This window comes from Brevundimonas sp. GW821-FHT02A10, assembly GCF_059422025.1.
The window spans coordinates 1-55910 of record NZ_JBWKWC010000008.1 but is presented as its reverse complement, the minus strand read 5'-3'; the positions used below and the strand labels follow the sequence as shown (position 1 = coordinate 55910).

Annotated in this window: 51 protein-coding genes (2 of these 51 only partly in view); 23 read left to right on the top strand and 28 right to left on the bottom strand. The window is 68.0% G+C overall.

Going from position 1 to position 55910, the window contains the following annotated elements; translation table 11 throughout:
* Nucleotides 1-3, top strand: the 3' portion of a protein-coding gene (locus AC07U0_RS17405; protein WP_494721242.1) for a metalloregulator ArsR/SmtB family transcription factor. 312 nt of this gene lie to the left of the window's left edge; only the last 3 of its 315 coding nucleotides appear in the window; its start codon lies beyond the left edge, outside the window; the stop codon is at nucleotides 1-3.
* Nucleotides 1-680 carry the 3' portion of an SdpI family protein gene (locus AC07U0_RS17400; protein ID WP_494721241.1) on the top strand. 1 nt of this gene lie to the left of the window's left edge, so the window shows 680 of its 681 coding nt (coding positions 2-681); its start codon straddles the left edge of the window (only 2 of its three bases are visible, at nucleotides 1-2); the stop codon is at nucleotides 678-680. The genes AC07U0_RS17405 and AC07U0_RS17400 overlap by 4 nt, the downstream gene beginning before the upstream one ends.
* A gap of 35 nt (nucleotides 681-715) precedes the next feature.
* Entirely contained in the window at nucleotides 716-1645 is a 930-nt protein-coding gene (locus tag AC07U0_RS17395) for an alpha/beta hydrolase (protein ID WP_494721240.1), read from the top strand.
* Here AC07U0_RS17395 and AC07U0_RS17390 read toward each other — a convergent pair.
* From AC07U0_RS17390 to AC07U0_RS17380, 3 genes are all read right to left on the bottom strand, one after another.
* Nucleotides 1642-2385, bottom strand: a complete 744-nt coding sequence (locus AC07U0_RS17390) for a prephenate dehydrogenase/arogenate dehydrogenase family protein (RefSeq protein ID WP_494721239.1) — start codon at nucleotides 2383-2385, stop codon at nucleotides 1642-1644. The two genes, AC07U0_RS17395 and AC07U0_RS17390, sit on opposite strands and share 4 nt — an antisense overlap.
* Entirely contained in the window at nucleotides 2382-3716 is a 1335-nt protein-coding gene (locus AC07U0_RS17385; RefSeq protein ID WP_492033112.1) for a dihydroorotase, read from the bottom strand. Before AC07U0_RS17385 ends, AC07U0_RS17390 begins: the two co-directional genes overlap by 4 nt.
* A 67-nt stretch (nucleotides 3717-3783) precedes the next feature.
* Nucleotides 3784-4740, bottom strand: coding sequence for a glycosyltransferase family 9 protein (locus AC07U0_RS17380; protein ID WP_494721238.1), 957 nt, complete (start codon nucleotides 4738-4740; stop codon nucleotides 3784-3786).
* 137 nt (nucleotides 4741-4877) lie between these two features.
* Between AC07U0_RS17380 and ygfZ the strand changes: the two genes are divergently transcribed.
* Nucleotides 4878-5696 carry a CAF17-like 4Fe-4S cluster assembly/insertion protein YgfZ gene (gene ygfZ / locus AC07U0_RS17375; RefSeq protein WP_494721237.1) on the top strand — a complete coding sequence of 273 codons (819 nt, stop codon included), beginning with the start codon at nucleotides 4878-4880 and terminating at the stop codon, nucleotides 5694-5696.
* On the opposite strand, the gene AC07U0_RS17370 is transcribed toward ygfZ, so the two are convergent.
* A complete protein-coding gene (locus tag AC07U0_RS17370) occupies nucleotides 5632-7431 on the bottom strand; it encodes an alpha/beta hydrolase (protein ID WP_494721236.1) in 1800 nt (599 codons plus the stop codon). The two genes, ygfZ and AC07U0_RS17370, sit on opposite strands and share 65 nt — an antisense overlap.
* A 100-nt stretch (nucleotides 7432-7531) precedes the next feature.
* On the opposite strand from AC07U0_RS17370, the gene AC07U0_RS17365 reads away from it, so the two are divergent.
* Nucleotides 7532-8119 carry a DNA-3-methyladenine glycosylase I gene (locus tag AC07U0_RS17365; RefSeq protein ID WP_494721235.1) on the top strand — a complete coding sequence of 196 codons (588 nt, stop codon included), beginning with the start codon at nucleotides 7532-7534 and terminating at the stop codon, nucleotides 8117-8119.
* Entirely contained in the window at nucleotides 8116-8763 is a 648-nt protein-coding gene (rnhB, locus tag AC07U0_RS17360; RefSeq protein ID WP_494721234.1) for a ribonuclease HII, read from the top strand. The genes AC07U0_RS17365 and rnhB overlap by 4 nt, the downstream gene beginning before the upstream one ends.
* 1 nt (nucleotide 8764) lies before the next feature.
* Here rnhB and AC07U0_RS17355 read toward each other — a convergent pair whose 3' ends face one another.
* The 8 genes from AC07U0_RS17355 to AC07U0_RS17320 all read right to left on the bottom strand — a co-directional run bounded on the left by AC07U0_RS17355 (nucleotide 8765) and on the right by AC07U0_RS17320 (nucleotide 15106).
* Nucleotides 8765-9028 (bottom strand): hypothetical protein, encoded by a 264-nt coding sequence (locus tag AC07U0_RS17355; protein WP_494721233.1) that lies wholly within the window; start codon nucleotides 9026-9028, stop codon nucleotides 8765-8767.
* A gap of 60 nt (nucleotides 9029-9088) precedes the next feature.
* Complete coding sequence (locus AC07U0_RS17350) at nucleotides 9089-10129, bottom strand: DNA adenine methylase (protein ID WP_494721232.1); 1041 nt, start codon at nucleotides 10127-10129, stop codon at nucleotides 9089-9091.
* Between the two features lie 40 nt (nucleotides 10130-10169).
* Complete coding sequence (gene pyk / locus AC07U0_RS17345; RefSeq protein WP_494721231.1) at nucleotides 10170-11612, bottom strand: pyruvate kinase; 1443 nt, start codon at nucleotides 11610-11612, stop codon at nucleotides 10170-10172.
* Nucleotides 11613-11760: 148 nt separating this feature from the next.
* Nucleotides 11761-13476 (bottom strand): alkaline phosphatase family protein, encoded by a 1716-nt coding sequence (locus AC07U0_RS17340; protein ID WP_494721230.1) that lies wholly within the window; start codon nucleotides 13474-13476, stop codon nucleotides 11761-11763.
* A 117-nt stretch (nucleotides 13477-13593) separates the two neighbouring features.
* Complete coding sequence (locus tag AC07U0_RS17335; RefSeq protein WP_494721229.1) at nucleotides 13594-13779, bottom strand: hypothetical protein; 186 nt, start codon at nucleotides 13777-13779, stop codon at nucleotides 13594-13596.
* Between the two features lie 93 nt (nucleotides 13780-13872).
* Nucleotides 13873-14133: a hypothetical protein gene (locus AC07U0_RS17330; protein WP_494721228.1), complete on the bottom strand. Its 261-nt coding sequence runs from the start codon at nucleotides 14131-14133 to the stop codon at nucleotides 13873-13875.
* Complete coding sequence (locus AC07U0_RS17325; protein WP_494721227.1) at nucleotides 14130-14579, bottom strand: hypothetical protein; 450 nt, start codon at nucleotides 14577-14579, stop codon at nucleotides 14130-14132. The genes AC07U0_RS17330 and AC07U0_RS17325 overlap by 4 nt, the downstream gene beginning before the upstream one ends.
* Before the next feature lie 65 nt (nucleotides 14580-14644).
* On the bottom strand, nucleotides 14645-15106 hold the full coding sequence (locus AC07U0_RS17320) for a helix-turn-helix domain-containing protein (protein WP_494721226.1): 462 nt from the start codon (nucleotides 15104-15106) through the stop codon (nucleotides 14645-14647).
* Between the two features lie 757 nt (nucleotides 15107-15863).
* On the opposite strand from AC07U0_RS17320, the gene AC07U0_RS17315 reads away from it, so the two are divergent.
* Nucleotides 15864-16877 (top strand): transglutaminase-like cysteine peptidase, encoded by a 1014-nt coding sequence (locus tag AC07U0_RS17315; protein WP_494721225.1) that lies wholly within the window; start codon nucleotides 15864-15866, stop codon nucleotides 16875-16877.
* A 103-nt stretch (nucleotides 16878-16980) separates the two neighbouring features.
* Here the strand turns inward: AC07U0_RS17315 and AC07U0_RS17310 are convergent, their stop codons facing one another.
* Nucleotides 16981-17787, bottom strand: a complete 807-nt coding sequence (locus AC07U0_RS17310) for a metallophosphoesterase family protein (RefSeq protein ID WP_494721224.1) — start codon at nucleotides 17785-17787, stop codon at nucleotides 16981-16983.
* 64 nt (nucleotides 17788-17851) lie between these two features.
* On the bottom strand, nucleotides 17852-18373 hold the full coding sequence (locus AC07U0_RS17305) for a polysaccharide biosynthesis/export family protein (protein WP_494721223.1): 522 nt from the start codon (nucleotides 18371-18373) through the stop codon (nucleotides 17852-17854).
* A gap of 237 nt (nucleotides 18374-18610) precedes the next feature.
* Here AC07U0_RS17305 and AC07U0_RS17300 point away from each other — a divergent pair, with 237 nt between their 5' ends.
* The 7 genes from AC07U0_RS17300 to AC07U0_RS17270 all read left to right on the top strand — a co-directional run bounded on the left by AC07U0_RS17300 (nucleotide 18611) and on the right by AC07U0_RS17270 (nucleotide 27272).
* Nucleotides 18611-19177: a hypothetical protein gene (locus AC07U0_RS17300; RefSeq protein WP_494721222.1), complete on the top strand. Its 567-nt coding sequence runs from the start codon at nucleotides 18611-18613 to the stop codon at nucleotides 19175-19177.
* 131 nt (nucleotides 19178-19308) lie between these two features.
* Complete coding sequence (locus tag AC07U0_RS17295) at nucleotides 19309-19800, top strand: hypothetical protein (protein WP_494721221.1); 492 nt, start codon at nucleotides 19309-19311, stop codon at nucleotides 19798-19800.
* 98 nt (nucleotides 19801-19898) lie between these two features.
* A complete protein-coding gene (locus AC07U0_RS17290) occupies nucleotides 19899-21209 on the top strand; it encodes an outer membrane beta-barrel protein (RefSeq protein ID WP_494721220.1) in 1311 nt (436 codons plus the stop codon).
* 35 nt (nucleotides 21210-21244) lie between these two features.
* Entirely contained in the window at nucleotides 21245-23524 is a 2280-nt protein-coding gene (locus AC07U0_RS17285) for a GumC family protein (protein ID WP_494721219.1), read from the top strand.
* Nucleotides 23525-23608: 84 nt separating this feature from the next.
* Nucleotides 23609-24997 carry an O-antigen ligase family protein gene (locus AC07U0_RS17280; protein WP_494721218.1) on the top strand — a complete coding sequence of 463 codons (1389 nt, stop codon included), beginning with the start codon at nucleotides 23609-23611 and terminating at the stop codon, nucleotides 24995-24997.
* A gap of 139 nt (nucleotides 24998-25136) precedes the next feature.
* Nucleotides 25137-26267, top strand: coding sequence for a cell wall hydrolase (locus AC07U0_RS17275; protein WP_494721217.1), 1131 nt, complete (start codon nucleotides 25137-25139; stop codon nucleotides 26265-26267).
* Between the two features lie 9 nt (nucleotides 26268-26276).
* Nucleotides 26277-27272, top strand: coding sequence for an NAD-dependent epimerase/dehydratase family protein (locus AC07U0_RS17270; protein ID WP_494721216.1), 996 nt, complete (start codon nucleotides 26277-26279; stop codon nucleotides 27270-27272).
* Between the two features lies 1 nt (nucleotide 27273).
* On the opposite strand, the gene AC07U0_RS17265 is transcribed toward AC07U0_RS17270, so the two are convergent.
* The 7 genes from AC07U0_RS17265 to AC07U0_RS17235 form a co-directional block, all read right to left on the bottom strand.
* Nucleotides 27274-27435, bottom strand: a complete 162-nt coding sequence (locus AC07U0_RS17265) for a hypothetical protein (RefSeq protein ID WP_494721215.1) — start codon at nucleotides 27433-27435, stop codon at nucleotides 27274-27276.
* Nucleotides 27435-27629 carry a hypothetical protein gene (locus AC07U0_RS17260; RefSeq protein ID WP_494721214.1) on the bottom strand — a complete coding sequence of 65 codons (195 nt, stop codon included), beginning with the start codon at nucleotides 27627-27629 and terminating at the stop codon, nucleotides 27435-27437. Before AC07U0_RS17260 ends, AC07U0_RS17265 begins: the two co-directional genes overlap by 1 nt.
* A gap of 86 nt (nucleotides 27630-27715) precedes the next feature.
* Nucleotides 27716-29614, bottom strand: coding sequence for an acetyl/propionyl/methylcrotonyl-CoA carboxylase subunit alpha (locus tag AC07U0_RS17255; protein ID WP_494721213.1), 1899 nt, complete (start codon nucleotides 29612-29614; stop codon nucleotides 27716-27718).
* Nucleotides 29615-29620: 6 nt separating this feature from the next.
* On the bottom strand, nucleotides 29621-30022 hold the full coding sequence (locus AC07U0_RS17250) for a hypothetical protein (protein WP_494721212.1): 402 nt from the start codon (nucleotides 30020-30022) through the stop codon (nucleotides 29621-29623).
* 53 nt (nucleotides 30023-30075) lie between these two features.
* On the bottom strand, nucleotides 30076-31683 hold the full coding sequence (locus AC07U0_RS17245) for a carboxyl transferase domain-containing protein (protein ID WP_494721211.1): 1608 nt from the start codon (nucleotides 31681-31683) through the stop codon (nucleotides 30076-30078).
* Nucleotides 31684-31703: 20 nt separating this feature from the next.
* Nucleotides 31704-32372, bottom strand: coding sequence for a hypothetical protein (locus AC07U0_RS17240; protein WP_494721210.1), 669 nt, complete (start codon nucleotides 32370-32372; stop codon nucleotides 31704-31706).
* A gap of 4 nt (nucleotides 32373-32376) precedes the next feature.
* Nucleotides 32377-33540 (bottom strand): isovaleryl-CoA dehydrogenase, encoded by a 1164-nt coding sequence (locus tag AC07U0_RS17235; RefSeq protein WP_494721209.1) that lies wholly within the window; start codon nucleotides 33538-33540, stop codon nucleotides 32377-32379.
* A 133-nt stretch (nucleotides 33541-33673) separates the two neighbouring features.
* On the opposite strand from AC07U0_RS17235, the gene AC07U0_RS17230 reads away from it, so the two are divergent.
* Both AC07U0_RS17230 and AC07U0_RS17225 read left to right on the top strand, forming a co-directional pair.
* A complete protein-coding gene (locus AC07U0_RS17230) occupies nucleotides 33674-34522 on the top strand; it encodes a LysR family transcriptional regulator (RefSeq protein WP_494721208.1) in 849 nt (282 codons plus the stop codon).
* A gap of 63 nt (nucleotides 34523-34585) precedes the next feature.
* The gene (locus AC07U0_RS17225) at nucleotides 34586-34903 is read left to right on the top strand and encodes an energy transducer TonB (protein ID WP_494721207.1); all 318 of its coding nucleotides are present in this window, start codon (nucleotides 34586-34588) and stop codon (nucleotides 34901-34903) included.
* A gap of 16 nt (nucleotides 34904-34919) precedes the next feature.
* Here the strand turns inward: AC07U0_RS17225 and AC07U0_RS17220 are convergent, their stop codons facing one another.
* Complete coding sequence (locus AC07U0_RS17220; protein WP_494721206.1) at nucleotides 34920-35129, bottom strand: hypothetical protein; 210 nt, start codon at nucleotides 35127-35129, stop codon at nucleotides 34920-34922.
* 146 nt (nucleotides 35130-35275) lie between these two features.
* On the opposite strand from AC07U0_RS17220, the gene AC07U0_RS17215 reads away from it, so the two are divergent.
* The 3 genes from AC07U0_RS17215 (at nucleotide 35276) to AC07U0_RS17205 (ending at nucleotide 37652) form a co-directional block, all read left to right on the top strand.
* A complete protein-coding gene (locus AC07U0_RS17215) occupies nucleotides 35276-36676 on the top strand; it encodes a DUF1254 domain-containing protein (RefSeq protein ID WP_494721205.1) in 1401 nt (466 codons plus the stop codon).
* 141 nt (nucleotides 36677-36817) lie between these two features.
* Nucleotides 36818-37285 (top strand): hypothetical protein, encoded by a 468-nt coding sequence (locus AC07U0_RS17210; protein WP_494721204.1) that lies wholly within the window; start codon nucleotides 36818-36820, stop codon nucleotides 37283-37285.
* A gap of 61 nt (nucleotides 37286-37346) precedes the next feature.
* Nucleotides 37347-37652, top strand: coding sequence for a hypothetical protein (locus AC07U0_RS17205; protein WP_494721203.1), 306 nt, complete (start codon nucleotides 37347-37349; stop codon nucleotides 37650-37652).
* Between the two features lie 93 nt (nucleotides 37653-37745).
* On the opposite strand, the gene AC07U0_RS17200 is transcribed toward AC07U0_RS17205, so the two are convergent.
* Nucleotides 37746-40541, bottom strand: a complete 2796-nt coding sequence (locus tag AC07U0_RS17200; protein ID WP_494721202.1) for a TonB-dependent receptor — start codon at nucleotides 40539-40541, stop codon at nucleotides 37746-37748.
* Between the two features lie 457 nt (nucleotides 40542-40998).
* On the opposite strand from AC07U0_RS17200, the gene AC07U0_RS17195 reads away from it, so the two are divergent.
* From AC07U0_RS17195 to AC07U0_RS17185, 3 genes are all read left to right on the top strand, one after another.
* A complete protein-coding gene (locus AC07U0_RS17195; RefSeq protein ID WP_494721201.1) occupies nucleotides 40999-42348 on the top strand; it encodes an MFS transporter in 1350 nt (449 codons plus the stop codon).
* A complete protein-coding gene (locus AC07U0_RS17190; RefSeq protein ID WP_494721200.1) occupies nucleotides 42348-44201 on the top strand; it encodes a DUF8034 domain-containing protein in 1854 nt (617 codons plus the stop codon). Before AC07U0_RS17195 ends, AC07U0_RS17190 begins: the two co-directional genes overlap by 1 nt.
* Nucleotides 44202-44347: 146 nt before the next feature.
* Nucleotides 44348-45553, top strand: coding sequence for an SGNH/GDSL hydrolase family protein (locus tag AC07U0_RS17185; RefSeq protein ID WP_494721199.1), 1206 nt, complete (start codon nucleotides 44348-44350; stop codon nucleotides 45551-45553).
* A gap of 426 nt (nucleotides 45554-45979) precedes the next feature.
* Here the strand turns inward: AC07U0_RS17185 and AC07U0_RS17180 are convergent, their stop codons facing one another.
* From AC07U0_RS17180 to kdgD, 3 genes are all read right to left on the bottom strand, one after another.
* On the bottom strand, nucleotides 45980-47563 hold the full coding sequence (locus tag AC07U0_RS17180; protein WP_494721198.1) for a carboxylesterase/lipase family protein: 1584 nt from the start codon (nucleotides 47561-47563) through the stop codon (nucleotides 45980-45982).
* Between the two features lie 11 nt (nucleotides 47564-47574).
* On the bottom strand, nucleotides 47575-48474 hold the full coding sequence (locus tag AC07U0_RS17175) for a LysR substrate-binding domain-containing protein (RefSeq protein WP_494721197.1): 900 nt from the start codon (nucleotides 48472-48474) through the stop codon (nucleotides 47575-47577).
* A gap of 63 nt (nucleotides 48475-48537) precedes the next feature.
* Nucleotides 48538-49482: a 5-dehydro-4-deoxyglucarate dehydratase gene (kdgD, locus tag AC07U0_RS17170; RefSeq protein ID WP_494721196.1), complete on the bottom strand. Its 945-nt coding sequence runs from the start codon at nucleotides 49480-49482 to the stop codon at nucleotides 48538-48540.
* 270 nt (nucleotides 49483-49752) lie between these two features.
* On the opposite strand from kdgD, the gene AC07U0_RS17165 reads away from it, so the two are divergent.
* Entirely contained in the window at nucleotides 49753-51195 is a 1443-nt protein-coding gene (locus AC07U0_RS17165) for an aldehyde dehydrogenase family protein (protein WP_494721195.1), read from the top strand.
* On the opposite strand, the gene AC07U0_RS17160 is transcribed toward AC07U0_RS17165, so the two are convergent.
* Together AC07U0_RS17160 and AC07U0_RS17155 are read right to left on the bottom strand one after the other, a co-directional pair.
* Nucleotides 51192-52541, bottom strand: a complete 1350-nt coding sequence (locus AC07U0_RS17160; protein WP_494721194.1) for a hypothetical protein — start codon at nucleotides 52539-52541, stop codon at nucleotides 51192-51194. The two genes, AC07U0_RS17165 and AC07U0_RS17160, sit on opposite strands and share 4 nt — an antisense overlap.
* A 103-nt stretch (nucleotides 52542-52644) precedes the next feature.
* On the bottom strand, nucleotides 52645-55773 hold the full coding sequence (locus tag AC07U0_RS17155) for a TonB-dependent receptor domain-containing protein (protein WP_494721193.1): 3129 nt from the start codon (nucleotides 55771-55773) through the stop codon (nucleotides 52645-52647).
* Nucleotides 55774-55910 lie beyond the last annotated feature (137 nt).

Below are 55910 nucleotides of genomic sequence, written 5' to 3'. Positions count from 1 at the left end.
TGACAGACCGCCGTTTCACCCTGCTGGACGCCGCGACCGTGGTGGTCGCCGTCGGCATCCTGGCCTTGGCGCTCTGGACCCTGACGAATGGGCCGACCACGCCCGTTCCGATGCATTTCGGCCTGAACGGCCAGCCTGACCGCTATGGCGACCGCACCGAACTCGGCGTTCTGCTGGTCTTCATGGCCGCCATGACCGCGATCACTGCCGGAATGATGGGCTGGTACGCCGGCCGATCCGAAGAACCGTCGCGACGGCGCGGCCTGCGCATGGGCCAGTTCATCTCCCTGATCGCCATCGGCGGCACGACCGCCCTCCTCGGCTGGGCCGCGCTGGGCGGCGCCGCCGGAGCGACGGCCTTTTCTCCGGGGTGGACCATCGCTCTTCTGGGCCTGATCCTGACCCTGATCGGCGCAGGCCTCGGTCGGGTCGGACCCAACCCCCTTGTCGGCGTCCGCACGCCGTGGAGCTACAAAAGCCGTCTGGCTTGGGATCGGTCAAACCGTCTCGCGGGCCGCCTGTTCTTCTGGTTCGGCCTCATACTGCTGATCGCGGGTCCGATCGCGCCTCAGCCCCTGACGATGATGGCCGCCCCTGCCCTGATCCTGGTCGCGGCCATCTGGTCCGTATTCGAGAGCTGGCGCGTCTGGCGCACCGATCCCGACCGCCAACCCTTCTGATTTCGCGTCCCACCTTCTTCTTTGGAGATTGAACGATGCTGACCCTCCTGCTCGCGGGCGCCCTCGCGCTCGCCTCGGACCCCACCGCGACCGAGGTCACCCTCCCCGCCCAGCCCGCGCCGCTGCACGGGACCCTGCTGACCCCGGCGGGCCAGACCACCGCCGTCGCTGTCATCGTCCCGGGCTCGGGCCCGACCGATCGGGACGGCAACAGCCCGCTCGGCGTCTCGGCCGGGACCTATCGTCTGCTGGCCGAGGGGCTGGCGGCGGAAGGCATCGCCACCCTGCGCATCGACAAGCGCGGCATCGGCGCCAGCGCCGCCGCCATGACCGGCGAGGCCGACCTGCGCTTCGACGACTATGCCGCCGACGCCCGCGCCTGGGCCGCCGAGGCCGCGACCCGCGCCGGAAAGCCCTGCGCCTGGCTGATCGGGCACAGCGAGGGCTCCCTCGTCGCTCTGGAAGCCGTCCAGACGCCCGACGATAAAATCTGCGGCGTCATCTCCCTGTCGGGCGCCGGCCGCCCCGCCGCCACGGTCCTGCGTGAGCAGATGGCCGGCATGCCCGAACCGCTGAAGACCCAGGCCTTCGCCGCCCTGTCCGAACTCGAGGCCGGCCGCACCGTCGCCGACGCCCCTCCTCAACTGGCGGCCCTCTTCCGCCCCTCGGTCCAGCCCTATTTGATCTCCTGGCTGCCGCTCGACCCGGCGAAACTGGCGGCGGCGTATCGCGGGCCCCTGTTCATCGGTCAGGGCACGACGGACCTGCAGGTCAGGATGACCGACGCCGCGGCCCTCGCCGCCGCCCGTCCGGACGCGACGCTGATCCCGTTCGAGGGCGTCAATCATGTGCTGAAGGTCGCGCCCGCTGACCCGGCCGGCAACGCCGCCACCTATCGCGATCCGAACCTGCCGCTCGCCCCCGGCGTCGTCGAAGCCGTCGCCGGCTTCATCAAGGCCCACTAACTCTCGGGACCGTCCAGTTCCGCGCGCGCCTCGTCCGCCAGGGCGAAGAACCGCTCGCGGACCCCGGCGGCGAAGGGATTGTCGCGTTCGATGGCCCGGAACACCGCCGGGCTGTCGTGGCGCACCATCTCCACTGCCTGCATGATCCGCTCGAAACTGGCGGTGGTCATCCGGCTCGGGAGGGGCTCCATGGCCAGCAGGACCCGGGCGATCAGATGGGTCAGGCCCTGCACCACCGCCGCCTCGCGGTCGTGATCCTCGGGCGAGACGCTGAACACCTTCAGCCCCAGCCTCTTCCGGCAATAGGCCGCCACCCGCCGCGCCGCCCGGTCGTCATTGATCGGACAGACGGCGATCCTCAGGCCCGCGATCCCGTCCTTGCCGCTCTGCGGCCCGAACAGCGGATGGGTGCCGACCAGACGCACGCCCCGCGGCAGTCCTTCGGCCATCAGCCGCGCGGGCAGGACCTTCACCGAGCCGACATCGATGATCACCGCGTCCGGCGCAACATGGGGCGCAATGGCGGTCACCGTCGCCTCCAGCGCCTCGACCGGCACGGCCAGGATGACGATCGGACAGGTCGCGGCCTCGGCGAGACCCGTCAACTCGACCAGCCCGCCGCCGTCCGTCGCCGCCGGGTCGTACGCGACAATCTCGAACCGGTCCGACAGATGGCGCGCAGTCAGCCGCCCGAAGGCGCCGAAGCCGATCAGACCCAGCCTGCCGCCCGCCTTTGTCACGGCTTCAGCGTCTCCTGGAAGCGCACGGGACGGCCGCCCGCCTTGCCGATCAGCTCGCCGTCGCGCATCACCGTCCGGCCGCGGATGATGGTCGCCATCGGCAATCCGGTCGCCTCGAACCCGTCGAACGGCGTCCAGCCCGAACGCGTGGCCATGTCGGCATGGATCAGGGTCTTCTTCGCCTTCAGGTCGACGATGGTCAGGTCGGCGTCATAGCCCTCGGCCATCCGCCCCTTGCCCGCCGTACCGAACACCCGGTTGGCGCCGGCCGAGGTCAGGTCGACGAACCGCTCCAGCGACAGCCGGCCGTTGGCGACATGGGTGAGCATCACCGGCACCAGGGTCTGCACCCCCGGCATGCCCGACGGCGACGCCGGATAGGGCCGCGCCTTTTCTTCCAGCGTATGGGGCGCGTGGTCCGAGCCCAGCACATCGGCGACGCCGTGCTCGATACCGCGCCACAGGCCGGCGATGTGCGGCTGGCTGCGGATCGGGGGGTTCATCTGGGCCAGACCCTTGAGGCGGGCATAGGCCTCGTCGCCGTCCAGAGTCAGGTGCTGGGGCGTGACCTCGACCGTGGCGACGTCCTTGTTGTCGGCCAGGAATTCGATCTCTTCCGCCGTCGTCACGTGCAGGACGTGGATGCGCGCGCCGGTCTCACGCGCCAGGGCCACAAGGCGCTTGGTCGAGCGGATAGCGCTTTCGGCGTCGCGCACCTCGGGGTGGCTGGTCCAATCCCCGGTGCGGGCCAGCGGCCGACGCTCGACCAGACGGTATTCGTCCTCGGAGTGGAAGGTCGCGCGCCGCTTCACGTGGCGCAGCACCTCACGCACCCCGTCGTCGTCGGCGACCAGCAGGGTCCCGGTCGAGGCGCCCATGAAGACCTTGATGCCGCAGCAGCCGGGCAGACGCTCCAGCTCGCCCAGCATGGACGCATTGCCGTGGGTGCCGCCGATGTAGAAGGCGTGGTCGGTCCACATCCGGTCGCGGGCGCGGGCCAGCTTGTCGGCCAGGGCGTCCGGATCGGTGGTCGAGGGTTCGGTGTTCGGCATCTCGAACACGGCGACGACGCCGCCCAGGGCCGCCGCGCGCGATCCGCTCTCGAGGTCTTCCTTCCACTCCAGCCCCGGCTCGCGGAAATGGACCTGAGTGTCGATCACGCCCGGCAGGACCGTCAGCCCCGTGGCGTCGAAGGTCTCGCCCGCCGAGGCCTGCGACAGGTCGCCGACGAACTCGACGCGGCCGTCGTTGATGCCGACGTCCGCCATCCCGCGCCCGGCGTGATTACAGACCTCGCCGCCCCGCACGATCAGGTCATAGGTCTTGGTCATCGAACGACTCCTCGAAACGGAACGGCCCGCATATGCGGAATACCGCCCCTCCGGGTAAAGCCCGCTTTCAGGCTTTCTTCGCCGCCAGCAGCGTCTTTGCGGCCTTCAGCACCCGTTCGGCGGGCAGGTCCATCATATGCTGGATGGCCTGGTTCAGGCGAGGATCCAGCGCCTTGAACTCGTCCAGCGAGCGCGGTCCGCGCACGGACGCGCCCTGCCAGGGACCGACATGCGCCTCGTCGGACGGGCCGAACACCGCCACCGAGGGCACGCCCGCGGCGACGGCAAGTTGGGTCCAGATCGAATCCGCCCCGACATAGAGCGCGGCGTGCGACAGGGCGGCGGCCGTCTGCAGCCGCGTCAGCTTGCCCTGGGTCTCGATCACCCGGTTGCGGGCCACGGCCAGACGGATGGTGTGGGCCAGATCGCGGTCGGCCTCCTCGCCCACGATCAGCAGCCGCCCGCCCGCCAGAGGCCCGTCATCAGCCAGCAGGGCCGCGACAACGCGCGAATAGCGGTCGGCGGGCCAGCGCTTGCCGATCCAGTCCGTACCCGGACCGACCGCCAGAATCGGCCGCCCGTCCGGCTGGATGATGGCGTCGGCGGCAGCTTGCGTCTCCTCGCCGAAGAACAGTTTCGGCGCCGGGACCTCGTCCAGCTTCAGAATGTCCGCGGCCTGTTCGACGGCATGGAGTTCCGGATTGTCCTTGCCGCGGACCGCGCGTTTCTGGCGCCGCAGCTTGCCCGACAGGGTGGAGCCGCGCATGTCGACGACCAGTCCCCACTTCGTCTCGCGCACCTGGTTCCACAGGGCGATCCACTCGAACCGGCCGTCGCGGTCCAGGGTCAGCAGCCGGTCGAGCCGCGGGGTGTCGGCGAACAGGGGCGAGGTCGCGGGCGAACCGACCACCGTAAAGGTCGCCTGGGGCATGGCCTCGACAAGGTAGGCCAGCACGCCGGACGACAGAACGGCGGCCTCCGCCTCGGCCTCGGCGATATAGAGAATGGGAAAACGCGCCGCCATGGATGGACCGTATACGGATTCTATCGAAGGTTCAGAGAGATGAAACGGGCAGTTCAGTCGGCTGCGGTGGAAAAGATTCCCCGAAAGATTTCTGGCCGGCCCTCGCCCCCTGAACGCGCCAACCCTATCTTGGCCGCATGACAAACCTCGCCCGCCTCGACAGCCGCGCCGTGATCCGTGTGTCAGGCGAGGACGCGAAGTCTTTTCTGAACAATCTTTTGACTCAGGAAGTCGAGACCTTGGGTGAAGGCGAACTGCGCTTCGGCGCCCTGCTCTCTCCGCCCGGACGGCTGCTGTTCGACCTCTTCCTGTTCGGTGACGGCGAGGCCGTGCTGCTCGATGTCGCCGCCGATCGGCGCGAGACCCTGATCCAGCGGCTGTCGATGTACAAACTCCGCGCCAAGGTCGACGTCGCCGCCGACGACCGTCCTGTCACGGCCTCATGGCCCGAAATCGCCGACGGCTTCGTCGCTGATCCCCGCACGCCGCTGCTCGGCGGCCGTCGCTATGGCGAGACCGGAACCACTACCGCGCCCGAGGCTGACTATGACGCGCACCGCCTGACGGTCGGCGTGCCCGATCCGGCGCGCGACATGGCCGTGGACCGGACCTATCCGATCGAGGCGGACTTCGATCTGCTGAACGGCATCGACTTCGCCAAGGGCTGTTTCGTCGGCCAGGAAACGACCTCGCGCATGAAGCGGCGCGGCGCCATCCGCAATCGCATGCTGCCGATCGTCTTCGATGGTCAGGCGCCCGCCGTGGGGGCCGAGGTCCTGCTGAACGGCGACCGGCGCGCGGGCGAGGTCATGACCGGCGCCGAGGGCTCGGCCATCGCCCTCCTCCGCCTCGACCGGATCGACGGCGAACTGACCGTCGAGGGCCGCCCCGTTACGGTACGCCGGCCGGACTGGGCGCCGCCGGAGACGTGGGCTCCCCCACAACAGCCTGACTGATCCCGAACATCGCCGCCAGCCGCTCGCGCTTCCTGACCAGCACCGCCCGGGCCACGATCGCCGCCTTGGCCGCATCGGCGTCCAGCTTGGCCAGGGCCTTGTCGATGCCGCCGTCGGCGCGGACAGTCTCGGTGTCCTCGACGAACTCCTGCTCCGGACAACCGCCGCCGAAGGCCCAGTAGCGCTGGCCCTGCGCCGCCTGGGCCGTCTCCAGCACGCAGCGTTTGTCCGGCGCCAGCGACAGCCACATCACCGCCCGGAAATCCGCCAGAGCACTGCCGGCGAAGTCGTCGTGGCCCAGCAGGCCGCCCGAGGCCGAGGTTGTGTCCACCGTCTGTAGCCCGTCGCGGACGATGATATTCCGCGCATCGCCCACCCTCTGCATCTGATTGACCTGTTGCGAGATCTGCAGCGCCCGGTCGCGCTGTGACGCATACAAGGTGAAGCGGCGGCCGGTGTGCAGGATGCGCGGCCAGGTCGCCTCGAACTCGTCCACCCCCACGTCGGCGGCGGCGAAGACCACCTCATTGAACATCGGCGGCTGGTTCGGCGTGCGCGCCGCGATCACGTCCAGCGCCCGCTCCAACACCCGGTTGCCCATCGAGTGGGCCACCAGATGCACCCGCGTCGCGCCTGTGCGGTTCGCCACGTCGGTCAGGAAGTCCGCGACCTCGTTCAGCAGGGCCTGATCCGCCACCGTTCGGGTATCGGCCTGATAGCCCAGCAGACTGGCCCGCGACGGCCAGGAATAGAGGATCGGCGCCCCGTCCAGGTTCATGTCGACCGCCAGTTGGGCGGTCCGGATCGCGGCGCCTTCGAAACTGGTGTTGTAGCCGTGGATGAAGACGAACACCTCCTTCTGCTGGCTGCGCGCCACTACAGAGGACACGCGCTGGAAGAAGGCGTCGCGGTCCGTCACCGGGGTCACGCTGTTCAGGATCATGTGCTTCTCGGGGTCCGGCCGGAACTCCAGGGTCCAGATCGACGGCCGCGGGATGGTCCCCGGATTGCGGTTGTTCGGCACGCTGACCTCGGCGACGCCGAATGACAGCGCCGCCCTCTGGCCGCCGTAGAAGGTGGCGGGCGTCAGGTCGCCGGTCAGCGCGCGGTGGGTGGCATAGTAGACCTGCACCTCGCGGAAGCCGTCGGTCGAGGGCGGCGGTGCCGGCTGTCCAGGAGCAGGCGGCGGCGGCGGAGGCGGCGGAGGCGGCAGGTCTTCCCCACCGCGCGAGGCGAAGGGTTCCAGCCCTGCCGACACCCGCGCTGCGTTCAGTTCATCCAGATAGGGCTTGAGGTTCTGATTGCCCCGCCCCCAGACGCCTTCGCGCAGATCATAGGCGGTCAGCAGCCACCGCGCCTTCGCCGCCGGCGTATCCGACAGCCGGGCCACGGCCTCGATCGGCGCGGCCATGGAGATGTCACCCTGCCCCCTGAACTGCAGGATGGCGGTCAGGGCGTCCTGATAGGCCTTGATCGCCTCGTCCTTCAACCCCGCCTCGTCATAGGCCTGGGCCAGGGCCAGATGAAAGGCGATCAATGTGTCCGGATCCGTCGACCGCAGTTGTCCGATCAACGATTGATCAGCCGAGACCCGCCGCAGGGCCGCGAGGTCGCCCGTGTCCACCGCGTTCGCCACGGCCTCCAGAGACACAGGCTGCATCTGCGCCTGCGCCGTGATCGGCCCGAAGGCGAGCAGGCCGGCGAAGGCCACCCCCATCCACGTGCGAACGCCCATCCGATCCTCCCCAAGTTCGTCCGATCCTGTCTCACGAAACGCCGGTCCGCCACGACTTTCCGAACATGACGGCGAGAGGGTCTGCGGCTAGGATCGGCCCATGACCGAATCCCCGCATCGCTGCGCCTGGTGTGGGACCGACCCGCTCTACACCGCCTATCACGACACCGAATGGGGCGTGCCCGAGTACGACCCGCGCGCCCTGTGGGAGAAGCTGGTGCTGGACGGATTTCAGGCGGGTCTCGCCTGGATCACCATCCTCAGGAAGCGCGAGACCCTGCGCGCCGCCTTCGCGAACTTCGATCCGGAGAAGGTCGCCTGCTTCGACGACGTCGACCGCGAGCGCCTGATGAACGACCCGGGCATCATCCGCTCCCGCGCCAAGATCGAGGCGGCCATCAAGGGTGCGCAGATTTATCTGGAGATGCAGGCCTCGGGCGAGGACTTCTCCGAATGGCTCTGGTCCTTCGTCGGCGGCGCGCCGATCCAGGGCGAACGGCGCGGCATGGGCGACATCCCGACCCAGACGCCGGAGTCGGTCGCCATGGCGAAAGCCCTGAAAAAGCGCGGCTTCAACTTCTGCGGCCCGGTGATCGTCTATGCCTTCATGCAGGCCACCGGCATGGTCAACGACCACGTCGAGCAGTGCTTCCGCTGCGATGAAGTCCGGGCTATGGGCGGCGAATGACCGGCAAGATTGCCAAACCAAAATCCGAACGCGCCTTCCCGACCACCGCGCTCGAGGTCCTGCTGGCCCAGACCGTCGGCGGTCCGGTCTGCGGCGTGGACGAGGCCGGGCGCGGGCCTTGGGCCGGACCAGTGTCGGCGGCGGCGGTGATCCTCAATCCCGACGACCTGCCCGAGGGCATCGACGACTCCAAGGCCCTGACCGAGAAGCGTCGCTTCCTGCTGGAACCGCGCATCAAGGCCTCCGCCATCGCCTGGGGCGTCGGCTTCGCCTCGGTGGAGGAGATCGAGGAGCTCAACATCCTCCACGCCACGGGCCTCGCCATGTGCCGCGCCATCGAGGCCCTGTCAGTCCAGCCGAGCGCCGCTCTGGTCGATGGCAACTACCGCTTCAAACTGCCATGCGAGGTCAAAACGGTCGTCGGCGGCGACGGCCTGTCCCTGTCGATCGCCGCAGCCTCGATCCTGGCCAAGACGGCGCGCGACCGGCTGATGATTGAACTGGACGCCCAGTATCCCGGCTACGGCTTCGCGGCCCACAAAGGCTACAACGCCCCCATCCATCAGGCCGCTCTGAAAGCCATGGGCCCCTGCCCCGCCCATCGCCCCAGCTGGGCGCCGATCCGGGCCTTGCTCGAAAGCTGAACTAGATGTGCAGCGCGCCGCCCAGCAGCGCGCCCATGGCGGCGGCGGCCACACCGCCGGCCACTACCGTCACCCACGGCGGCAGATCCGACATGATCTCTTTCAGGGTCGGCTCGGATACGCCCGTGTCATTGGCCGGACGGCTGTCGAAACGGCTGACGCCGGGGGCGCGCCAGGCGACGGCGTCGCGGGCGTCCATGGCCTTGCGATAGGCCTTTTCAGCGGCCTGAGCCTTCAAGGCCTCGGCGTGCGAGATCGGGGTCATCGACAGCTGTTCCATGCCGAGCCAAACGACCGGCGCCCGCGAGTGTTCCTTAATGAAAAGCTACGCCGCCTCCGGCAGGGCCACAACCCGGTCGGTGACGAGGAACAGATACTCGACGTTCTTCAGCCGCCCGACCGCCCCGACCTTCTCGCCCTTGGGATTATGGATGCCGATGCGGGCGCCGACGTAGCGGGGCCGGTCGATCTCGACCACCTGCACCCGCCCGCGCGCCGACAGCATCTCCACCAACTGGTCGCGCGACAGATAGCCTTCGTCATTGAACGACACGATCAGGTTCGGCGCCCGGATGGCCTCGATCACCGCCTCCAGCGCCGGGCCGATGCCGGGCTTTGAGTTGAAGGCGCTCTTGCGCGTACGGACATCGACCCGCTTGTTGGCGACGCCATAGGTCTCGGGCTTGTCCCACAGCACCAGGCTTTCCCAGACGTGGTAGTTCCCGAGATAGGAATGCTGGTTGTAGGGCGGGTCCAGATAGACGAGGTCGGCTTCTACCTGTTCGGCGATCTCGACCGCATCGCCCTGGGTCGCGCGGCACGGACCGCCCGCCACGCCCGGCAGCAGATCCGGCATTCGGAGCGTGAGCGGCTTCAGCGCCCGCGGCGCCCAGGCCTTCATATAGGCCATATGCACCCCGGCGGTGGAATCCACCCGGTCAGCGGCTTCCATCAGGCTCACCATTGCGATGGCCTCCAGTTCGGGCTCCAGCCCCATGGCCGCGATCCGGTCGCGCATGGCGTCGATCCGCGCGCCGTTGTCGGGATGGAAGAAGCGGGCGTCCTCGCAGAAGGTCTTGGTGAACCAGCCGGCCGCGGGCTTCACCTGCGACAGCTCGGCGATGACGCCGGCGGCGCGGTCCGCCCAGACCTCACGGTCGGCCTGGACATAGGCGGTGGCCAGGGTGTGGGCGTAGGTATTGTGGTCGTTCGACCAGACCCGATACCCCTGCCCCTTCAGCGCATGGCCCACGCGGGCGCTGCCGGAGAACAGGTCACAGACCATCCCGCCGTCGGGCAGGACCCGGGCGACGGCCTCCTTGATGGGATCAAGAAGGGCCCGTTTCGAGCCCAGGTATTTGATCATGCACGCCCTTCCCCTGGAACGAGGAAGCAGATCGGCCTTGTCAGCTCTTGCCCCGCTTCGCCGGTTTGGCCGGAGCATGGGCCAATCGGAGCAGATTCGCAGCCCCCGGCGCGCCGAAGGGCGTTCCGGCCAGGATCAGGACCCGCTGGCCCGGCTGGGCCAGGCCGAACTGGACCGCGCTGTCGACGGCGTTGTCGGTCACGTCCTCCAGCGAGGTCGGCTCATTGCCCAGACGCGGCTCAAGCCCCCAAACCAGCGCCAGCCGCCGTGCGGTTTCGGCCTTGGGCGTCAGGGCCAGCATGGGCTGCAGCGGCCGCTCGCGCGACATCCGCCGGGCGGTGCCGCCCAGGGTCGTGAAGATGACGATACAGGCGGTGGACTGGGCCTCTGCGGCCTTCCTCGCCGCCGCGACCAGGGCGTCGGCGTCGAAGTCGTCCACGCCCGCGTGCTCGGCGTCCATCAGGCTGGGCCAGATCGGGTCCTTTTCGACCCGCTCCATGATCCGGTTCATGATGCCCACGGCTTCCAGCGGATAGTCGCCGGAGGCCGTCTCGGCCGACAGCATCAGGGCGTCGGCGCCCTCATAGACGGCGTTGGCGACGTCGGAGGCCTCGGCCCGCGTCGGGGCCGGCGAGCTGGTCATGGACTCCAGCATCTGGGTGGCGACGATCACCGGCACCCCGCGCTGGCGGGCGGCGCGAATGATGGCCTTCTGGGCCACCGGCACCTCTTCAGGGTCCATCTCGACGCCCAGATCCCCGCGCGCGACCATGACGCCGTCGCAGTAGTCCAGAATGGCGCCCAGATCGGCCAGGGCCTGGGGCTTTTCGATCTTGGCCAGGCAGGCCGCCTTGCCGCCGACCAGCCGCTTCAGCTCGGCCATGTCCTCGGCCTTCTGGACGAAGCTCAGGGCCACCCAGTCGACGCCGATGCGCAGGGCGAAGGCCAGGTCCTCGCGGTCCTTGGGCGTCAGGGCCGAGACCGGGATCACCGCCTCCGGCACCGCCACACCCTTGCGGTCGCTGAGCTTGTGGCCGCTCTCGACGGTAACGTCGGCCCATTCATCGGTGCGGTCGTTGACGCGCAGCCGCACGCGACCGTCGTCCAGCAGCAGCAGGTGGCCCGTGCGCAGGGCCTTGAAGATTTCCGGATGCGGCATCTGCACCCGCGTCTCGTCGCCGGGCGTCGGGTCCAGGTCGAAGCGCATCTTGTGGCCCGGCTTGATGTCGATCTCGACATCCTTGAACCGGCCCAGACGCAGCTTGGGTCCCTGCAGGTCGGCCAGCACGCCCAGCGGCCGCTGCAGCGCCATCTCAGCCCCGCGCACCGCCTTCAGGGCGGCGGCATGGTCGTCATGCGAGCCGTGGCTGAAATTCAGGCGGAAGACGTCCACCCCGGCCTGGGCCAGGGCCTTCACCGTGCCGGGCGCCCGGCTGGCGGGCCCCAGGGTTGCGACGATGCGCGCGCGTCTTGCTCTGATCATTGGACTGTCCCGTTTTCCGGTCGCGTTTCCTGATCCCTTGCCGGGAATCTGTGGCCCTTCTGGCAAGGTAACACGCGCGACGGTAGATCAGACCCCGCCGGGAAACACGATGTGACGCCCTGTAACGAAGCCGGAGGGCGGCTCGGCCTCAGGGTTTGGCCGCCGGCTCCGCAGCCACCACCGGACAGGCCGGGACGTCATAGAGGCCCAGGTTCTGGCACACGCCGTCGACCGTATCGGGCGCCGGGACATTGACCAGATTGGCTAGGGTCGGAGCGATGTCGATGGTGCGCAGCGGCCAGAAATGCTCCTCGCCGCGCTCGCCGGGCCGCCAGAAGATGATCGGCACGCGGCGGTCATAGTCCCAAGGCGAGCCGTGGCTGGCGATCGAACCGCCGATCCGGGCGTTGGAGGTCAGGTTGTAGGCATAGGCCCGCAGGATGTCGGCGCCTCGCCCGGCGACGGCGCTCAGGCGCAGACGCTCGCGGATCGTCAGCTCCTCGGGATTGAAGTTCCGGGCCGGCATCGGGTCCTGCAGCAGCTCGTCGCGCGGCACGGCCAGGACGATGTTCGGCTCGGCGTTCAGCAGCGGGATGGCGGCGGCGATGATCTGGCTGCGCAGCGGCTCGGCCAGTTCCTTGTGATCCTTGTCGGCGACGATGAAGCCCGTGCCGCCGCTCTGCAGCGGGTTGTCGGTCAGGTTGAACTGGGTCTTCAGCTGCGCATTGATGCGCGGCATCATGGTCGTGTCATAGCGGCCCGCGACCGCGCCGCGATCCGTCATCCGCTCGGGGAAGTCCGAACCGCCGTGGTCGGCGGTCAGGACCACGATGGCGCCCGGCGTCGCGGCGACGCGGCCCAGGAACCGGCCCAGGGCCTCGTCCATGCGCAGCAGCTGTTCGCACATTTCCGGGCCTTGCGTGCCATAGCCGTGGCCGATCTTGTCGGTGCCCGACAGGCTGACGCCCAGCAGATCGACGACCCCGCGCCGGCCCAGTTGCTGGCTGTCCAGCAGATAGGTCGCGGCGTCCAGGGTGGTCTCGTCGAGGTAAGGCGAGTCCTCCAGATTGGCGTCCATCGGCGGCAGGTCGGCGTAGAAGGTCTGGCCGCCCACGGTCGATGTCGAGCGCAGGGCGCGGCACTGGTCGTGCTGGAAGGTCCAGGTCGGGTTCGGATCCGCCGCCAGCCTGGCCTTGTAGGCCGCGTTGAAGGCCGCGATCGGCGCCAGCCGCGCCTCGGCGTTCTGGCCCGGCTCGACATAGGTCGTCAGCATCGGCCCGGCGATCCAGTAGGTCCCGTCGGAATGGTGGCCGGCCAGGTTGATCGCGCCCCGGTCCTTGCCCGAGACGGCGAAGACGCGGCTGTTCGGGCTCTGCGCCTTCACCCAGTCAGGCAGGTTGGTGACCAGCAGCTGGTCCGAGCCCACGAGACCGTTCTCGCTGTGGGCGCCGCCCGCGATCGTGTTGCGCGGCGCGGCCAGGCAATACAGCTCCTTGCCCGTCGCCGGATCGATCCACTCATTGGCCGGAATGCCCGTGTGGGTCGGATGGGCGCCGGTCAGGACCGTGGAGTGGCCCGGGCAGGTGGTGGTGACGCCGTGGCTCTGGAAGCCGTTGGTATAGACCAGCCCCTGATCGGCGAGGGTCTTCAGCCCGCCGGTGAACCGGCTGCGATACTGGTTGAACAGATTGGCGCTGAACTGGTCGATCACGATGGTGACCACCAGGGTAGGACGGCCCGGGGCGACGTTCGACGGCGGCAGCGGGGCCCGCTCCGGCGCGGCGGCTTCACCCGCGGTTTGGGCGAGAGCCGGCGCGGCTCCCAGCATGAGAAGAGCCGAGACGATCGCGGTGGTGGACTTCACTGGGGGACGCTCCGATGACCTGACGGCCCCTTAGCGCCCGCGCATGGCGGATGCGTGACAGTTAGCTGGACCGGGCGGCTCTCGTACGCTTCCGCGACGCTTTGTCTAGGTCCGGGTCTAGGCCTCGCCCGAGGTCCGGCGGCGCGGGTCGCCATGCACGGTAGTATCGGCCGGTGGGCTCGCCTCGGAGTCCACGACCCAGAAGCTCCAGGTCAGGGGACACATATCGGCGGAGAAGACGCGCTCACGCGTTTCGTCGCGCTTCACGGGCGACAGGGGTGCGATCCAGTCCAGGAAAGCCATGGTCTTGTTCCTCCGGACGGTTCTTCGACCGTTCCAGTGGACAGAATGGCGCGCGTCCGGACGAAATTGGAAGCGCCTTTCGACGCCCGGTCCTCACACTTTCGGCAGATCGCCGATGTAACGCTGCAGCCGCTGCAGGGCGGTCTGGTCGCGTCCGTCGCAGCGCGAAGCCACCGTCTGCAGCAGAACGTCCAGCATGGTGCTGGCTTCGGTGGGATTGGCCGGCGTCCAGTCCAGCAGGAATCGCTCGGCCGAGGCGAAGCGGTCCCAGACCGGCTCCAGGTCCCGGGACGACCATTCGCGCCAGAAGGCGGCGGCGCTTTCGAACGTCCAGGGCGCGTCGAATTTTGTCATCGGCTGTACTCGGTCGGAAAGGAGGAAACAGGGGTGAGGCGCCCCCGTGGTTGCGACAGGGCCTCTGCGATCCCGAATCCGCAGGCGATCAGCTGCAGGATCCAGATCACCAGTCGAAGCGAGATCCCGGTCCAGATCAGGAAGTCCGGATCCGCCAGGGCGACGGCGTAGCTGGCCGTCGCCACCAGTTGGAGCCCCGCCGCCGCGATGATCCACCAACGCCGCGAAGCCACCACCAGACCGATCAGGACGGTCAGGAAGGCCACCGACAACAGGGCGACGCCCCATCGGATATTCCCGACCTCCAGCGGCGCCAGCAGCACCGAGCCCCAGTTGACGACCATGAAGGCCGCCACCCCGATCCGGTCCACCTTGCGGCCGACCACGAACAGGCTCGCCAGGACGACGATCGTGACGCCCGTCAGGATGAACTGAAGCGGATTCATGAAGGCCTGTCGGCTGCTCGGAACATGACGGCGGTCTCGCGTCGGTGGACGGGTCTCGGATCGCCTCAGCGGACTCCGGCGGGCGCCGAGTTCTGCATCAGCTCCATGCCGAGGTGCAGGATCGCGGCGCCGCCGACCGCCAACACCGTCCCGGCGATCGCGAACGCCAGCACCAGGGCCAGACGCAGCCCCAACCGCTCCGGCGCCGGAGGGATGGACCAGCCGGTCCGCGCGGGGCCGGGTTCGACAACCGCCGTGACGACGTCCTCGACCGCCTCGGCCTCGGCAACAGGCCCGGAAATCGCGGGCTCCGACATCGGCATTGTGGCGCCTAGGTATGAAAGACCGACCCGTTCGACCGCACGCCGCCGGTCACGAACACCCAGTTTTCCGAAGATGCTCTGGAAATGCGCGGCGACCGTTCGACGGCTGATGCCCAGCCGGTCGGCGATCTCCTGATCGCTCAGCCTTTGGGCGGCCAGCTCCAGGCACTGCGTCTCTCGCGCGGTCAACGGCTGTTGCGACATGAATTCCCCCGCCACCACCCTAGGCTGCGGAATTGAGCGTCGTCCAGCCAAGGATGCTCGCGGAAGGCCCCGGAAAAAATACCGCCGTTCCAGAACGATGGCGGATCGAGGCCGGCGATCGGGCGGTGATCGGATGGTGGTGCGGGCGGCCGGGATCGAACCGGCATGGGCGATGCCCGACGGATTTTCATACCACCTCGGCTTTCGCCGCCGCCCTGCAGTGGGCGTTCGTGGTCTGGACTATCCCTTCGTCATGGCCCCGGCCGGTTGGCCGAAAGCTTTAGACGCCGCCCGTCTAGTCTCTACACCTTCCCGCCAGACCCGAAGGTCCGCCGGGCTTGGCTCGGGATCGCCAGTTGAAAGGGTTCCCCGAATTTGAGCGGTTCTACGTCCGGGATTTCCCCCGGCGCACTCAATCCTCAGCTTAAGTCCGTTGCGTCTACCGATTCCGCCACGCCCGCAGGCCGAACGGCTTCTATAGCCAGCCCCGGCCGCGAGGCCAAGGCGGCCGCAAAGCCCCCGCCCGGCCCGCTCCGACTAAAGTAATAGCGCCCTGTGCCATTTCAGAACAACTCCATGGTGTACGGAAGTTAACCTTACTTCACGGTCAACCAACCCGGTACATTAACCAGCAACAACGTTCGTAAAACTCATCTTTTACTTCTGATGGCATTGTCTCCGTGGGGATCGGAGAACACCTATGTCTCGCTACCGTCTGCGCAGAAGCGCGGCACTGATGATTTTTGCTGCGGGAGCCTTGGGGGCTTCCAATGCTCTGGCCGGCGAAGCCGGTCAGGCCACACGGGTCGCCATGCCTCTCGGCGTCGCGGCGCCCCCGCCCGCCGGCTTCCTCGACTTCTGTCGCAGGACCCCGACGCAATGCGAACGGTCGTCCGCCGATGCGCGCGATCCGGCCGCCGTGTCGCGCCTGGCCTCGCAGTTGTTCTGGCAGCAGGCCTTCACCCGCAGCAACACCGCGACTCCGGCCGCCGGACGCGCCATGCCGGTCTCGGCTCCGTCCGCCGGCCGCGGGGCCTATGACTGGAGCCGGGTCTTCCCGGCCCAGCGCGCCGCCCCGGTTCAACCGGCTCGTCCGACGCGCATCGCCGTCGGTGAGGCCGCTTCCGCCGCCGACTTCGGCTCCCAGGCCGTGGACGCCTCCGCCGACGGCATCGCGTATCAGGCCGCCTCCGCTTCGGAGACGAACCCGATGGCCCGCACCTTCGCCCGCCTCGGCGTTCCGGCGCCTCGCATCCAGACGTCGCCCCTGGTTCCGATGCCTAACGGCGCCGGCGCCGCCTCGGCCGACGACCTGACCGCGCCGCGCGCCCCCGAACAGGCTGTCGAACAGGCCGCCGTTGACGGCGCCGCCACCCTGGTGCTGGACGGCGAGAACTGGGCCCTGCTCAACCGCGTCAACCGGTCGGTCAACCGCCGCATCCGCAACGCCTCGGACCTGAGCAACTACGGCCAGCTCGACTACTGGCAGGCGCCGTCCGGCAGCAGTCCACGCGGCGACTGCGAGGACTATGTCCTGACCAAGCGCGAGGAACTGATCGCGGCCGGCGTGCCCGCCGGCGCCCTGTCCATCGCCATCGTCGAGACGCGCTGGGGCGAAAGCCACGCTGTCCTGCTGGTCGCCGGCGACACCGGCGAGGTCGTGCTGGACAATCTGTCCGCCTGGATCTCGCGCTGGGATCGCACCGACTACACCTGGCGCGAACGCCAGGCCCCGGGCAGCGTGTTCGAATGGGTCAACGTCGCGGCCTGAGGCCTGTCCCGAGCCTCTTGCGAGGCCCCCGACGTCCCAGGATTGGAACGCCCGGTCACTGCAGTGACCGGGCGTTTTTGCATCTGCGAGATGGAAGGGTCGATCAGATCGGCCGACGGCTGGTCTCGATGGTCTTGCCGATGGCGCGGGTCTGCAGAAGCTGGCGGGTATCGCTCTCCAGCCGCAGACCGGTCAGCACCCCGGTCGCATAGGCGCCGGTGTCGATGCCGATGCGGCGGCTGTCGGCGTGGACGGCCTCTTCCGGCGTATGGCCGTGGACCACGACCTTCTCGAACGGCGTACGGCCGCCCAGGAAGTCGCCGCGGATCCACATCAGATCCTGCTCGGACTGCTCGGCCAGCGCGATCCCGGGACGGGCGCCGGCATGGGCGAAGAAGTAGTCGCCGATCTCGAACGACGAGAGTTGGCGCGACAGGAATTTGCGGTGGCTGTCCGGCAGTGCGGCGTTCAGATTGGCCGAGGCCTCGATCCAGCCGCCGCCGTCGCCCTTCAGGGCCGGAATGGTCACGCCGTAGGACAGCAGGGCCTCGCGCCCGCCGTACTCGCACCACGACGGACCCAGTTCGGGCTCGGTCAGGAAGGCCTCGAACCGTTCCTCGTGATTCCCGCGCAGGAAATGGGTCTCGATGTCCTCGACGTCCGACAGCTTGCACAGCAGGTCGATGACGCCCTTTGAGTCGGCGCCGCGGTCGACATAGTCGCCCAGCATCACGATCACCGGCCGCGCCGGCTTCGTCGCGCGCAGGTCGTTGACGATCTCGGTCATCAGCGGAAGCAGCAAGTCGGCGCGGCCATGCACGTCGCCGACCGCCCAAACGACCGCGCCGTCCGGTACGCTCGCAGCGCGCCGGACGGCGGGTTTGGTCTTGCGGAAGAAGGAACCGATCATTGTCGCAAAATCGGGACGTTATGCCCCGCCGACAAGTCCCGGCCCGGAAGTCTTTTGTCGGTGATCAGAAGAACCTTTCACCGATCCGGATCGTGTCGCCCGGGGCCACCTGGGTGGCGGTGTTCAGCGGGAAGACCTGCTCGCCTGCCGCGTCGGCGCGCTTGATGAAGACCTGGCGCGTATTGGCACGGTAGGTGAAGCCCTCGGCGGTCGCCACGGCGTTCAGCACGGTCAGGTTATTCGTATACGGATATTCGCCAGGCTTGTTGACCTCGCCCAGAATATAGAAGGGGCGATAGTTGAGCACTTCGGCGCTGACGCGCGGCTCATTGATATAGCCCTGGCGCAGGGCCGTTGCGATTTCTTCCTGGAACTGGGCGATCGTCAGGCCTGCGGCCTGGACTTCACCGATCAGCGGCAGCGACACCTTGCCGGACCCGCCGACCAGGAACTCACCCGTCAGGGCCTCTTCACCGAAGACATTGACGCGCAGCTTGTCCGCCGGGCCGAGCTTGTATTCCGGCACGGTGCGAATGCCCGCGTCCTGAAGGTCGGCGACCGTCACCGGTCCGGTCACGCCAGGCATGGGACCCCCGCCCCCGCACCCGGCCACGCCGAGCAGCAGGACAGCGCCCAAAAACATTCCCCGAAGCCACGTCATCATCAAAACCCCATTGCTGCAGCGCAATACTAGCCGATCGGTCAGCCCAGTCCAACCGCTACAAGCCCCACGCGAAACCCCTCGCTCTTTCACACAAATCCATCAAGAAGATATCAATGTAACGCTTGAAGAGCGTAAGAATGTGACGACAGGGAGTTCGCGGTGAAGGCTTCAGACAGCTACAGGATCAAGCTCGGCGCCTGCGCCGCCCTGACGGGGCTCACCCTGGTGAGTGGTCTCGCCCTGGCCGTCGCCGTCGGATCGCCCACGATCGCCCTGCCCGTCCTTGCCGATTTCGGCGTCGGGGCCGAGCCGCGCGCCGACCTCGCGGCGGCCTCGACCGGGACGCCTCTGGCCGACGCCCTTGCCGCGAACCGCATCGCGCTCGACGCCGCGCCGATGAGCGCCGGGCCGTGGCTGCGCATCGCCTGGCTCAGGTCCCGCAACGGGGAACCGCTGGACGGCCCCGCCCTGGAAGCCATCGAACGCTCCTACACCGTCTCGCCCTACGGCGACGCCGTCACCGCCTGGCGACTGACCTTCCTCTATGAACACTGGGATCAGCTGACGCCGGAGATTCGCTCGGAGGTGACCGCGGAGCACCTCACCGCGATCTCATACGCCCGCCCCTGGACCCCGGACGGGCTCAAAAATCCGGCGGGACGAATGGCCGCGACGTTTACACAGGCCCGCGGCCTCACCCTGCAGGCGAAAACCCTCCCGCATTAGCCGTAAGTCGTGTCCGGTGGGCCACATATAAGCAAATGTTGCAGTGCGACAACTCGATATAACAAGGATCGGCTTTACGGACGGACTGCCTTTCTGCATTATCTTTCCAATAGTTTAAAAGGGACTCCAACATGATGAAATCCATGATCTTCGCGGTGGCGTCCCGGGCGCTCGCCTCGGTCGGCGCTCTCGCCGTCGTCGCGGCTCCGGCCGTCACCCTCGCCGCCACGGTTCAAGCCGACGTTTCGGCTCTCGCTGTCAGCATCCAGGCTGCCGTGACCCAAGCCCAGACCGCTTCGGCCGCCGCCGGCCTGAGCGCCGACGCCACGACCGCCGCGGTGGAAGCCGCCGTGCAGCAGGCGATCGCCGCCAGCGGCGCGACGCCGCAACAGGCTCTGGCCGCGCTTTCGCAAGCCCGCGCCGCCATGACCGCCAGCGGCACCCTGTCGGCCTCGAGCTCCGCAGCTCTGGGCGCCGTCAGCAGCCAGGTCGCCGCGATCGGCACCTCCGGCGGCGGCGCTCCCGCCTCGGGCGGTGGCTCCGGCGGCGGCGCTCCCGTTCCCCCGCCCGCCTCTTCGGGCGGCGGCGGTGGCGGCTCGGACTACCGTCCGACCGGCAACTAAAGACTTGCAGGGGCCTGTGGAAACACAGGCCCCCGCCACGACTACAATAAACGTTCTAAAAACCTGGGGCTCGCCTGATTTGGCGGGATAGATGATTCATGTCGATTATTAGCAGAAGCCTGACTGTTCTGATCGCCATGGGCGCCGCCGCGCAGGCCGGGTCCGCCATGGCCCAGTCGGCCAACAGCAGCCTGACCCAGGCCCAGGCCCAATCGGGCAACATGTTCGCCCGCGACCGCAGCGTCGCCGTGCGCGACCGGCCCCACCCCGAGTATGAGGCCATGGGCCTGCCGGTGGGCGGTTTCACCGTCTATCCGAAACTCGACATCATCGGCGAGTACAACGACAACGTCTTCGCGACCGCCACAGGCGCCGTGGATGACTGGATCCTGCGCCTGCGTCCCGAGATCGCTGTCTCGACCGACTGGAGCCGCAGCTCGATCACGGCCTATGCCCGGTCGACCATCTCCCAGTATTCCGACTACACCAGCGAAAACACCACCGACTACGACCTGGGCGCCGCCGCGCGTCTGGACGTGTCGCGCGCCATGAACATCGTGGGCGGCGCCAGCTTCGGTCACCAGTCCGAGCCGCGCACCACCGCCAGCTCCGGCTCACAATCCGAAAAGCCGATCGAATACGATGTCGCCTCGGGCTACATCGCCGCCACCCGCACCTCGGGCCGGGTCAAGCTGTCGGGCCGCGCCGACATCCGCGACTTCAACTATGAAGACGGCTACACCTCGGCCGGCGTCGTCGTCGATCAGGATGATCGCGACCGCACCAACACCAGCTTCACCGGCCGCGTCGACGTCGCCCTCAGCCCGGCGACCGCCCTGTTCGTCCAGGGAACCGCCAACGACCGCAACTATGACCTGCCGTCGACCCTGACGACCGCGGCTCGCGACTCCTCGGGTTACGAGATCCTCGCCGGCGCCAACTTCGAACTGGGCGCCGTGGCCCGCGGTGAAATCGCCGCCGGCTATATCGAGCAGAATTTCGACGAGAGCGTCTACAAGGACCTCAGCGGTCTCGGCGCCCGCGCCTCGCTGGAATGGTTCCCGACGCAGCTGACCACCGTCACCTTCACCGGCGCCCGCACCATCGAGGACTCGGCGATCATCGGCTCGGGCGGCTACGTCTCGACCAACCTCGCCGTGCAGGTGGACCACGAGCTGCAGCGCAACGTGATCCTCAGCGGTCAGGTGACCTACGGCAACGACGACTATGATGGCATCGATCGCACCGACAAGCGCTTCGGCGCCCAGGCCAGCGCGACCTATCTGATCAACCGTCACCTCGGCGCCAGCCTTGCCGTCAGCCACTACGAGCAGAGCTCGGATGGCGCTGACAGCGGCGTGAACTTCGATCTCAACAAACTGATGGTCTCGCTGGTCACCCAGTTCTAACGGCTTATCAAGAACTAGACTGTAAAACAGCGTCCATGACTGTCAGCACCGATCCGCGCCCCGCGCCCGAGAACAACTCCTTTGGGCCCGCGGGATGGGGCGGAGGCGCGCGTGGCGCCCTGGGCGAGATCGCCCAGATCGTCGACATTCACCGGCTGATCGCGACCTTCCGTCGTCGCCTGAAGCTGTTCGCGGCCATCGCGGTCCTGGTGCTCGTCGTGACCGTCGTCGTGACGGCGCGAGCGACCCCGCTTTATACGGCCAACGCCAACCTGATGATCGACACCCGCAAGGAGAGCGTGGTCGACACCACGGCCGTCCTGTCCGGGCTCAGCGCCGACACCGGCGTGGTCGACACCGAAGTCGAGATCCTGAAGTCCCGTCACCTGGCCGAGCGCGTCGTTGACGTGCTCAAGCTCCAGAACGACCCCGAGTTCAATCCGGCCCTCGGCAAGCCCGGCTTGGTCCGGTCCGTGGTCAATGGCGTCGGCTCCCTGTTCGGCGCTGCTGCGCCCGACGCGGCCCGCGCCCGCATGTCCCAGATCGATGCGCAGAAGGAAAAGGAAAAGGTCGTCGACCTCGTCCTCGAGCGTCTGTCCATCCGCCGCGCCGGCCTGACCTATGTCATGAGCGTCGGCTTCACCTCGGAAGACCCGACCAAGGCGGCCCAGATCGCCAACACCTTCGCTGACCGCTACCTGCTGGAACAGCTGGAAGCCAAGTTCGACGCGACCCGTCAGGCCAACACCTGGCTGAACGGCCGCCTCGGCGAACTGCGCACCGAGGTCGAACAGGCCGAAACGGCCGTCGCCCAGTACCGCGCCAGCAACAACCTGCTCAGCACCTCCGGCGCTTCGCTGACCGAACAGGAAATCTCGGCCTACAACCAACAGCTCGCTGGCGTCCGCACCCAGCAGGCCGAGGCCGAAGCCCGCCTGCGCACCGCCCGCCAGCAACTGGCCCGGGGTTCGACCGGTGAAGATGTCGGCGAGGCCCTCGGTTCGCAGGTCGTCCAGCAACTCCGCGCCCGTCGCGCCGAGGTTTCGGGTCGCGTCGCCGACCTGTCCAGCCGCTATGGTCCGCGCCACCCCGACATGCTCCGCGCCCAGCGCGAACTGGCCGACATCGACAGCCAGATCCAGGCCGAAATCCAGCGCATCATCTCCAACCTGGAAGCCCAGGCCCAGGTGTCGCGCGAACGCACCCAGTCCATGGCCTCCAGCCTGGGCGGCGCCCGCGGCACCCTGGCCGCCAACAACGCCGCCGCTGTTCGCCTGAACGAGCTGGAACGCAACGCCGAGTCCGTCCGGACCCTGTATCAAAGCTTCCTCGACCGCTTCAAGGAAACCAGCTCGCAGGAAGGCATCGAGCAGTCCGACGCCCGTATCGTGTCGCGCGCCGCCATTCCGACCGGCCCCAGCTCGCCGAACATCGGCCTGAACCTGGCCATCGGCCTGATCCTGGCGATCGCCGCCGGCATGGCCGCCGTGGTCCTGGCCGAGATGCTCGACTCGGGCGTCACCACCGGCGACGACATTGAGCGCAAGTTCCACCTGCCCCACCTGGGTTCGGTGCCCATGCTCTCCTCGGTCGCCGACGCCGTCGATCGCGACGAGACCCCGGTCGACTATATCCTCAAGCGGCCGCTCTCCAGCTTCGCCGAGGCCGTCCGGGCCCTGCGCGCCTCGATCCTCTATTCGCGGATCGGTCAGGACATCCAGGTCATCACCATGACCTCCGCCCTGCCCGCCGAGGGCAAGACGACGACCTCGCTCAGCCTGGCGCGCGTCGCCGCCCAGTCCGGCGCCCGCGTCATCCTCGTCGACTGCGACCTTCGCCGCCGCAACGTCAACCGTCTGCTGGGCGTCGAGCCCGAGGTCGGTCTGCTGGAAGTCCTGAACCGCACCGCCTCGCTTGAAGCGGCCACGCACCTCGACGAGCCCTCGGGCTGTATGATCCTGCCGCTGGCCAAGAACAGCTTCACGCCCAAGGACGTCTTCGGGTCGCAGGCCATGTCCCAGCTGCTGACGCATCTGCGCAGCCAGTACGACCTGGTCATCCTCGATACCGCGCCCGTCCTGGCCGTCGCCGACACCCGCGTCCTGGCCGGTCAGTCCGACGCCGTCGTCTTCCTGACCCGCTGGCGCAAGACCCCCGAGAAGGCCATCGCCACCGCGATCAAGCTGCTCGAACAGTCGGGCGCCCATGTCGCCGGTATCGCCCTGACCCAGGTCGATATGATCGCCCAGTCGCGCTACGGCTACGGCGACGCCGGCTACTACTATGCGGACTACAAAAAGTACTACGCGTCCTAAGTCCGGAACGCTTCCCGGGGCCGCAGATTCTTTCTGCGGCCCCAAAGTCTTTCTGGGGCTCAAGCGGCGCCGTATAGGCGAAGAATGACCGACACCCAGACCCCGCGTCGCCGCCGGCGATCCAGCACCAGCTTCGCACCCGCGTCGACATCCTCGGCGTCGGGCGGCGGAGGCGGCGAGGCGGCGAACTGGAAGACGCTGGCCGCTCTGGGCGCGGCCCCTGCCCTGCTCTTCGCGGCGCATCTGACCTTCGGGGCCAACCATCCGGTCGCGGCCCTGTGGTTCACGGTGCTGCTGGCGATCAGCCTTGGCGTCGCCCTGGCCTTCCCCGCCGTGCGCCGGGGACTGCACGACATCTCGCCCCTGACGCCGCCGGCCGTCCTGTTCGGCCTGACGCTCGTCGCCGCCCTGTGGAGCCTGACCGCCTGGGCGCCCGGCGGCGCTCATCCGATCTGGGCCTGGGCCGGCGCGCCGAACGGCTCCATCACGGTCAACAAGCCGGCGACCCTGTTCGAGATCGCCAAACTCCTGGGCCTGGCCTGTATCTTCCTCGTCGGCTGCCTGCAGTCCGCGCGTCTGGCCTGGGCCCGCGAGACGGTGCGCGTGGTTCTGCTGATCGGCGCCGGCTATGGCCTGATCTCGCTTCTGACCTTCGTCTCGGGCAACCAGCTTCTGGTCGGTTCGCGCCTGTCCGGAGGGTTCCTGAGCTCCAACAGCGGCGCGACGGTCTTCGGCATGCTGACGGTGATCGGTCTGGCCGCCCTGCTGCGCGACTGGCGCCAGACTCGCGGCCTTGATCCCGCCAGCAAGCTGGGCAAGGTCGCCGTCGCCCTGGCCTGCGTCCTGATGTCCCTGACCTGCCTGCTGCTGACCGCCTCACGCATGGGCGTGGTCGCGACCCTGACCGGCGCCGCGGTGCTGATGGTCTGGGAGCTGTTCGACGCCAGGCGCGACCGACTGCCCCTGCTGATCGCGGGCGGCGTGCTGGTCGTGGTCGCCGCCGTCCTGGCCTTGGGCGGCAACACCCTGCTCTGGGACCGGCTGGACGCCGTCGGCGTGGACAAGATCACGCGCGGCGACATCTTCGTCGCCCACTGGCAGGCCTTCACCGCCTCGCCCCTGTTCGGTTACGGCCTGGGCTCCTTCGTCGATGTGAACAGCCAGATCACCACTGAACAGAACTACGGCGCCCTGTGGAGCATCCGCGCGGCCCACAACGTCTATCTGCAATGGCTTGAGGAGGCGGGCATCATCGGCGCCCTGCCGATGTTCCTGCTGATCGCCACCCTTCTGGGCGCCGCGGTCATCCGGACCTTCAACCTGCGCAAGGGCCAGACCCTGCTGCGCGGCCTGATCGCCGCCAGCGTCGTGGTTCTGGTGCACGGCACGGTCGATTTCGGGCTTCAGGTGCCTTCGATCGCCGCCTTCTGGGCCTTCCTGCTGGGCTGCCAGTTCGCCTTCGGGCGCCGCTGACGTCACCTGAGGCGCGGTCGGGGTTCGTCCCTATCCTGGCACGAATACTGCTCTGCTATTGCGAATGAGGTTGGCGTCGTCGCACGACGGTTCTAATCGAACCTCGCACGGTCCCCTTCGGCAGCCTATTCGGAACTCCATGTCACTGGACACCAACCTCCCGGACGAACCGTTCACCCGCCTGCCCCGGCCTTTGGCGGCGCTTCTGAACCGGATCTCGGGACTGCGGTTCCAGGATCTGGGCCCCAGCCTCCTGGCCGGGCTAGGCTGCCTGCTGATCGTGGTCGCCGCCTCGACCCTGATCCTGACCGAACGCCTGGCCCAGATCCAGCAGCAGACGCGCCTCGGCGCCGCGCCCTCCTTCCACAATCCCCGTGCGCCCCTGTCCGGCCCGCTGACGCCTGACGAATTCACCCTCGCCCCCGACGCCGTGCGTCAGCTCGACGCCATGTCGGCCCAGATCTTCAACGACTCCATTCCCTTCTCGGACCTGCCTATCCAGCCGGCCAAGCCGTTCATCATGTCGCCGACGGACATCGTGCAATATGCGCGGGCCGTCGATTGCATGACCGCCGCCATCTACTACGAGGCCGGAAACGAGACGCCCCAGGGTCAGGCCGCCGTCGCCCAGGTGGTCCTGAACCGCATGCGCCACCCGGCCTATCCCAACACCGTCTGCGGCGTGATCTTCCAGGGCCAGGAACGCGCGACCGGCTGCCAGTTCAGCTTCACCTGCGACGGGGCCATGAACCGCCCGCCGAACCCCGAGAGCTGGGCCCGCGCCAAGGCCGTGGCCACGGCCGCCCTGAACGGCTCGGTGGCCGCCGAGGTCGGGATGGCGACCCACTATCACGCCGACTATGTCTCACCCTACTGGGCCGAGCGTCTGGTCAAGCTGCGCAAGATCGGGGTGCACATCTTCTATCGCTGGACCGGCGCCTGGGGTCAGCGCTTCTCCTTCACCCGCCAGCATACGGGCGATGAGCCGGTCATCGCCAAGATGGCCCTGGTGACCACGCCGATGGAGGTTCTGGACGTCCCGGTGGATCCCAATCTGGTCCCGACGCCTCAGATCGAAGTCGACACCACGCCCCTGATCGTCGCCCCGGTTCAGCACCCCACGCTGCCGCCGCCCGAGCCCGAGGCCGCGCCGCCTGCGCCCCAGGCCGCGCCCGCGCCGCCTCCCCAGCCGACGGTCAGCAATCCGCTGGCCACGCCCACCGAACAGCGCCCGCGTCGTGGCCGTATCCCCGTGCCCAGCGGCTGGTAAAAGGATGGCATGACCGAAGAATCGAAGACCCCGATAATTGTCACCGGCGCCGCCGGCTTCGTCGGCATGCATGTCGCCGAACGGCTGCTCCAGCGCGGCGAGACGGTCATCGGGGTCGACGTCTTCAACGCCTATTACGACCCGGCGCTGAAGGAGGCCCGGGCCGAACGTCTGGCCTCATACCCCGCCTTCCGCATGGAACGGGCCGACATCGCCGATGAGGCAGTCATGCGCGCCCTGGTCGCCGACAGCGGGGCGAAGCGGGTCGTCCACCTGGCCGCCCAGGCCGGGGTCCGCTATTCGATCGGACACCCCTTCGCCTATGAGCACTCCAATCTGAAGGGCCACCTGTCCCTGCTGGAGGCCTGCCGACACGCGAAGGTGGACCATCTGGTCTATGCCTCCTCCAGCTCGGTCTATGGCGACCGGCCGCTGGACGGCGCGGGGTTCAGGGAGGACGACCCGACCGTCTCGCCGGTCTCGCTCTACGCCGCCACCAAACGGTCGTGCGAGCTGCTGAGCCAGAGCTATGCGACGCTTTACGGCTTCCCCCAGTCGGGCCTGCGCTTCTTCACCGTCTACGGGCCGATGGGTCGGCCCGACATGGCTTATTTCGGCTTCACCGAGAAGATCATGCGCGGCGAGCCGATCGAGGTTTACGGCAACGGCGAGATGGCGCGGGACTTCACCTATATCGACGATATCGTCGACGGCATCCTGGGCGTGCTCGACAACCCGCCGGCCCAGGGCGGGCACGAGGTCTATAATATCGGGGATTCCAAGCCTGTCGGCCTGATGCAGATGATCGAGACCCTGGAGAAGGCGCTGGGCCGCGAGGCGATCAAGATCATGCGCCCGATGCAGCCCGGTGACGTGACCGCCACCTATGCCGACGTCTCGAAACTGCACGCCCTGACGGGTTACGAGCCCAAGGTGCTGCTCGCCGACGGCCTGCCGCGCTTCGTGGAGTGGTGGCGCGTCTGGAACGGCCGGAACGCCGGCTAGATCAGCAGATCACGCTGTTGGGCTTGGGCGGCAGGATGCCGATGACCCGGGCGCCGCGCACGATACTGCGCACCCCGATCAGACCTGTGACCACGGCCAGCAGCACGACCAGCATCAGATCGGCGATCATCTGGGCCAGAAGGGCTTTGGGTTTGATGCGCATCACCAGCCTCCGCGCGTGACACGGCGGAAGACGCTGAGCGAGCCGGCGACGATCTCGGCCTCGCGCCGGGCCTGTTCCTGACGGCCGGCCGCGCCCTTCGAGACGGTGGCGCCGTTCTCGTCCAGCACCGACCAAAGCCAGTTGTCGAGCGGTCCGCCGGTCAGCTGGATCGCGAATTCTGCGTTCTCGATCATGCACTTCCCCAATGTCCCGTGATGGGACTTCGGGTTTCAAACGAGCAAATCCCCTGCCACGCGAATGTGCCGGATCAGGCTTGAGTTCAGTCGGGCGCCTTGACCACCGCCAGCACCGCGTCCGCCGCCACCTGATCGCCGACCGCGACGCCGATCTCGTTCACGACCCCGTCGAAAGGCGCCGTCAGGGCGTGCTCCATCTTCATGGCCTCCAGCACCACGACGGGCTGGCCCTTCACCACCGCATCCCCGGCCTTCACCGGCGCGGCGACGATCTTGCCCGGCATGGGGGCGCGCAGGGCGCCGTCGGAGGCGGAGCCGCCGGCGGCGCCCGGCTGGCGGAAGGCGCTGACGTCGAAGGCGACCCCATCCTCGAAATAGATGCCCTTCTGGGCGCCCAGAGCGAGATAGGGCGCGGGCGGCCAGGCGTCGGGTTCAATGGCCGCGAGATGGGTTTCGCCGTTGACGACGACCGTCTGGCGGACCTCGGCGGGCCGGTTCAGTCTCAGGCCGGTCGGTCCGGCCCAGGCGTCCCAGGGCGTCCAGTGATCCTCGGTGCGAGCCTCAGGCACGCGCTCCCGAAGCGCCCGCGCCACGCTCTCGATTCCGAACTGCGAGAGGCCGGACGCGGTCAGGCTCCCCTCCTCTGCGGCGATGAAGCCCGTATCGACGTCGCCGGCGATGAACCTCGGATGCTCGAGGCACTTCACGAGGAAGCCCGCATTGGTCTTCACCGGCCAGACCTCGACCTCGCCCGCCGCGATCGACAGGGCGTGGGCCGCCTCTTCCCGCGTCTCCGCATGTACGATCAGCTTGGCGATCATGGGATCGTAGAACTGGCTGACCTCGCCGCCTTCATAGACGCCCGTGTCCACCCGGATGTCGTCCGGCAGGACGAAATGCTCCAGCTTTCCAATGCTCGGCAAAAACCCGTTCGCCGGATCCTCGGCATAGAGGCGCGCCTCCATGGCCCAGCCGTTCATCGGGATGTCCGCCTGCTTCAGCGGCACGGCCTCTCCCGCCGCCGCGCGGAACTGCCATTCCACCAGATCGACGCCGGTGATGCTCTCGGTCACCGGGTGCTCGACCTGCAGCCGGGTGTTCATTTCCATGAACCAGATGCGATCGGGCTTGAGGCCTTCCGAGGCGTCGGCGATGAACTCGATGGTCCCGGCGCCGACATAGTTCACGGCCCTGGCCGCCTTGACCGCCGCCCCGGTCACCGCCGCCCGCGTCGCCGCGTCCATGCCGGGGGCCGGAGCCTCCTCGATGACCTTCTGGTGCCGCCGCTGCAGGGAGCAGTCGCGTTCGTACAGGTGGACGACCTCGCCGTGGCTGTCGCCGAACACCTGAACCTCGATATGGCGCGGGCTCAGGATGTATTTCTCGATCAGGACCCGGTCGTCGCCGAAGCTGGACGCCGCCTCCCGCTGGCAGGACGCCAGCGCATCCAGGAAGGCGCCGGCCTCGTCGACGCGCCGCATCCCCTTGCCGCCGCCGCCCGCCACGGCCTTGATCAGAACGGGATAGCCAATGGCGTCGGCTTCGGCCTTCAGATGCGACGGCGTCTGGTCCTCGCCCATGTATCCGGGGGTCACGGGCACCCCGGCCCCGACCATCAGCTTCTTGGCCGCGTCCTTCAGACCCATCGCCCGGATCGAGGCCGGCGGAGCGCCGATCCAGATCATGCCCGCCGCGACCACAGCCTCGGCGAACTCGGCGTTCTCGGACAGGAAGCCATAGCCGGGGTGGATGGCCTCCGCCCCCATGGCCTTGGCCGCGGCCAGCACCTTCGCCTGATCCAGATAGCTCTCGCGCGCCGCCGCCGGCCCGATCAGCATCGCCTCATCGGCCTCGCGCACATGCAGGGCCCTGACGTCCGCCTCGGAATAGACGGCCAGGGCGCGGATCCCCATCCGTTTGGCGGTGCGGAACACACGGCAGGCGATCTCGCCGCGATTGGCGACCAGGACGGACTTGAACATTGTTACCTAGGCTCGATTTCCTGTGCAGCGCACATAGTTCTGGCGGTGGCCCTGAAGCGTCAGGATCAGACCCGCTCCGTGATCGGTCAGGACCAGTTCGCCGGACTGGCGCTGGTCGCGCGGGCGAGCGCCCTCATATTGGTCGTCGGCGCCGGTGATGTCGAAGGCGCCGCTGGCCCGCTCGCCCAGCGTCCGCACCGGTCCGGCAAGGGCGCCTTCGCCCTCATGGAAGGCCAGCCTGGTCGCCGAGACCGTCAGTCCGGCCGCGCCGTCCGCCGCTCCGCACAGCGCCGCCGTCCGGGCCCACTGGCCCTGAAACTGCGTCGGCAGGGTCTCGACCTGCGCGCCGCAACCCGACAGCGCCAGCCCGGTTCCAGCCATGGCGATTCCCATGATTTTCATCCGCATCCTGATTTCCCCCAATTTTTTGGTTCTTGTCCGTCGGCCGGTTCGCCGCGGACCTACATCCTGAACACTCCGAACGTCGTGTCCAGCACCGGAGCGTTCAGCGATGCGGAAATGGCCAGTCCGAGGACGTCGCGGGTCTGGACCGGATCGATGATCCCGTCGTCCCACAGGCGGGCGGTGGCGTAGTAGGGATTGCCCTCGTCCTCGTACTTCTGGCGCACCGGGGCCTTGAAGGCCTCCGCCTGATCGGGCGTCCAGCTGTCGGCGTCGCGGTGGACGGTGGCGAGCACCGAGGCCGCCTGCTCGCCGCCCATGACGCTGATCCGGCTGTTGGGCCAGGTGAACAGGAAGCGGGGGCTATAGGCCCGGCCGCACATGCCGTAGTTGCCCGCGCCGAACGACCCGCCGATCAGGATGGTGAACTTCGGCACCTCGGCGGAGGCGACGGCCGTGACCATCTTGGCGCCGTGCTTGGCGATACCCTCGGCCTCGTATTTGCCGCCGACCATGAAGCCCGAGATGTTCTGCAGGAAGACCAGCGGAATCTTGCGCTTGCAGGCCAGCTCGATGAAGTGCGCCCCCTTCTGCGCGCTCTCCGAGAAGAGCACCCCATTGTTGCCCAGGATGGCGACCGGATAGCCCCAGATGCGGGCGAAGCCGCAGACCAGGCTCGATCCGTACAGCGGCTTGAACTCCTCGAACTCCGAACCGTCCACGATCCGGGCGATGACCTCGCGCACGTCATAGGGGGCGCGGACGTCCTCGGGGATGATGCCGTACAGCTCCTCCGGGTCCAGCGCGGGCGCCTTCGGCTCGCGCACGTCAATGTTGACGGCCTTCACGCTGTTGATGTGGCCCACGATGTCGCGGACGATCTCCAGCGCATGCTCGTCGTTCTCGGCGACATGATCGACGACACCGGACTTGCGGGCGTGGGTCTCGGCCCCGCCCAGCTCTTCCGCCGAGATCACCTCGCCCGTCGCGGCCTTCACCAGCGGCGGGCCGGCGAGGAAGATGGTGCCCTGATTGCGCACGATCACCGTCTCGTCCGACATGGCGGGCACATAGGCGCCGCCGGCCGTGCACGATCCCATGACGCAGGCGATCTGCGGGATGTTCCTCGCGCTCATCCGCGCCTGGTTGAAGAAGATACGCCCGAAATGCTCGCGGTCGGGGAAGACCTCGGCCTGGTGCGGCAGGTTGGCCCCGCCGCTGTCGACCAGATAAACGCACGGCAGATTGTTCTGCTCGGCGATCTCCTGCGCCCGCAGATGCTTCTTCACCGTCAGGGGGAAGTAGGCGCCGCCCTTCACGGTCGGGTCGTTGGCGACGATCATCACCTCCCGGCCCGAGACCCGGCCGACGCCGCAGATCATGCCCGCGCCCGGCGCCCCGTCGGGGTCCCTGGCGTCCCCATACATGCCGTTGGCGGTCAGCTGACCCACCTCGAGGAAGGGCGAGCCGGGGTCCAGCAGCCGCTCGACCCGGTCCCGCGGCAACAGCTTGCCCCGCGCCACATGCCGCTCACGCGAGGCCTCGGAGCCGCCCAGAGCCGCCTTGGCGACCCTGGCGCGCAGCTCGTCGGCCAGCGCCCGGTTATGGGCGTCCAGCGCCTTGAACGCCGCGCCATGGGTGTCGATGGTGGAGGTCAGTCTGGGCATTCAGTGATCCTGGGATGTCGCTATCGGCCGAACACATAGCGGCAGGTGGTTTGCGGCGGGCCCTGCCGGTCGCCGAGGTAGACGTCCTCCAGCACGAGGTCGCCGCCCGCCTCCAGCCGCGCCTTGCCGGTCAGGTCCAGATCGGCGCCGCCCCGGTTGCCGTCCACATAAGTCATGACGAAGTCGCCGGTCGCCGGGTCGAAGCGGAAGGCGCCCCAGTAGTCCTTGTAGGTCTCGAACGGGATGAAGGTGACCGAATAGCCGCCCTCGTCGTCGAAATGCAGCTCGCGCACGGGCTCGACCGGCTGGCGGTCGCCCACGCACGCGACCGCCTTCTGCGACCAGTAGCCGGTCAGAACCACCTCGTCGCGACCGACGATCCGGACTGCCGCCCCGATGCGGCGCTTGCCGACCAAGGCGGTGATCGTCACCGTCTGGCCCGGCGTGGCGTCAGGGGCGATGATCAGATGGGCGTGGTCCGGCGACAAGGTCACCGCGCGGTCGCTGGTCCGCCAGTCGCTGAGACAGGCCGTCGGTACGACGCTGGACCGCCACGGCCCCGAAGCCGCGCCGATGCTCAGGGTCGCGCCCTGACGCGTCGGCGCCTGCTGGACCACCAGCACCGTCGAGACATCGGCCGCCGAACAGTCGGGCGCGAGCATGACAGCAGGCGGCGGCGCGACGATCATGGCCTCAGCTCCCCAGCAGTTCGCGGCCGATCAGGAAGCGTCGGATCTCGTTCGTGCCGGCGCCGATGTCATAGAGTTTGGCGTCGCGGACCAGCCGCTCGACCGGCCATTCCTTGGTATAGCCCGCGCCGCCCAGGGCCTGAACGGCCTCCAGCGACACCTTCACGGCGTTCTCCGAGGCCAGCAGGATCGCCCCCGCCGCGTCATAGCGGGTGGTCTTGCCCGCGTCGCAGGCCCGCGCCACGGCATAGACATAGGCCCGGGCCGAGTTCAGGGCGACGTACATGTCCGCCACCTTGGCCTGCATCAGCTGGAACGAGCCGATCGGCTTGCCGAACTGCTTGCGGTCGCGGACATAGGGCAGGACCACGTCCAGGGCCGCCTGCATGATGCCCAGCGGTCCGCCCGACAGGACGGTACGCTCATAGTCGAGGCCCGACATCAGCACCGCCGCGCCGCGACCCTCGCCACCCATGACGTTCTCGGCCGGAACCTCGCAGTCCTCGAACACCAGCTCCGCCGTGTCCGAACCGCGCATCCCCATCTTGTCCAGCTTCTTGGAGACGCTGAACCCCTTCATCCCCTTCTCGATCAGGAAGGCGGTGACCCCGCCATTGCCCTCGCCGGTGCGGGCATAGACCACCAGGGTGTCGGCGGTCGGGGAGTTGGTGATCCAGAATTTGGTGCCGTTCAGGACGTAGCGGTCGCCCTTGCCCTCGGCACGCGTCCGCATCGACATGACGTCCGAACCCGAGCCCGCCTCCGACATGGCCAGCGACCCCAGATGCTCGCCCGAGATCAGCTTGGGCAGATACTTCTGCTTCTGCTCGGCCGTACCCCAGCGGCGGATCTGGTTGACGCAGAGGTTGGAGTGAGCGCCGTAGCTCAGGCCGATCGAGGCCGAGGCGCGCGACACCTCTTCCATCGCCACCACATGTTCGAGGTAGCCCATGCCCAAGCCGCCGTATTCTTCCTCGACCGTGATGCCGTGCAGACCCAGCTCGCCCATCTCGGGCCACAGGTCGCGGGCGAATTTGTTGGTCTCGTCGATCTCCGCGGCGCGCGGCGCCAGCTTGTCGGCGGCCCAGCGGGCGGTCGTCTCGCGGATCGCGTCGGCGTTCTCGCCGAGGCCGAACTCCATGGACTGCGGGGCGAAGGGAATGCTCATGCCGGTTTCCTCTGGTCCTCACGGGCTCTCTGCCGGAGTCCTGCGACGCCACCCTAGCGCGTCCGCCGCCAGCGGGAAATTTCAATTGGGCGACGCTTCAGTATAGTCTGTCGCTATGCTCGACCGGACCTTGTTGCGATATTTCCTTGCCGTTGTGGACCGGGGGAACTTCTCCCGCGCCGCCGCCCACTGCCGCGTGTCCCAGCCCACATTGTCCATCGGCATCGCCCGGCTGGAACGGACGCTGGGCGAGACCCTGTTCATCCGCAACAGCCGCCGGGTCGAGCTGACCGCCGCCGGCGTCCGCCTCTCGGCCCAGGCCCGACGCATCGAGGCCGCCTTCCTTGAGGCCGAAACCGCCGCCCCCGCCGAGGCGCCGCGCAAACTGATCCGGCTCGGCCTGCTGTCCACCCTCCCCTCCGCCTGGATCGAACGCGCGCTCGCCGCCGTCCGTGAGGGCGCCCCGTCCGAACGGCTGGAGATCGTCGAGGGTCGTCAGTCGGATCTGCCCGCCCTGCTCGGCCGGGGCCGGGTCGATGCCGCCATCGGGGTCGTCGACGGCGCCGCGAAGGATCCGCTGTTCGTCGAGGACTACGGTCTGGCCATGCCCGTCTCTCACCCGCTGGCCGGGCGCACCGAGGTGGTCCCCGAAGAGGTCGCGGCCGAGACTATGATCGTGCGCCGCCACTGCGAGGCCTTGGCCGAGACCAGCCGCTACTTCACCGCCCGGGGCGTCCGCCCCTTCATGGCCGCCCGCACCACCCACGACGACCGGGCCCTGGCCTATGTTCGTGCAGGCCTCGGCGTCACCGTCCTGCCGCGCGGATTCCAGGGCGAGGGCGTCGCCGTCGCCGCCCTGACCGGCTGGGGCCTGACCCGCCGCATCGGCCTGATGATCGAGCCCGACAGCCGCGCCCGCCTGACCGGGGCAGACACCCTGCGGCTCTTTGGCGACAGTCTGCGGACCTCTGCGGCCGGTTAAGACCTCGAACGGAACGGAAACGGGACCCGGCCATTTCATCTGGCAGAACCGGGATTTCCTTCCATGCTTGCCCTCATCTTCGCCGCCGCCGCCCTGATGTCCGACACCGCCCCCAAGGTGGAGGTCGCCCTCAAGCCCGTGCAGCCGGCTGTGCAGATGCGCGAGGCGCCCGTTGCGAGCGGCCCCGTCCTGACCGCCGTCGCCGTCACCCTGGAATGCACCGCCCGCGCTAATGGCGATGTCGAAGGCTGTCATGTGCTGGGCGAGACCCACCCGGGCCTGGGCTTCGGCGAGGCCGCCGTCGCCCTGATGCGCGGTGAACATGTGGCTCCGGGTCCGCGCGACATCCAGTTCGCCAAGACCATCCAGTTCGTCCCGTAGAACGCATTGGGGGTAGCTAGGCCGCCCGGCCCAGCGCCTCGCCAGCCTCCTCGACCGCTCCCTCGATCACGGCGGCGAGCTGGTCGTCATCTAGGTCTTCGAGCGTATCGGCGCCCAGCTCCCAGCGCCGCCGTTCCATCGCAGCGCGGACGGTGTCGAGAAACAGATCGGCGTGGTCGTCGGCCAGCGCGGGAATCGCGCGGGCCTCTTTCGGCAACAGACTCATCACGCCCTTATGCGCCCGGACCGCGTCGGCCGCTGTTCCAGACGTGGGACGCTATTCGGCCGCCGCACCCGAGCCCCGACTCCGGAGTTCGCCCGATGGGGCCGCCCCCGCCGTAAGGGCATGGTTCGAAGCCTGAGGAGACGCCGATGGCTTCCACCGACACTGCTTCCACCCCGACTGCCGCCACCCTGACCCAGCCCGCGCACAGCGTGGTCATGCACCCGGAGTACGCCCGGACACTGGCTTCCTTCGCCTATGTCTGGGGCTGGCCCCTGGCCAATATGGACAATCGGCGCGCGTCCCTCGCCCGGGTTCCCGAGCCCGGCCGGCTGAACGGGGTGATCCCCTGCGCCCCGCTCGGCCGGCTGTCGATGCTCAACGACTATGTCGCCCCCAATCAGACCACCATCGCCTGCCCCAATCAGGACGTCGTCTACGGCGCGGGCTTCTTCTCGGTCGACGAAACCCCGGTGGTGATCCAGGTCCCGGACTTCGGCGACCGCTTCTGGGTCTACGCCCTCTACGACGGCCGCACCGAACAGTTCGGCCGGCTGGGCAAGGCCTATGGGTCAAAGCCGGGCTTCTACGCCCTGATCGGTCCGAACTGGGAGGGCGAGATCCCCGCCGGGATCACCGGCGTCTTCCGCTCCCCGACCGAAATGGCCAACGCCATCCCGCGTGCCTTCATGGACGACACCCCCGAGGACCGCGCCGCGATCCAGCCCGTCATCAACCAGATCTCCGCCTATCCGCTCAGCGAGTTCGACGGCACGATGAAGATCACCGACTGGAGCCGCGCCCCGGCCTTTCCCGCCGCCGCATCTGAGGGCGAAGGCGAGACCAAATGGGTCGACCCCGACACCTTCTTCGATAGGTTGCCGGACCTGCTGGACCGCATTCCACCCCTGCCCGGCGAGGAGTCGCTCTACGCCCAGTTCCGCCTGATCCTCGCCGTCGCCGAGCGTGACCCGAAACTGAAGGCGGCTATGGTCGAGTCGGCGCATGAGGCCGAGGCCACGACCATCAAGCGGTTCCTCGAATGGCGGCACAACGGCCATCCCGCCGGCAATGGCTGGAACCGATCGACCAACAACGCCCGGTGGGGGATCGACTATTTCAACCGCACCGGCACCGCGCGCTCGAACATGTTCGACAACCGCCCGGAAGAGACCCAGTATTTCTACACCGACTTTGACGGCGACGGCCGCCCGCTCACCGGCGCCCGCAGCTATGCGGTGACCTTCGCCGCCCGGCAGGAGCCCCCGGTCAAGGGCTTCTGGTCGCTGACGCTGTACAACCAGCACCACTTCTTCCACCCGAACCCGCTCGGCCGCTATTCGCTGGGCGCCAAGAACAAGACCTTGAAGCGCAATGCCGACGGCTCCCTGACCCTCTATGTCGGGGCGGCCTCGCCCGGACCGGCGCTGGAGAGCAACTGGCTGCCCGCGCCGGAGGGCGCCTTCTCCCTCTACATCCGGGCCTACTGGGGCGACACGGCCATCCTCGATGAGAGCTGGCGGCCGCCGGAGGTGATCAGGGTTCCCTGACGCCGCCCCTCGACGTCGCAAGAATTTCTTTCACGCGCCACGGAACCCATGCGGCGATGATGCGTTTGGGATCGCCGGCGGTAATTCACCCCACCCTCGACGGTGTGCGGTTTGGCGCTTTCCAGCCGCGACAGGACCCCAATGATCCGTCACGCTCTGGCCGCCGCGACCGGCCTGCTCTGCCTCGTGTCCGCCACCCAGGCCGCCGCCGAAGGCCTGCCTGCCAATATGGACCGGTACGACTGTTCCGGCAGCTATCTCCAGACCCCGCACCCCGGCGGCGCGCGGGTCCAGCCGTTTCACTTCGGCCTGATCTGGAACACCGAAAGCCTGTCCATGGCCTTCATCGGCAGCGTGCCTGTTCTGGACGGCACCTGGCTGATCGTGCCGGGCCAGTTCCCCTCGACGGTCTCACCGGACGGGACCGTGCATTTCGCGACCAATCCCCTCGGCCCCCAGAAGACGCAGGGCGACATGGTTCTCGACACCGAGGGCAAGACCCTGCGCCTCACCATGACCTGGCCCCGCGCCGGTCAGGCTGACGGCGGCCTCACGCTCCAGGGCGTCTGCGTCCAGAACCGAACCTACAGCAATCTCCAGCCCCTCTAGATCGGCCGGGCGACCGGCGGCGCGTTCCGTCGGCCTTCCCAAGGGAACAGGACCGAACCTCATGATCGAAGAGAGCTATGTGCGGCTTTACGCGGGCGATTTCGCCCGCTTCGCGGCCCGCGCCGAAATCACCCCGCTGGATCCGACCATCGTCACGCGGCGGATGAAGGAGGCCCGGGTCCACGCCGGGGTCATGGACGCCCGAAAGGGCGACGGCCATCTCGAAGCCCTGGTGGCGCGGTTGCGGGACGAGGCGCGCCGCCCCCGGTCGCGCGGCCTGATGGGGTCGATCGATACGGCCACGGCCAGCGCACGCCACCGCGACTTCCTGACCACCGTCGCCGACGCGCTCAGTCTCGCCGACTGAGCAAAAAAAGCGCCGGATCCGGGGGGGAATGGATCCGGCGCAGGGCCTAACGGTCGGGAGGAGAACCCGCGTCAGAAGGGTCGGCCAAACGGCCTAGAAGGTGTAACGCAGCCCGACGAAGAACTGCCGACCCGTGTGGGTGTAGACGTTCAGGCGGTTGTCGGCGTCGACGTACTGGTCGTTGAACTCGTCGGTCAGGTTGATGCCCTCGACGCTGAACTTGAGCTGCGGCGTGATGTTGTAGGAAGCCTGGGCGTCGAAGTTCAGGGTCTCGTTGGTGCCGGCGACCGAGTTGCCGTCCGAGGCCGGAACGCTGGTCAGATAGCCCTGGCGATAGGCGGCCGAGCCCCGGATCGAGAACTTGTCGGTCTCATAATACAGGGTGAAGTTGGCGGCGTTCTTGGACAGGCCGATCAGGGTCTCATCGATTACCGTCAGCGGGCTGAGCGAGGTGATGTAGGTGATCTTCGAGTCGACGAAGGTGTAGTTGGCCTGGACGCCGAAATTCTCCATCCAGCCGGGCAGGAAGTCGAGACGCTTCTGGGCGTTCAGTTCGAAGCCCTTCAGGTCGCCGCCCTCGGTGTTGATCGGCTGGGTGGTGCGGAAGATGGTCGTCGGGGTGGCGGTGGTGCCGGTCAGGACCGAGTCCGGCAGACCCAGCTGGTTGAACGGCAGGTCCTGGGCCAGGCTCTGAACGAAGGTGTTGATCTTCTTGTAGAAGAAGCCGACCGCGAACAGGCTGTCCCGGTCCGGATAATATTCCAGCGACAGGTCGATGTTGTCCGACTCGGTCGGCTTGATGTCCGGATTGCCGGTCGAATAGGTGTAGTTCGAACCCTGGATGCTGACGTCGCCGCCGGGCGTCAGGCTGGCGATCGAGGGCCGCGCCACGGTGCGGGCGGCCGAGAAGCGCGCCACGACCGTGTCGGTCAGGTCCACCGCCAGGTTCATCGACGGCAGCCACATGTCGTAGCTGCGCTCGGCGTCGACCAGGTTGGAGCCCGCCGAGGTGGTCTCATAGCCCTGCGACCACTGGTCGGTGGAGACGTAGCGCACGCCCGCGTCGCCGCGCCACGGCAGGCCGAAGGCGTCGAAGTGGAAGTCGGCCTGGACATAGGCGCCCGTGTCGGCTTCCTCGACGTTGATGTACTGGCCGCGCGCCGACGAGTTGCCGGTCTGGGTCAGGGCGTAGATGCCGGTGTTGGAATAGATGTTGTAGGTGGCGATGAACTTGTTCAGGTCCGGCGCCAGCCAGCTGGTCGGGGCGCCCGACGGCAGGTCGGCGTTACGGCCGAAGCCCGAGAACACCTTCGACACCGCGGCCAGCTCGGCCGGGGTCAGGGTCTGAACGACGGTCTCGGTCGTGCGGTACAGGCCGCGCGAGTGGAAGCCGAACTTGCGATAGTCGACCCCGCCCTTCAGCGTGATGTTGTCGTTCAGGTCATATTCGAAGAAACCCTTGGCCGTAGCGAAGGTGTTCTCGACCGAGTTCGGGCGGATGCGGACCTCGGAGGTGCCGTTGGTCATCGCCCAGTTGGCCGCATTGGTCGTGTCGAAGCCGAAATTGATCTCCGGCATCCGGCTGCGGAAGTCGTAGGAGAAGCCGTTGGTGTTGGCCCGGTCGAAGGTGACGATGGTCGAGACCGGGTTGTCGAAGAACGACTTCGAATAGCCGCCGACGAAGCCGGTGCGGAACCGGTCGGACCAGTTGCGGTTGGCGGTCAGGGTGTACTGCTGGAACTTGGTCTCCAGCTCGTCGTGAGCCGACTGGGTGCGCACGTCGACGGCGTCCATGACGGCCTGGACGATGTTGCGACCGTCCACGATGCCGGAACGGATGATGGTCTGCGGCTTGCCCGTGCCCGAGCGGCTCAGGCCAATGGCCTGCAGCTGGGCCTCGTCACGCGTCGACTTCACGTCCGAATAGAGGATGTCCAGAGTGACCGTGGACTTGTCGTCCGGACGCCATTGCAGCGAACCCGTCAGACCCAGACGCTCGGTGTTGTGGTCATAGGAGACGTAGGACGGCAGGCGCGGGTGGAACAGGCCTGTCGTGGCGCTGGCGTTGTTGATCTGGGCGATCGTATAGCCGTTGATCGTCGAGGCCGTGTTGAAGCCGCCGTTGGCGCCGCCGGCGCTCCAGCGGGTGATGTTGGCGCCCTCTTCAAGGATGTGGCGCTCTTCATAGGCGGCCGAGAACAGGGCCCCGAACTTGCCGTCGGCCCAAGTGTTGGAGGCCAGCAAGGTGAAGCGCGGCTTCACGTCGCGCGCCAGGTCGTTGTAGCTGCCCTGGACGCCCATCACGAGCGTCGGCTTGGTGTAGTCGAACGGGCGGGCGGTCTGCAGGTCGACGGTCGCGCCCAGTGAGCCTTCCTCGACATCGGCCGAGGCCGACTTGCGCACCGTCAGGCTGTTGAACAGCTCGGAGGCGAACATGTTGAAGTCGAAGCCGCGGGTGCGGTTGGTGCCGCCCGAGTTGACGGTGCCGCCCGTGGTGGCGATCGCTTCCATGCCGTTGACGCGGACGCGGGTGTATTCCGAACCCAGACCGCGCACCGAGATCTGGCGGCCTTCGCCGTTGGCGCGGCTGATGGTGACGCCGGGCACGCGCTGCAGCGATTCCGCCAGGTTCAGGTCGGGGAAGTCGGCGATGTCTTCGGCCTTGATGACGTCGACGACGCCGCTTTCACGACGCTTGGCGCTGACGGCGCTCTGAAGGCTCGCGCGGAAGCCGGTGACCACGATCTCGTCGACCGTGGTGGCCCCATCATCGGTTTGCGGCTGGGCCGGAGCGGTTTGCGCGGAGGCCGCGCCGGCGACCGCCAGCGTCAGAACCAGCGCCGAGGCGCCGCTGCGAAGTGCGAATTGGAATCCATGCGAGGAACGCATCGTCGTCTTCCTTCCCCATATGTCCGGGTGTCCCGGATCTTCTTGGCTGACGCTGTGGCGCCGGTTGTCGGCCCCGGCGAGAACACCGGTTGGCTTCGAGCGGACCATAGGATCGCCCTGTTGTTCGACGCCAATCCCAATCGGGCATGGACCGATGCAGGACTTGAACCGATGCCCGGCCTGTGTGCGACGTCCTGTCATCGATCATTCGTCGGTAGTGCTCGGCGGCGATACTCGGATCGATAGCGGCCCTGCGACCGATCGCCCCCATCGATACCGGTTCTGTATCAGTCCATAGTCGGTTTGGCTTGGACCCCCGCCCCCTCCCCTCCTATCGTCCGGTCAAGCCAGACGCCCGTCAGAGGCGCCGGTTGGGAAGCGAAACACCTCAAGGCGTCGGGCTTTTCCGGCATCACGGTCTCTCGTTCTCCCGATACGTTCGAGGAGCGTAACGACCATGACCGACGCCGCAGCGCAGAGCCCCACGCCTCCCGCCGGGGGTAAACGGACGCAGGTCCGCTTCCTGATCCTGCTGCTGATCTTCCTGATCACCACCATCAACTACGCCGACCGCTCGACCTTCTCGATCGCCGGCGATGCGGCATCCGAGGACCTCGGCCTCAGCCCGGTCCAGATGGGCTATATCCTCTCCGCCTTCGCCTGGGCCTATTGCCTCGGCCAGATCCCCGGCGGCGCCCTGCTCGACAAGTTCGGCACCAAGCTGATCTACGCCCTGGCCATCGCCACCTGGTCGGCCTTCACCTTCTTCCAGGGCCTGTCCGGCTTCGTCACCGGCGGGGCGGTGTTCGCCACCCTGTTCGCCCTGCGCTTCGCCGTCGGTCTGGCCGAAAGCCCCTCCTTCCCCGGCAATGCGCGCCTCGTCGCCGCCTGGTTCCCGGGCTCCGAGCGCGGCTTCGCCTCGGCCGTCTTCAACTCGGCCCAGTACTTCAGCCTCGTGGCCTTCGCCCCGCTGATGGGCTGGCTGGTCCACACCTATGACTGGCACTCGGTCTTCTTCGTCATGGGCGGTCTCGGCGTCCTCGCCGCCGGCGTCTTCTGGTGGATGATCAAGGCGCCGGTCGACCACAAGGGCGTCAACCAGGCTGAGCTCGACTATATCGAGGCCGGCGGCGGCATGATCCGCATGGAGACCAAGGCGGCCGCCAAGTCCGCCGCCTTCAGCTGGGCCAATGTCTCCCAGGTGCTCAAGAACCGCATGCTGCTGGGGGTCTTCATCGGCCAGTACGGCATCAACGTCCTGACCTATTTCTTCGTCACCTGGTTCCCGATCTATCTGGTCAAGGAGCGCGGGCTGGACATCAAACAGGCCGGCTTCGCCGCCGCCGCCCCGGCCCTGATGGGCTTCTTCGGCGGCCTGCTGGGCGGGATCGTCTCGGACTGGCTTCTGAAGCGCACCGGCTCCCTGACCATCGCCCGCAAGACGCCCCTGGCCATCGGCATGGTCCTGTCCATGACCATCATCGCCTGCGCCTATGTCGACTCGACCAGCCTGGTCATCGGCCTGATGGCCGTCGCCTTCTTCGGCAAGGGCATCGCCTCGCTCGGCTGGGCCGTCATCTCCGACACCTCGCCGCGCGAGTTCGTCGGCGTCACCGGCGGCATCTTCAACACCTTCGGCAATGCGGCCGGCATCGTCACCCCGATCGTCATCGGCTATATCGTCCAGGCGACCGGGTCCTTCGACCTGGGCCTGTGGTTCGTGGGGCTGCACTGCCTGCTGGTCATCGCCGCCTACTTCCTGATCACCGGCAAGATCGAGCGCATCACCCTGAAGGCGGCCGCCTGATGAAGGCCTCGCGCAGAAGCTTCCTCGGCGGGACAGCGGTCGCCGCCCTCGCCGCGGCGGTCGCCCCCAAAGCTCGCGCCGCAGCGACCTCTCTCACGGTCACGACGCCGATGCCGGCCCCCGGCTGGGCCCTGCTGCAACGGCAACTTCTGGCCGACAACGCCGAGGCCTGCGCCGCCTTCTACGCCCGCTATTTCGACGAGCGCGGCTACTTCCTCTGCTTCGAGCGCTGGGGCGCCAACGACGGCCCCGACGACGCCATCGAGAACGTCAACAACTGGCCCCTGCTCCATGCCCTCGGCGGCGCCGACCGGGTCAAGGCCATGTACACCCAGGCCTGGGAAGGCCACCTCAAACAGTACACGGCGGCGAAGACGACCGAGGTCGCCATCGCCCGCGAGGGCATGTTCTTCAAGGAGTTCAACGTTCAGCTCGACTGGCAGCACCACGCCGAAGAGCTGACCATGTTCAACGTCCAGGGCCTGTCGGACCCGAACAACCCCCGCTTCGCCGACCGCGCCCGCCGGTTCAGCGCCATGTACATGGGCGAGGACATCGACGCCCCGAACTACGATCCCGAGCACAGGATCATCAAGAGCCTGATGAACGGCTCACGCGGCCCGATGCTGCGCAAGGCCACCGCCCTGGACTGGGCCGGCGACCCGTTCGAGGCCGGCCACCGCTTCTTCATGGAGCATGGCGAGACCACCTACGAACAGACGCTGCACCACTACGACGAATACACTGACGTGGTCGGCGACCACCCGCTGAACCTCTTCTCCACCACCCTGGCCCTCAACGCCTATATGCTGGCGCAGGAGCCGAAGTATCGCGACTGGCTGCTCGGCTATGTCGACGCCTGGGTCGAGCGGGCGAAGGCCAACGACGACCTGCTGCCCTCCAACGTCGGCCTCGACGGCGTCATCGGCTCGGCGGCCGAGGGCAAGTGGTGGGGCGGGACCTATGGCTGGGGCTTCTCCCCGGTCAATCCGGTCACCGGCAAGCGCGAGGACCGCAGCCGTGTGCTCCGCACCATCCTCGGCTTCTTCAACGCCTATCTGCTGACCGGCGACGACAAATACCTCGACACCTGGCGCAAACAGGCCGACCGGCTGAACCGCGAGAAGCGCACCGTCGACGGCAAGGTCCAGACCCCGACCATGTACGGCGCCGACGGCTGGTATGGCTTCAAGGACGGCCTGCACCAGCTGAACAGCCTCGACATCTGGTGGTTCTCGATGAAGCCCTCGGACCGCGCCCGTGCGCCGGACCATCCGTGGATCGCCTTCCTCGAGGGCCGCAATCCCGACTTCCCCGAGACGGCCCTGCGCAAGGACCTCGCCCGCGTCGCCGAGATGGCCAGGGCCGAGCGCGAGGACACGACCACGCCCGACACCCGCCTGGCCGACGCCCGGCTGGAGTACAATCCCGCCAGCGTCAGCTCCCTGATGCAGACCATGATGGGCGCCCTGCACATCGGCCGCCCGCCATGGGGTCCGACCACGGCGAACGCCGGCGGCTCACCCCTCTACGCCCGCCTGCGCTACTTCGACGCCGAGGCCCGCCGCGCCGGTGTCCCCGAGGACGTCGCGGCCCTGATCGACTCCATGACCGCCGACGAAACCGCCGTCACCCTCGTCAACCTGTCGCCCACGCAATCGCGCGAAGTAATCATCCAAGGGGGCGGCTACGGCGAGCACCGCATCAAGACCGCGACCTTCGACGGCAAGACACAGACGGTGGACGCCCCGACCTTCACCCTCAAACTGGCCCCCGGCGCCGGGACCCGGGTGGTGCTGGCCATGGACCGGTACGTCAACCAGCCGACGCTGAAGTTCCCGTGGGACCGGTGACCCAATAATCCGCTCATCCCCGCGAAGGCGGGGACCCAGTGCTTTAGGCGATCCTCGTTGACGGTTGCCCAGCGTCGCCTATCCCGGACATGGTGCCTCACAACAAAACTGGGTCCCCGCCTTCGCGGGGATGAGCGGAGAAGAGAATGCGGGCTCACAATGTCATCGCGCTGATCGCTTTGGCGGGAGCGGTGTTTTCAACCGCAGCCACCGCCCAGGACGCCCGCTGGATCGCCGCCTGGACCTTCCCGCCGACCTCGAACGTCGGCCCGGTCGTGCCGCCCTCCCCGCCCAATCCCAACGACGTGCGCGGCCCGCTCGGCCCCTCGACCGTGGCCAACCAGACGGTCAGTCAGACCACCCGCGTCTCCGCCACGGGCGACCTGATCCGCATCCGCCTGTCCAATATCTATGGCGCGGCCCCGATCCGCATCGGCGCCGTCAGCGTGGCCGTCGGCGACGGCTCTCCCATCCCCGTCACCTTCGACGGCGCGAACGGCCTGACCCTGCCCGCCGGCGCGCCCCGCCTGTCCGACCCCGTGACCCTGCCGGTGAAGCCACTCGACCGCGTCACCATCAGCGTCTTCTACCCTGACCAGACCGCCCTCCCGAACCATCGCCTGCGTCAGGTCCTGACCGACGGCGATACGACCGGCAGCCCCGTTGCCGCCGACGCCCCGCGCCAGCGCATCGGCGCCCTGGCCACCGGCATCGCGGTGGAGACCACCGCGCCCACCCACGTCATCGTGGCCTTCGGCGACTCGATCACCGAGGGCACGGGCTCGCTCCCGTCAGGCCCCGGCGGCTGGCCCGAACGGCTCGCCGAGCGGATGGCCGGTTCCCAGTGGGCGGTGGTCAACGCCGGCATCGGCGGCAACCGGCTGCTGCATCAGGGCTCGGGCCCCTCGGGCCTCGAACGCCTCGACGCCGACGCCCTGTCCGTCCCCGGTGCGAAATGCCTGATCCTGCTCGAAGGCATCAACGACATCGGCCGCCCCGCCCGCGCCGAATATGCCCATGAGGCCGTCACCGCCGGCGACATCATCGCCGGCTACCGTCAGGTCCTGACCCGCGCCCATGCGGCCGGTCTCAAGGTCGTCGTCTCGACCATCCCGCCCTTCGAGGACGCCAACTATTTCACCGCGTCCGGCGAGGCGATCCGCCAGTCCGTCAACCAGTGGATCCGCACCACCCCCGACCTCGACGCCCGCCTCGACTACGACGCGGTCCTGCGCGACCCCGCCCATCCGACGCGTCTGCGCGCGGACTATCAGAGCGGGGACTGGCTGCATCCCTCGGACGCTGGCTACGCGGCCATGGCGGGGTCGGTGCCGCTCGGCATCTGCGACTAATCCTACCCTCTCCCGGCGGGAGAGGGCTTGAGGCTCGCAGAGCCCAGCGATGCGCAAAGCCGAAAGGGTGAGGGGCTGGCGCTCACCGGCTGACGCCCACCCCTCACCCTCCCACTCACTTCGTTCGCGGGCCCCTCCCTCTCCCGCCGGGAGAGGGGCCGAGTACGCATACCCCCACGCCCAAGCCCGTTGATTGGAAAGCGCGTTTCCAAAGCCCCGCCCATTCGGCCCAGCATCCACCAGACCCGGCGTACACTCCCCGCCTCCGGTCTTTGACATCCGCGCCGCACGCTGCACGCGTCTTGCACTCGAGTGCAAACCCCCTGCCCGCCCTCAGCGCTTCAATTTCAAACCCTTGAGAGCCGAACCTTCTATCCGACCTTCAGAATTGCACTTTTTGCACCCACCTTTTTCCGAGTGCAAAACTCAGGTGCCCTGCTTCAGGAACGGCGCTGTCTGGAACAGCTTGCGTTCCTCCGCCCGGGGGTCGTCCACCGAGCGGGTATCGACGTCGAACACCATCGTCGGGCGTGTCTGCAGGTCGTAGGGCTTCCACTCCGGGATCGCCGCATTGTTCGGATTTCCGGTCCGGGCGAAGGCGATGAAGGTCTCGCTCATCCTTGCCGCCACGGCCCGCGCCTCCGGCCCCGTGCCCGTCTTCGACGTCGGCTGGTGGCAGTTGTCGAAGGCCAGGGCGATGTCGAAGGAGTGATAGGCGCCCAGCCTCGGATCGACCGGCGAGCCGAAATCCAGCTGGTACATCCAGGTCCTGTCGCCCAGCCGCGCCCGCTCCTGCGCCTGGATCAGATGCCCGGGCCGCGACCGGCCGCACGTAGCGGCGGCGAAGAAGACGTCGACGGGCGACATCTCGGGGAACTGCCGCCGATACCAGTCGACGACATATTGCGCGTTCAGATCGACCACGAACTCGGGCGCCAGCTTGGCCGCCACCGTGTCCCAGGTCAGGTGGTAGTTGCGCTCGTCGCCACTGGTGAAGGCCCGCGCCTCGTCATGGGTGTTGCCGATAATCATCGGGATATGGGCGCTCTCGATCGGGGCGTCGGGCACGAAGGGGTGCCGCGGGAGGGTGTCGTGGTCCATCACCGACCAGAAGTAGATGCCGCCCTTCTCGATCGGATCGTCCATCGACAGGGCCTCGACCAGCTTCGCCGTAGGGACCTGGGCGAGCTCCCCTGCCCGCTCCGGCGTCAGGCCCAGACGGTCGAGGAAGACCCGCATCCGCAGCGCCGCGTGCTGGGGCCCCATGGCGGTCACGTGCTGGCCGCTCATGGTGATGACCTTGTGATAGAGGCCGGTCGCCGAGGGCATGGCCATCAGGGTCACCAGCTTGGCCCCGCCTCCCGACTGGCCGAAGACCATGACGTTGCCCGGGTCGCCGCCGAACTCGGCGATGTTGTCGCGAACCCACCTCAGGGCCAGCAGCAGGTCGAGGTTGCCCACGCTGCCCGAGGCCCCGTAGGCGCCCCCGCCATGGGGCGACAGAAGCTGACCCAAGCCATTGTATCCAAAGACATTCAGGCGATGATTCAGGGTCACCACCACCACGTCGCCGCGCCTGCACAGGGCCACGCCGTCATAGAGCGGGCTCGACCCCGAACCGTTGGCGTGGGCCCCGCCGTGGACATAGACCATGACCGGACGCTTCCCGCCGTCACGGAGCTCCGGCGTCCAGACATTGAGGAACAGGCAGTCCTCGGACTGGTTGGGCTCGTCCGACTTCTGCGGGCTGGCCGCGCCGTACGCCAGCGCATCCTTCACCCCTGTCCACGGCTCCGGCGCCACCGCCGGCTGGAAGCGCCGCGTCGAGGTGTCGGCGCCGTAGCGGACGCCCTTGAACACCTTGATCCCCTGATCGAGCGCCCCCCGCACCCGCCCGTGCTTCGTCGTCGCGACCGGCGCCGGCCCCTCCGCAGCCCACCCTGCCCCCGGCAGTCCGGCGACCAGTGCGGCGGTTCCGGCGGTCGCGATCACGGTCCTGCGGGTCGGCATGGGCTAGTCTCCTAAGGGTGCTCCGCCTGCGCCTCGATGAGGGCCAGCAGGGGCTTCAGACTGGGGTTGTCGTTGTCGCGCCGCCAGGCCACGAACAGCTCCACCGGCCGCTCGGGCGAGGTCTCCAGAGGCCGGAACTCGACCCCCTCGAAGTGCAGCTTGGTCGCCGCCTCCGGCACCACCGCCGCGCCGATGCGGGCGTGGACGAGGGCCAGGATGGAGTGGATCTGGGCCATGTGCTGGACGTACTGGGGCGAGACCCCGGCCTCGTCGAACATGGCAGTCAGCATGCCGTGGAAGTAGCCCGCGCCCTCCGGCGCATACATGACCATGGGCTGGTCGCCAAAGTCCGACAGGCTGATCACGGCCTTCTCCAGCCGCGGGTCGCCGCTCGGCAGGGCCGCGACGAGGGGCTCGGTCAGGACGCGAACCTTGTCGAACTCGGGCCGGGTCAGGGGCGGCCGGACCAGACCCAGATCGATCCGCCCGGTCAGCAGGGCCTCGACCTGTTCGCCCGAGACCAGCTCCCTCAGGGTCAGGTCGACGTTGGGCAGCTTCGTCCGCGCCAGATCGACGAGGTTGGGCAGGAAGCTGTAGCCCGAGGCGGCGGTGAAGCCGACAGCCACCCGCCCGGCGTCTCCGCTGGCGATGCGGCGCGTGGCCAGGGCCGCGCTGTCGGCCAGCCTCAGGATCCGCTTGGCCTCGATCAGGAAGGCGCGCCCGGCGGGCGTCAGCCGCACCGAGCGGCTGGTCCGGTCCAGCAGGACCACGCCGAGGATTCGCTCCAGCAGCTGGACCTGCCGGCTCAGCGGCGGCTGGGTCATGTTGAGGCGCTGCGCCGCCCGCCCGAAGTGGAGTTCCTCGGCGACGGCGACGAAGCACCGCAACTGACTGAGTTCGAACATGTTCATGGCGCCCTACTGCGTAGGAGACCGGTCATAGGACTTCCGGCTCGCACCGGACAGACCCTGCGACTATCCGTTCGCCGCCAGCTTGGGCGCGGCCGGTTGAACGCGGGCGATCAGGGCCTTGAGCTGGTCCAGCTGGGCCGGGGTCAGGTCGACCAGCGGCGGACGGACCGGACCGGCGGTGCGGCCGATGGCGGTCATCCCCGCCTTCACGATCGACACCGCATAGCCCTTACCCTGGTCGCGCAGGGCGATGTAGGGCAGGACGAAGTCGCGCAAGCCGGCCATGATGGCGGCGTGGTCGCGGGCCCGGACGGACTTGTAGAAGTCCAGGGCGAAGTCCGGCACGAAGTTGAAGATGGCCGAGGAGTAGGTGGTGACGCCCATCTCCAGATAGGCCGGGGCGAAGGTCTCGGCGGTGGGCAGGCCGCCGACATAGGTCAGGCGATCGCCCATCCGGGCGTAGACCTTCATCATCAGCTCGATGTCGCCCACGCCGTCCTTGAAGCCGACGAGGTTGGGGTTGCGGTCGCACAGCTTCTCCAGCGTCTCGGGCTGGAGCACGGCGTTGTCGCGGTTGTAGACGATGACGCCCAGCGAGGTCGCCTTGCAGACCGCCTCGACGTGGGCGGCGAGGCCTTCCTGGCCGGGAACCATCAGGTAGTTGGGCAGCAGCAGGACGCCGTCGGCGCCGTTGGCCTCGGCAGACTTCGCCAGCTCGACGGCGATGGCCGTGCCATAGCCGCAGCCCGCGATGACCGGGGTCTTGCCGGCGGTCTCGTCGACCGCGGCCTTGACCACCTTGCCGACCTCTTCGGGGGTCAGGGAGAAGAATTCGCCCGTGCCGCCGGCGGCGAACAGGCCGGCCAGCTCGTACTGGAGCATCCAGGCGCAGTGCTCGCGATAGTCCTTCTCGACGAACTGGTGGGCGGCGTCGAAGTGGGTGACGGGGAAGGACAGCAAGCCGCCGCCGATCGTCGCGGCCATCTCCGCGGGGGTCATCCTGGACATAGAGTTCCTCACTGAAGCGGCCCTTGCCGCCCGGCGCTGTGATCGCGCCCTGATGAGAACGGTACTGGCCTCGTCGATGCGGGTCTAAGCCAAAGCGGCTATCGACCGATGCGGGTTTTGGCTTGATCGGGCGCGAACAGGGGTCCGCGAGCGCCGATCGATGCGCCGCCGCTCTGGATCAATGCCCCATTCGGTGTCGGCGACAGGCTGTCGGCGGACTACACCGCGCACCATATAGCCGCGACAGACAGCTTCGAAGGACACGCGCCCATGACCGACACGATCCAGCTCTCCCACCTGATCGATGGCGAACGCGTGGAGACGGCCCGGCCGGGCGAGAGCCACAACCCGTCCAACACCAACGACATCGTCGCCAATACGCCCGACGGCGGTCAGGCCGAGGTCAACGCCGCCGTCGCCGCCGCCAAGGCCGCCTTCCCGTCGTGGTCGGAAGCCAGCCCCGAGGTCCGCGCCGATGTGCTGGACCGCGCGGGCACGCTCGTCATGGAGCGCCGCGAACCGCTGGGCCGCCTGCTGTCGCGTGAAGAGGGCAAAACCCTGCCCGAGGGCATCGGCGAGACCGTCCGCGCCGGCCGCATCCTGAAGTACTTCGCCGGCGAGGCCCTGCGCCGCCACGGCCAGAACCTCGACAGCGTCCGCCCGGGCGTGGAGATCCAGACCTATCGTCAGGCGGTCGGCGTCTATGGCCTGATCACCCCCTGGAACTTCCCGATCGCCATCCCGGCGTGGAAGGCCGCCCCTGCCCTCGCCTTCGGCAACACCGTGGTCATGAAGCCCGCCGGCCCGACGCCCGCGACCGCCTCTGCCCTCGCTGACATCCTCGTCGAGGCCGGTCTGCCCAAGGGCGTCTTCAACCTTGTCATCGGCCGGGGCGGCGTGGGTCAGGCCATCGTCGACCACCCCGACGTTGACGGCGTCTCCTTCACCGGCTCGCAAGGCGTGGGCGCCGGCGTTGCGGCGGGCGCGGTCGCGCGTCAGGCACGGGTCCAGCTGGAGATGGGCGGCAAGAACCCGCTGATCGTCCTCGACGACGCCGATCTGGAGCGCGCTGTCATGATCGCGCTCGACGGCTCCTACTACGCCACCGGCCAGCGCTGCACGGCCTCCAGCCGCCTGATCGTCACCGACGCCATCCACGACCGCTTCGTCGCCCTGCTGGCCGAGAAGGTCGCGGCCCTGCGCGTCGGCGATGCGCTGGATCCCAACACCCAGATGGGCCCGGCTGTCTCCGAGGCCCAGATGGAGACCTCCTACAAGTACATCGATATCGCCCGTCAGAACGGCGGCCGCATCGTCACAGGCGGCGAGCGCCTGAGCCTTGAGAACCCGGGCTGGTACGTCCAGCCCACCCTGATCGCCGACACCGATCCGGCCATGCGCATCAACACCGAAGAGGTCTTCGGCCCGGTCGCCTCGACCATCCGCGTCAAGGACTATGAGGAGGCGCTGAACGTCGCCAACACGACCGAGTTCGGCTTGGCGGCCGGCATCGTGACCACCTCGCTCAAGCACGCCCGCGACTTCCAGCGCCGGGCGAAGGCGGGGATGACCATGGTCAATCTGCCGACCGCGGGCGTCGATTATCACGTCCCGTTCGGCGGCACGAAGTCGTCCAGCTACGGCGCCCGCGAACAGGGCTTCGCGGCGGTCGAGTTCTACACCCAGACCAAGACCAGCTACAGCTGGAGCTAGCGGCTCGCGGCGGTCGGGACGAACCCCGTATCGAACTTGCAGGGCTCTCCATAGGCCGCCGCATGGGTCTCGCAGGCGGCGGCCACCGTCTGCGGCGTCGGCGTCTCGCCCTTGTCGATCCAGGCCATCAGGGCGTCCAGCATCCCGGCGTACTCGGGCGTGCTCAGCTTGGAGTGGGTGTCCTCATTCGTGAAGGTCTGGACCAGCAGGTCCGAGCGTCCGGCCGCCGCGACGATATCGCGATAGACGGCGTCCACCCCGACGAAGACCGTCGGGTCGTTCTTGGCGTGGATGCTCAGGGTCGGCAGCATGATCTGGCCGGTGAGGTCGGCGTCATAGGCCAGCCGCGCAACGCCCTCAGGGTCTGCGGCGAACCGCTCCACGCCCGCGTTCAGGGCCGCGTCGTCGTCCGAGCCTGAATAGACCCGGCCTTCGTTGGAGAAGGGGTTGTGGCCGTCCAGCCGCTTCCAGACCATGTCCTGGAACAGGTTGGTGGCCCAGCCGAGGTGGGAGATCAGCTCATCCTCGCGGATGCCGATGACGCGGGTGATGTTCCTCAGGTTGCGGGCCTGCTCGGGCGTCCGTTCGGCGGCGGGCTTCGAGACCCCGGTGCACTCGTCGACCCGACGGGTCAGCTCGGCGCGGGTCATGCGCGCGTCGGCGGGCAGGCCCTGCCAGACCGGATACTGGACCTCGTCCGGACGCGGATGGTTGCGGCAATAGAACTGATAGACGGCCCTCAGGTCCGAGCGGAACACATAGCCGCGCGTGCCGCCGGCCACGAGCCCGGCCGACAGCAGGACGCCGTCGTAGTTGCGGTTCCCGTTGCCGTCGACGGCGTAGAGCTCGCTGACCTTGGCCGCGACATTGCCGCCCCAGGACTGGCCGTGGACGATGGTCCGGCGCGGCTTGCCGAACCGGTCCCAGAAGATACGACGCAGGATGTCGGTGTCCTCGGCGGCCATCCGCACGCCATAGCCGCCCCGGCGATAGGTCGATCCGGCCCAGGCATAGCCCTCGCGGACCATGACCGAGAACCGCTGCAGGTCGTCGATCTCGTCGTTGATCTCGGGCGTGGTGGTGCGCGGTCCGCCGTGGCTGTGGACCACGAGGACGTTGTTCCAGTTCGCCGGGATGGCGATCCAGTAGAAGGCCCCCTCCTCCGACCGCCCGGTGTAGCATCTGGCCCCTGCGGGGAGGCCCTCGGGGCAGGCCGCATCGGCGGGGATGGGCGAGACGGTGGCCGGCGGTGTCTGGGCCACACCCGGCGTCGCGCAGGCCGTCACCGCGCCTCCCATCGCCAGAGCGGCAAGGATGGAACGACCGGCGGCGACCCAGGAACGCATGGCGATCTCACTTCAGCGGGCAGGATAGAAAGGCCGGGGCGACGTCTGGCCGCCGCCCCGGTAGTCAGAAGAACTCCCTGGAGGAGCGCTTCGGGGAGACGGATCAGAACGTCTTGGTGACGCTCGCATACCAATAGCGGCCGTAGGGCTGGTAGAGCGAGCCCAGATAGCCGGACGAGGACAGCGGCGGCGCCTCATTGGTGATGTTGCGCACACCCGCCCGCAGTTTGGTGTTGTTGGCGATGCCGAAGTGGTCCTCGAACTCGTACTGGCCGTACAGGTTGCCGGTCAGGCGGCTCTCGACCTCCCACGGCGTGCCCGACGTTCCCAGCAGGGCCGTATCGTCGACCGCGCTGATGTACTGGGTGAAGACGCCGACCTGCCAGGGACCGTTGGCCCAGGTGACCGTACCCGAGACCTTCCACTCCGGACGGCCGTTCTGGGCGACCAGGCTGGTGGAGTCCGGCAGAGGCGTGGCGGCGTTGATCGTGCCGGCGGCGCGGGCGGCGTACAGGGCGTCGATCTGCGGGCCCGGCTCACGGCTGAACTTGGTCAGCTTGGCCGCATTGATGTTGACGCGGAAGTTGCCGACCGGGGTGTTGCGCAGACGCCAGACGATGCCGAAGTCGATGCCCTGGACGTCCTGCGGCAGCAGGTTCACGAACCGGTCCGAGACCGAGATGATCTGGCCAACCGGGGCGATGCCGGTGCCGGCGAACAGGGCGATGTCGTCGGCGTTCGGCGCGGCGCGGACCACCAGCGGGTTGGACGAGCCGGTGACCCGGTCGAGGTAGTCCTGAACCGTGGCGGCGGAGCCGCCGAACAGGCCGACGATCTTCTCCTGCTGGATGCGCCACTTGTCGACGGTGAAGGTCCAGTCGCCCAGGCTTTCGGGCAGGAACTTCGGCTGGAAGACCACGCCGTAGGAAGAGTTGGTGCTCTCTTCCGGCTTCAGGTCCGGGTTGCCCGAGACCAGCAGGGAATAGCCGATCGAGCGGGCGCAGGCGCCGAAGGTGGCGATGCGGCCGGCGCGCAGGTCGGCCTCGCAGCGGATGAAGTCGTTGTTGGTCGCCAGACGGCCGTAGGTGGTGGCGTTGGTCTGTTCCAGGTTCGGAGCGCGGAAGCCTTCCGAATAGGAGCCCCGGATGCGCAGGCCGTCGAAGATGTCCCAGGCGGCGGCGATCTTCGGCTTGGCCACGCTGCCGAAGTCCGAATAGTGCTCGGCGCGACCGGCGATCTGCAGGTCCAGGCTATGCACGAACGGGATGTTCATCTCCGGCGAGACGACCGGGACGGCGAACTCGATATAGGCGGCCGAGACCGTCCGTTCACCGTGGGTGTCGGGGTTGGGGCTGACCGAGATGACGTTGGACAGGTTGGTCGCGCCGGTGACCGAGTCGACGAAGATGTTGGTGCCGTCGACATTGGGGTCGCGGTCGTCGTTCTGGGTCTCCTTGCGGGCCTCGACGCCGAAGGCCACGCCGAGGTCGCCGGCCCACAGGCGGAACAGGTCCGACTTGGACACCTTGAAGTCGACCATGGCCAGGGTCGTCTTGGACACCCGCTTCAGGTCGAAGGTGATGGCGTCGATGGCCGCCTGGGAGCTGGACGTACAGTCGCCGACGCTGGTGTTGTCCAGGCAGCCGCCGTTGAACGGGTTGTAGGCGTCGGGCGTCGACAGGGCGAGCTGGGCTTGCAGCTTGGTGGCGTTGACCGCGGTCGAGCTGTCGGTGGCCTCGGCCTCCGAATAGGTGATCGCCGTCTCCCAGTCGAAGCCGTGGAACTCGCCCCGCAGACCAGCCAGGGCGCGGGCCTGATAGTTGTCGACGCTGACCCGCTGCATGCCCGCATCGACGAAGCGGTACTGGTTCAGGGTGATCGCCAGGCCCTGAACCGGGACGTTGGTCAGGCCCGACAGGCGGTTCGGATTGACCGAGCCGTCGGCGAAGGTGACCGGCCCGAACGGGTTCCAGTAGTTGGTCGTCGGGATGGTCAGGGTGTTCAGATTGATCAGCGCCGGCTGCAGGCGCTTGGTGTTCGCCTGATACCAGCCCAGCTCACCGAAGGCCGTGACGTTGTCATTGATGTCGTAGTGGCCCGTGAAGAACAGGTTCAGGCGCTGGACCTCGGGCGTGATCGTCGTGCCCGTCGCGGTGTCATAGCGCAGGTCGCGCTGGACGCCGTTGAAGCTGAGCGCCGCCTGGCCGATGCAGATGTCGGCCTGGGTCAGGTTGGCCTGGCAGCCGGTGATGCTGGTCGGCTGGATGTGGAACACGCCCGCGGCGCTGGTCAGGGGCGTCGTGCCGCGACGGATGATGCCCGGGCCGTTGACGACCGCCAGGTTGGCCCAGGGGCCGCGCGTGTTGCGGGCGTCCGGCGTCAGGCTGGAGGCGAAGTCGGGATCGTTGGCGAACAGGAAGCGCAGGTTGTCCGAACGGGTGAACTGCTGGTCGTCGGCCTGGAGCGCGGTGCGGTCGGTATAGTCGATGAAGGCCGAGACGTTGCCGCGCTCGAAGTCCTTGCCCGCGAACAGGCCGATGCTGAGCTCGCGCAGGTGGGTGTTCTCGGCCCCGCCGTACTGGGTGGTGAACCTCAGGCCATCGAAGTCATCCTGGGTGACGGTGTTGACCACCCCCGCCACGGCGTCCGCGCCATAAATGGCGGCGGCGCCGTCCAGCAGGACTTCCAGACGCTCCAGACCGGAGACCGGGATGGCGTTGGAGTTGTAGCTGAGCACAGGGACGGTGCCGGTGTCGGACGTGCCCTGGCTGGTCGGGTGGGAGACGATGCGGCGGCCGTTCAGCAGCACCAGGGTGTTGCCGACGCCGAGCGAGCGCAGGTTGACCGAGTTGACGTCGCCGCGCGCGGCGTTCGAGGTCTGGGCGTTGTTGGCGGCGCTGAACAGGACGTCGCCCATCTGCGGGATGGTGCGCAGCAGGTCGTCGCCGGTGACGGCGCCGGTGGCGGCGATCTGGTCCTGCCCCAGGACGGTGACCGGCAGGGCGGTGGTGACCGAGGCGCCGCGGATCTGCGAGCCGACGACGACGATGTCATCGACATTGGCGGCGGGATCGCCCTCCTGCTGCGCCTGATCGGTGATGGCCTCTTCGGCCGGCGAAGCGGTGGTGGCGGGCGTCGTTTGCGGCGCGGTCTGGGCCATCGCCGTTCCGGCCAGGGCCAGCAGGGCCGTCGCAGCGGTGGTCGCCAGCATGGCGGTCTTGATCTTGATCATTGTTGTCCTCCCTCGTGTCGTTTTTTGTTGTCTTGTCTGTGTGTTAGTCGGCGGTAACGAGCGCATCATCCCCCGGTCCGGCGGCGGGATCGGGTTGGGCGGCGAGTGGTTGGGGGTGTCCGTCGAGGGCCCGTTTC

Bases quoted from the DNA above. Each gene is read 5' to 3' on its own strand.
- AC07U0_RS17395 (WP_494721240.1), top strand. From the start codon at position 716: ATGCTGACCCTCCTGCTCGCGGGCGCCCTCGCGCTCGCCTCGGACCCC.
- AC07U0_RS17385 (WP_492033112.1), bottom strand. From the start codon at position 3,716: ATGACCAAGACCTATGACCTGATCGTGCGGGGCGGCGAGGTCTGTAAT.
- AC07U0_RS17380 (WP_494721238.1), bottom strand. From the start codon at position 4,740: ATGGCGGCGCGTTTTCCCATTCTCTATATCGCCGAGGCCGAGGCGGAG.
- ygfZ (WP_494721237.1), top strand. From the start codon at position 4,878: ATGACAAACCTCGCCCGCCTCGACAGCCGCGCCGTGATCCGTGTGTCA.
- AC07U0_RS17370 (WP_494721236.1), bottom strand. From the start codon at position 7,431: ATGGGCGTTCGCACGTGGATGGGGGTGGCCTTCGCCGGCCTGCTCGCC.
- AC07U0_RS17365 (WP_494721235.1), top strand. From the start codon at position 7,532: ATGACCGAATCCCCGCATCGCTGCGCCTGGTGTGGGACCGACCCGCTC.
- rnhB (WP_494721234.1), top strand. From the start codon at position 8,116: ATGACCGGCAAGATTGCCAAACCAAAATCCGAACGCGCCTTCCCGACC.
- AC07U0_RS17355 (WP_494721233.1), bottom strand. From the start codon at position 9,028: ATGACCCCGATCTCGCACGCCGAGGCCTTGAAGGCTCAGGCCGCTGAA.
- AC07U0_RS17350 (WP_494721232.1), bottom strand. From the start codon at position 10,129: ATGATCAAATACCTGGGCTCGAAACGGGCCCTTCTTGATCCCATCAAG.
- pyk (WP_494721231.1), bottom strand. From the start codon at position 11,612: ATGATCAGAGCAAGACGCGCGCGCATCGTCGCAACCCTGGGGCCCGCC.
- AC07U0_RS17335 (WP_494721229.1), bottom strand. From the start codon at position 13,779: ATGGCTTTCCTGGACTGGATCGCACCCCTGTCGCCCGTGAAGCGCGAC.
- AC07U0_RS17330 (WP_494721228.1), bottom strand. From the start codon at position 14,133: ATGACAAAATTCGACGCGCCCTGGACGTTCGAAAGCGCCGCCGCCTTC.
- AC07U0_RS17325 (WP_494721227.1), bottom strand. From the start codon at position 14,579: ATGAATCCGCTTCAGTTCATCCTGACGGGCGTCACGATCGTCGTCCTG.
- AC07U0_RS17320 (WP_494721226.1), bottom strand. From the start codon at position 15,106: ATGTCGCAACAGCCGTTGACCGCGCGAGAGACGCAGTGCCTGGAGCTG.
- AC07U0_RS17310 (WP_494721224.1), bottom strand. From the start codon at position 17,787: ATGATCGGTTCCTTCTTCCGCAAGACCAAACCCGCCGTCCGGCGCGCT.
- AC07U0_RS17305 (WP_494721223.1), bottom strand. From the start codon at position 18,373: ATGCCTGGCGTGACCGGACCGGTGACGGTCGCCGACCTTCAGGACGCG.
- AC07U0_RS17295 (WP_494721221.1), top strand. From the start codon at position 19,309: ATGATGAAATCCATGATCTTCGCGGTGGCGTCCCGGGCGCTCGCCTCG.
- AC07U0_RS17290 (WP_494721220.1), top strand. From the start codon at position 19,899: ATGTCGATTATTAGCAGAAGCCTGACTGTTCTGATCGCCATGGGCGCC.
- AC07U0_RS17285 (WP_494721219.1), top strand. From the start codon at position 21,245: ATGACTGTCAGCACCGATCCGCGCCCCGCGCCCGAGAACAACTCCTTT.
- AC07U0_RS17280 (WP_494721218.1), top strand. From the start codon at position 23,609: ATGACCGACACCCAGACCCCGCGTCGCCGCCGGCGATCCAGCACCAGC.
- AC07U0_RS17275 (WP_494721217.1), top strand. From the start codon at position 25,137: ATGTCACTGGACACCAACCTCCCGGACGAACCGTTCACCCGCCTGCCC.
- AC07U0_RS17270 (WP_494721216.1), top strand. From the start codon at position 26,277: ATGACCGAAGAATCGAAGACCCCGATAATTGTCACCGGCGCCGCCGGC.
- AC07U0_RS17265 (WP_494721215.1), bottom strand. From the start codon at position 27,435: ATGCGCATCAAACCCAAAGCCCTTCTGGCCCAGATGATCGCCGATCTG.
- AC07U0_RS17260 (WP_494721214.1), bottom strand. From the start codon at position 27,629: ATGATCGAGAACGCAGAATTCGCGATCCAGCTGACCGGCGGACCGCTC.
- AC07U0_RS17255 (WP_494721213.1), bottom strand. From the start codon at position 29,614: ATGTTCAAGTCCGTCCTGGTCGCCAATCGCGGCGAGATCGCCTGCCGT.
- AC07U0_RS17250 (WP_494721212.1), bottom strand. From the start codon at position 30,022: ATGCGGATGAAAATCATGGGAATCGCCATGGCTGGAACCGGGCTGGCG.
- AC07U0_RS17245 (WP_494721211.1), bottom strand. From the start codon at position 31,683: ATGCCCAGACTGACCTCCACCATCGACACCCATGGCGCGGCGTTCAAG.
- AC07U0_RS17240 (WP_494721210.1), bottom strand. From the start codon at position 32,372: ATGATCGTCGCGCCGCCGCCTGCTGTCATGCTCGCGCCCGACTGTTCG.
- AC07U0_RS17235 (WP_494721209.1), bottom strand. From the start codon at position 33,540: ATGAGCATTCCCTTCGCCCCGCAGTCCATGGAGTTCGGCCTCGGCGAG.
- AC07U0_RS17225 (WP_494721207.1), top strand. From the start codon at position 34,586: ATGCTTGCCCTCATCTTCGCCGCCGCCGCCCTGATGTCCGACACCGCC.
- AC07U0_RS17220 (WP_494721206.1), bottom strand. From the start codon at position 35,129: ATGAGTCTGTTGCCGAAAGAGGCCCGCGCGATTCCCGCGCTGGCCGAC.
- AC07U0_RS17215 (WP_494721205.1), top strand. From the start codon at position 35,276: ATGGCTTCCACCGACACTGCTTCCACCCCGACTGCCGCCACCCTGACC.
- AC07U0_RS17210 (WP_494721204.1), top strand. From the start codon at position 36,818: ATGATCCGTCACGCTCTGGCCGCCGCGACCGGCCTGCTCTGCCTCGTG.
- AC07U0_RS17205 (WP_494721203.1), top strand. From the start codon at position 37,347: ATGATCGAAGAGAGCTATGTGCGGCTTTACGCGGGCGATTTCGCCCGC.
- AC07U0_RS17200 (WP_494721202.1), bottom strand. From the start codon at position 40,541: ATGCGTTCCTCGCATGGATTCCAATTCGCACTTCGCAGCGGCGCCTCG.
- AC07U0_RS17195 (WP_494721201.1), top strand. From the start codon at position 40,999: ATGACCGACGCCGCAGCGCAGAGCCCCACGCCTCCCGCCGGGGGTAAA.
- AC07U0_RS17190 (WP_494721200.1), top strand. From the start codon at position 42,348: ATGAAGGCCTCGCGCAGAAGCTTCCTCGGCGGGACAGCGGTCGCCGCC.
- AC07U0_RS17185 (WP_494721199.1), top strand. From the start codon at position 44,348: ATGCGGGCTCACAATGTCATCGCGCTGATCGCTTTGGCGGGAGCGGTG.
- AC07U0_RS17180 (WP_494721198.1), bottom strand. From the start codon at position 47,563: ATGCCGACCCGCAGGACCGTGATCGCGACCGCCGGAACCGCCGCACTG.
- AC07U0_RS17175 (WP_494721197.1), bottom strand. From the start codon at position 48,474: ATGAACATGTTCGAACTCAGTCAGTTGCGGTGCTTCGTCGCCGTCGCC.
- kdgD (WP_494721196.1), bottom strand. From the start codon at position 49,482: ATGTCCAGGATGACCCCCGCGGAGATGGCCGCGACGATCGGCGGCGGC.
- AC07U0_RS17165 (WP_494721195.1), top strand. From the start codon at position 49,753: ATGACCGACACGATCCAGCTCTCCCACCTGATCGATGGCGAACGCGTG.
- AC07U0_RS17160 (WP_494721194.1), bottom strand. From the start codon at position 52,541: ATGCGTTCCTGGGTCGCCGCCGGTCGTTCCATCCTTGCCGCTCTGGCG.
- AC07U0_RS17155 (WP_494721193.1), bottom strand. From the start codon at position 55,773: ATGATCAAGATCAAGACCGCCATGCTGGCGACCACCGCTGCGACGGCC.